The organism is Providencia rustigianii DSM 4541, from assembly GCF_000156395.1.
Lineage (GTDB): Bacteria > Pseudomonadota > Gammaproteobacteria > Enterobacterales > Enterobacteriaceae > Providencia > Providencia rustigianii.
The window spans coordinates 879,606-937,276 of the sequence record NZ_GG703819.1 but is presented as its reverse complement, the minus strand read 5'-3'; the positions used below and the strand labels follow the sequence as shown (position 1 = coordinate 937,276).

The 57,671-nt window shown below is 41.3% G+C and carries 44 protein-coding genes (2 of these 44 cut by a window edge); 30 read left to right on the top strand and 14 right to left on the bottom strand.

The genetic code is table 11. The features are described 5' to 3' along the window. Both pta and ackA read right to left on the bottom strand, forming a co-directional pair. Positions 1–1,228, bottom strand: partial view of a phosphate acetyltransferase gene (gene pta, locus PROVRUST_RS14155; RefSeq protein WP_154600492.1) — the 5' portion only. 902 nt of this gene lie to the left of the window's left edge; the window shows 1,228 of its 2,130 coding nt (coding positions 1–1,228); the start codon lies at positions 1,226–1,228; its stop codon lies off the left edge, out of view. 79 nt (positions 1,229–1,307) lie between these two features. Further along, positions 1,308–2,510 carry an acetate kinase gene (ackA, locus tag PROVRUST_RS14150; RefSeq protein ID WP_006815548.1) on the bottom strand — a complete coding sequence of 401 codons (1,203 nt, stop codon included), beginning with the start codon at positions 2,508–2,510 and terminating at the stop codon, positions 1,308–1,310. 596 nt (positions 2,511–3,106) lie between these two features. Here ackA and yfbV point away from each other — a divergent pair. From yfbV to PROVRUST_RS20205, 6 genes are all read left to right on the top strand, one after another. Next, complete coding sequence (gene yfbV, locus PROVRUST_RS14145; protein WP_039855366.1) at positions 3,107–3,562, top strand: terminus macrodomain insulation protein YfbV; 456 nt, start codon at positions 3,107–3,109, stop codon at positions 3,560–3,562. Positions 3,563–3,723: 161 nt separating this feature from the next. Further along, complete coding sequence (locus PROVRUST_RS14140) at positions 3,724–4,218, top strand: YfbU family protein (RefSeq protein ID WP_006815546.1); 495 nt, start codon at positions 3,724–3,726, stop codon at positions 4,216–4,218. Between the two features lie 166 nt (positions 4,219–4,384). Then, positions 4,385–5,062 (top strand): sugar phosphatase, encoded by a 678-nt coding sequence (locus PROVRUST_RS14135; protein WP_039855497.1) that lies wholly within the window; start codon positions 4,385–4,387, stop codon positions 5,060–5,062. Positions 5,063–5,146: 84 nt separating this feature from the next. Beyond that, a complete protein-coding gene (locus tag PROVRUST_RS14130) occupies positions 5,147–6,976 on the top strand; it encodes an SLC13 family permease (RefSeq protein WP_039855365.1) in 1,830 nt (609 codons plus the stop codon). Between the two features lie 166 nt (positions 6,977–7,142). Beyond that, positions 7,143–7,517: a hypothetical protein gene (locus PROVRUST_RS14125; RefSeq protein WP_006815543.1), complete on the top strand. Its 375-nt coding sequence runs from the start codon at positions 7,143–7,145 to the stop codon at positions 7,515–7,517. 25 nt (positions 7,518–7,542) lie between these two features. Beyond that, on the top strand, positions 7,543–7,962 hold the full coding sequence (locus tag PROVRUST_RS20205) for a hypothetical protein (RefSeq protein ID WP_006815542.1): 420 nt from the start codon (positions 7,543–7,545) through the stop codon (positions 7,960–7,962). A 42-nt stretch (positions 7,963–8,004) separates the two neighbouring features. On the opposite strand, the gene yfbR is transcribed toward PROVRUST_RS20205, so the two are convergent. Next, complete coding sequence (gene yfbR / locus PROVRUST_RS14115; RefSeq protein ID WP_006815541.1) at positions 8,005–8,586, bottom strand: 5'-deoxynucleotidase; 582 nt, start codon at positions 8,584–8,586, stop codon at positions 8,005–8,007. 479 nt (positions 8,587–9,065) lie between these two features. After that, a complete protein-coding gene (locus PROVRUST_RS14110) occupies positions 9,066–10,280 on the bottom strand; it encodes a pyridoxal phosphate-dependent aminotransferase (RefSeq protein WP_006815540.1) in 1,215 nt (404 codons plus the stop codon). A 773-nt stretch (positions 10,281–11,053) separates the two neighbouring features. Between PROVRUST_RS14110 and PROVRUST_RS14105 the strand changes: the two genes are divergently transcribed. The 14 genes from PROVRUST_RS14105 (at position 11,054) to nuoN (ending at position 27,995) form a co-directional block, all read left to right on the top strand. Further along, complete coding sequence (locus PROVRUST_RS14105) at positions 11,054–11,971, top strand: LysR family transcriptional regulator (protein WP_039855364.1); 918 nt, start codon at positions 11,054–11,056, stop codon at positions 11,969–11,971. A gap of 991 nt (positions 11,972–12,962) precedes the next feature. Further along, on the top strand, positions 12,963–13,406 hold the full coding sequence (locus tag PROVRUST_RS14100; RefSeq protein ID WP_006815537.1) for an NADH-quinone oxidoreductase subunit A: 444 nt from the start codon (positions 12,963–12,965) through the stop codon (positions 13,404–13,406). An 18-nt stretch (positions 13,407–13,424) separates the two neighbouring features. Next, positions 13,425–14,099: a NuoB/complex I 20 kDa subunit family protein gene (locus tag PROVRUST_RS14095; RefSeq protein WP_006815536.1), complete on the top strand. Its 675-nt coding sequence runs from the start codon at positions 13,425–13,427 to the stop codon at positions 14,097–14,099. 74 nt (positions 14,100–14,173) lie between these two features. Beyond that, complete coding sequence (gene nuoC / locus PROVRUST_RS14090) at positions 14,174–15,976, top strand: NADH-quinone oxidoreductase subunit C/D (protein WP_006815535.1); 1,803 nt, start codon at positions 14,174–14,176, stop codon at positions 15,974–15,976. 2 nt (positions 15,977–15,978) lie between these two features. Further along, on the top strand, positions 15,979–16,518 hold the full coding sequence (gene nuoE / locus PROVRUST_RS14085) for an NADH-quinone oxidoreductase subunit NuoE (protein WP_006815534.1): 540 nt from the start codon (positions 15,979–15,981) through the stop codon (positions 16,516–16,518). After that, a complete protein-coding gene (gene nuoF, locus PROVRUST_RS14080; RefSeq protein ID WP_006815533.1) occupies positions 16,515–17,876 on the top strand; it encodes an NADH-quinone oxidoreductase subunit NuoF in 1,362 nt (453 codons plus the stop codon). Before nuoE ends, nuoF begins: the two co-directional genes overlap by 4 nt. 97 nt (positions 17,877–17,973) lie before the next feature. Beyond that, complete coding sequence (nuoG, locus tag PROVRUST_RS14075; RefSeq protein WP_084789708.1) at positions 17,974–20,697, top strand: NADH-quinone oxidoreductase subunit NuoG; 2,724 nt, start codon at positions 17,974–17,976, stop codon at positions 20,695–20,697. After that, complete coding sequence (gene nuoH, locus PROVRUST_RS14070) at positions 20,697–21,674, top strand: NADH-quinone oxidoreductase subunit NuoH (RefSeq protein WP_039855361.1); 978 nt, start codon at positions 20,697–20,699, stop codon at positions 21,672–21,674. The genes nuoG and nuoH overlap by 1 nt, the downstream gene beginning before the upstream one ends. 14 nt (positions 21,675–21,688) lie before the next feature. Next, a complete protein-coding gene (gene nuoI, locus PROVRUST_RS14065) occupies positions 21,689–22,231 on the top strand; it encodes an NADH-quinone oxidoreductase subunit NuoI (protein ID WP_006815530.1) in 543 nt (180 codons plus the stop codon). Between the two features lie 12 nt (positions 22,232–22,243). Further along, positions 22,244–22,786 carry an NADH-quinone oxidoreductase subunit J gene (nuoJ, locus tag PROVRUST_RS14060; protein WP_006815529.1) on the top strand — a complete coding sequence of 181 codons (543 nt, stop codon included), beginning with the start codon at positions 22,244–22,246 and terminating at the stop codon, positions 22,784–22,786. Next, the gene (nuoK, locus tag PROVRUST_RS14055; RefSeq protein WP_006815528.1) at positions 22,783–23,085 is read left to right on the top strand and encodes an NADH-quinone oxidoreductase subunit NuoK; all 303 of its coding nucleotides are present in this window, start codon (positions 22,783–22,785) and stop codon (positions 23,083–23,085) included. The genes nuoJ and nuoK overlap by 4 nt, the downstream gene beginning before the upstream one ends. Continuing rightward, positions 23,082–24,938 (top strand): NADH-quinone oxidoreductase subunit L, encoded by a 1,857-nt coding sequence (gene nuoL / locus PROVRUST_RS14050; protein ID WP_006815527.1) that lies wholly within the window; start codon positions 23,082–23,084, stop codon positions 24,936–24,938. Before nuoK ends, nuoL begins: the two co-directional genes overlap by 4 nt. A 19-nt stretch (positions 24,939–24,957) precedes the next feature. Continuing rightward, positions 24,958–26,481, top strand: coding sequence for an NADH-quinone oxidoreductase subunit M (gene nuoM / locus PROVRUST_RS14045; RefSeq protein WP_006815526.1), 1,524 nt, complete (start codon positions 24,958–24,960; stop codon positions 26,479–26,481). 8 nt (positions 26,482–26,489) lie between these two features. Further along, positions 26,490–27,995 carry an NADH-quinone oxidoreductase subunit NuoN gene (nuoN, locus tag PROVRUST_RS14040; protein WP_006815525.1) on the top strand — a complete coding sequence of 502 codons (1,506 nt, stop codon included), beginning with the start codon at positions 26,490–26,492 and terminating at the stop codon, positions 27,993–27,995. A gap of 61 nt (positions 27,996–28,056) precedes the next feature. On the opposite strand, the gene PROVRUST_RS14035 is transcribed toward nuoN, so the two are convergent. Together PROVRUST_RS14035 and PROVRUST_RS14030 are read right to left on the bottom strand one after the other, a co-directional pair. Further along, positions 28,057–29,067 carry an alpha-xenorhabdolysin family binary toxin subunit B gene (locus tag PROVRUST_RS14035; protein ID WP_006815524.1) on the bottom strand — a complete coding sequence of 337 codons (1,011 nt, stop codon included), beginning with the start codon at positions 29,065–29,067 and terminating at the stop codon, positions 28,057–28,059. A 12-nt stretch (positions 29,068–29,079) separates the two neighbouring features. Beyond that, on the bottom strand, positions 29,080–30,291 hold the full coding sequence (locus tag PROVRUST_RS14030; protein ID WP_006815523.1) for an alpha-xenorhabdolysin family binary toxin subunit A: 1,212 nt from the start codon (positions 30,289–30,291) through the stop codon (positions 29,080–29,082). A gap of 700 nt (positions 30,292–30,991) precedes the next feature. Between PROVRUST_RS14030 and PROVRUST_RS14025 the strand changes: the two genes are divergently transcribed. The 6 genes from PROVRUST_RS14025 to menE all read left to right on the top strand — a co-directional run bounded on the left by PROVRUST_RS14025 (position 30,992) and on the right by menE (position 38,137). Further along, entirely contained in the window at positions 30,992–32,317 is a 1,326-nt protein-coding gene (locus PROVRUST_RS14025; protein WP_006815522.1) for an isochorismate synthase, read from the top strand. A gap of 126 nt (positions 32,318–32,443) precedes the next feature. Beyond that, positions 32,444–34,117 carry a 2-succinyl-5-enolpyruvyl-6-hydroxy-3-cyclohexene-1-carboxylic-acid synthase gene (gene menD, locus PROVRUST_RS14020; protein WP_006815521.1) on the top strand — a complete coding sequence of 558 codons (1,674 nt, stop codon included), beginning with the start codon at positions 32,444–32,446 and terminating at the stop codon, positions 34,115–34,117. Next, positions 34,117–34,899, top strand: a complete 783-nt coding sequence (menH, locus tag PROVRUST_RS14015; RefSeq protein WP_006815520.1) for a 2-succinyl-6-hydroxy-2,4-cyclohexadiene-1-carboxylate synthase — start codon at positions 34,117–34,119, stop codon at positions 34,897–34,899. Before menD ends, menH begins: the two co-directional genes overlap by 1 nt. Positions 34,900–34,911: 12 nt before the next feature. Further along, on the top strand, positions 34,912–35,769 hold the full coding sequence (gene menB / locus PROVRUST_RS14010; RefSeq protein WP_004912212.1) for a 1,4-dihydroxy-2-naphthoyl-CoA synthase: 858 nt from the start codon (positions 34,912–34,914) through the stop codon (positions 35,767–35,769). Then, positions 35,769–36,740 (top strand): o-succinylbenzoate synthase, encoded by a 972-nt coding sequence (gene menC / locus PROVRUST_RS14005; RefSeq protein ID WP_006815519.1) that lies wholly within the window; start codon positions 35,769–35,771, stop codon positions 36,738–36,740. Before menB ends, menC begins: the two co-directional genes overlap by 1 nt. Continuing rightward, positions 36,728–38,137, top strand: a complete 1,410-nt coding sequence (menE, locus tag PROVRUST_RS14000) for an o-succinylbenzoate--CoA ligase (protein ID WP_006815518.1) — start codon at positions 36,728–36,730, stop codon at positions 38,135–38,137. Before menC ends, menE begins: the two co-directional genes overlap by 13 nt. 52 nt (positions 38,138–38,189) lie before the next feature. On the opposite strand, the gene PROVRUST_RS13995 is transcribed toward menE, so the two are convergent. Next, positions 38,190–39,632 carry a catalase gene (locus PROVRUST_RS13995; protein ID WP_197721682.1) on the bottom strand — a complete coding sequence of 481 codons (1,443 nt, stop codon included), beginning with the start codon at positions 39,630–39,632 and terminating at the stop codon, positions 38,190–38,192. A 343-nt stretch (positions 39,633–39,975) separates the two neighbouring features. Here PROVRUST_RS13995 and PROVRUST_RS13990 point away from each other — a divergent pair, with 343 nt between their 5' ends. Next, positions 39,976–40,518: a YfaZ family outer membrane protein gene (locus PROVRUST_RS13990; protein WP_006815516.1), complete on the top strand. Its 543-nt coding sequence runs from the start codon at positions 39,976–39,978 to the stop codon at positions 40,516–40,518. 251 nt (positions 40,519–40,769) lie between these two features. Here PROVRUST_RS13990 and tyrP read toward each other — a convergent pair whose 3' ends face one another. Further along, on the bottom strand, positions 40,770–41,918 hold the full coding sequence (gene tyrP / locus PROVRUST_RS13985; protein ID WP_230083615.1) for a tyrosine transporter TyrP: 1,149 nt from the start codon (positions 41,916–41,918) through the stop codon (positions 40,770–40,772). Positions 41,919–42,419: 501 nt separating this feature from the next. On the opposite strand from tyrP, the gene PROVRUST_RS13980 reads away from it, so the two are divergent. Then, positions 42,420–43,760, top strand: a complete 1,341-nt coding sequence (locus PROVRUST_RS13980) for an anaerobic C4-dicarboxylate transporter (protein WP_006815514.1) — start codon at positions 42,420–42,422, stop codon at positions 43,758–43,760. 237 nt (positions 43,761–43,997) lie between these two features. On the opposite strand, the gene yfaE is transcribed toward PROVRUST_RS13980, so the two are convergent. The 4 genes from yfaE to ubiG form a co-directional block, all read right to left on the bottom strand. Then, positions 43,998–44,261: a class I ribonucleotide reductase maintenance protein YfaE gene (gene yfaE, locus PROVRUST_RS13975; protein ID WP_039855357.1), complete on the bottom strand. Its 264-nt coding sequence runs from the start codon at positions 44,259–44,261 to the stop codon at positions 43,998–44,000. 1 nt (position 44,262) lies between these two features. Next, the gene (nrdB, locus tag PROVRUST_RS13970) at positions 44,263–45,399 is read right to left on the bottom strand and encodes a class Ia ribonucleoside-diphosphate reductase subunit beta (RefSeq protein WP_039855355.1); all 1,137 of its coding nucleotides are present in this window, start codon (positions 45,397–45,399) and stop codon (positions 44,263–44,265) included. Between the two features lie 11 nt (positions 45,400–45,410). Beyond that, entirely contained in the window at positions 45,411–47,702 is a 2,292-nt protein-coding gene (gene nrdA, locus PROVRUST_RS13965) for a class 1a ribonucleoside-diphosphate reductase subunit alpha (RefSeq protein WP_006815510.1), read from the bottom strand. Positions 47,703–48,036: 334 nt separating this feature from the next. Next, a complete protein-coding gene (gene ubiG, locus PROVRUST_RS13960; RefSeq protein WP_039855353.1) occupies positions 48,037–48,759 on the bottom strand; it encodes a bifunctional 2-polyprenyl-6-hydroxyphenol methylase/3-demethylubiquinol 3-O-methyltransferase UbiG in 723 nt (240 codons plus the stop codon). A 342-nt stretch (positions 48,760–49,101) separates the two neighbouring features. On the opposite strand from ubiG, the gene gyrA reads away from it, so the two are divergent. Both gyrA and rcsC read left to right on the top strand, forming a co-directional pair. Then, positions 49,102–51,708 carry a DNA topoisomerase (ATP-hydrolyzing) subunit A gene (gyrA, locus tag PROVRUST_RS13955; protein WP_039855351.1) on the top strand — a complete coding sequence of 869 codons (2,607 nt, stop codon included), beginning with the start codon at positions 49,102–49,104 and terminating at the stop codon, positions 51,706–51,708. Positions 51,709–51,856: 148 nt separating this feature from the next. Continuing rightward, on the top strand, positions 51,857–54,709 hold the full coding sequence (gene rcsC, locus PROVRUST_RS13950) for a two-component system sensor histidine kinase RcsC (RefSeq protein WP_071599559.1): 2,853 nt from the start codon (positions 51,857–51,859) through the stop codon (positions 54,707–54,709). Between the two features lie 67 nt (positions 54,710–54,776). Here the strand turns inward: rcsC and rcsB are convergent, their stop codons facing one another. Continuing rightward, the gene (gene rcsB / locus PROVRUST_RS13945; RefSeq protein ID WP_004259923.1) at positions 54,777–55,427 is read right to left on the bottom strand and encodes a response regulator transcription factor RcsB; all 651 of its coding nucleotides are present in this window, start codon (positions 55,425–55,427) and stop codon (positions 54,777–54,779) included. Position 55,428: 1 nt separating this feature from the next. Then, positions 55,429–57,671 carry the 3' portion of a phosphotransferase RcsD gene (rcsD, locus tag PROVRUST_RS13940; protein ID WP_006815506.1) on the bottom strand. The gene runs 457 nt beyond the window's last position, so only the last 2,243 of its 2,700 coding nucleotides appear in the window; its start codon lies beyond the right edge, outside the window; its stop codon occupies positions 55,429–55,431.

Here is a 57,671-nt window from a genome sequence, read left to right as displayed (position 1 = left end):
TACGTGGCTCATCACCTTCTGGCAGAACAATACGCTTGCCTGCTTTACGTGCCAGTTCTGTTAACTGATAACGGAATGCTGGTGGTGACAGACGGTTTGGACGCTCAGAATCCGCAACCAGAGATTCAATCCAATCGCTGCTAATATGGCGAGCCACATAGTTTTGAATTTTTTCAATACGCTCATGGTCATCAGCTGGCACTTCAAGGCTGAAACTTTGCAGATTCAGGGAAGTTTGCCATGTGTTGCTTTTAACCATAAATACTGGCAAGCCAGTTTCGAATGCTTGTTCACACAGTTTATGAATCGGAGCATCAATGTGGTAGCCGCCAGTTAATAAGATGGCACCAATTTCTACGCCGTTCATGGCTGCAAGTGATGCAGAAACTAAGACATCAGGGCGGTCAGCTGAAGTCACTAACAATGAACCCGGACGGAAATGTTCCAGCATATGTGGAATACTGCGCGCACAGAAAGTGACGGATTTAACGCGGCGAGTATTGATTTCACCTTCGTTAATCACTTCTGCATTTAAGTGTTTTGCCATATCGATTGCTCGAGTAGCAATCAGGTCAAAGTTCCAAGGGATGGCTGCTAATACAGGCAGATTTAATCCATTGAGCGCATTCGTATCGATATTCGCGATAGACGCTTTGGTTGAATCATCAAAGATTTCAGATAGGTCAGGGCGAGTACGGCCTTGATCATCAACAGGCGCGTTAACTTTATTAACGATAACCCCAATGATGCTTTCGTTGCGCTGTCCACCGAACTCATTACGAACCAATTCCAAACGCTCTTGCATTTGCTGAATTGAACTATTACCTGGTGCGGTAACAAAGACAATTTCAGCGCCAAGAGTCTTGGCAATTTCATAGTTGAGTGATTGAGCAAAAGAGTGTTTGCGAGTTGGAACTAAGCCTTCAATTAGAATAACTTCTGCATTTTTAGTGTGCTCATGGTAACGAGCCACAATCTCTTCCATCAGAACGTCTTTTTTAGAAGAGGTTAGCAGGGATTCTACATACTCCATTGTTAATGGCTCAACAATGGTCGTAATGCTTGAATGAGAGCGTAAAACTTCAGTAGTTTGATCTTTATTACCAGAAACGCGTGGTTGTGCGATTGGTTTAAACACGCTCAGTTGGACACCTTTTTGTTCCATCGAGCGGACGACACCCAAGCTGACGCTGGTTAAACCAACGCTGGTGCCTGTAGGAATTAACATAATTGTACGGGACACGGGAACCTCGTTTTTTGGTTACTCTAAAGCAGTACCGCCAGCATAAAGCTGGCGGCAAAAGTTTTTATGCTGTTAAACGTGCAGCATCTTGAGCAATCACCAACTCTTCATTGGTTGGGATAACTAATGCTGGGCGGCTGTTATCGGTGGTGATAACACCTTCTTTACCAAAGCGTGCCGCTAAGTTACGTTCGTGGTCATATTCGAAACCAAGAATAGCCAGTTTCTTCAATGTAATTTCACGAACCTGAGCGGAGTTTTCACCGATACCGCCAGTAAAGATGATAGCGTCAAGACGACCTTCCATCAGCGCACTGTAAGCACCCACATATTTTGCAAGACGGTGGCAGAATACATCCATTGCACGAGTTGCATCTTCTTTCGTGCCATAGTTGTCTTCCACATAGCGACAGTCGCTAGTCACGCCAGTTAAGCCCAGTAAACCAGACTCTTTTGTCAGCATTTTGTTGATTTGATCAACGCTCATGCCTAATGAATCATGCAAATGGAAAATAATCGCAGGGTCGATATCACCGCTACGAGTTCCCATTACTAAACCTTCTAATGGAGTTAAACCCATTGAAGTATCAACACATTTACCATTAACGATAGCAGATACTGAACCTCCATTACCTAAATGGCAAGTGATAACATTCAGTTCATCAACAGGTTTGTTAAGTCTTTTGGCTGCTTCGCGAGAAACATAGTAGTGGCTAGTGCCGTGTGCGCCGTAGCGACGGATACTGTGTTCTGAATACAGTTCGTATGGCAGAGCATACAGATAAGCTTCTTGTGGCATTGTCTGATGGAAAGCAGTATCAAATACCGCAACGTTTTTAGTAATCAGATGAGGGAAAGATTTTCTTGCCTCTTCAATACCAATCAGGTGAGCAGGGTTATGTAATGGTGCAAATGGGATTGCTGCTTTGATACCCGCAATAACTTCGTCGTCAATGACAACAGAAGAGGTAAATTTCTCGCCACCATGAACAATACGATGACCAATAGAAGTAATTTGCGCTGAAAGTTCAGGCTTCTCAGCAAGAATAGTATTAACAATAAAGTTTAATGCTTCGCTATGCGCAGCACCTGCACCTAAAGGAGCTTCCTTTTTCGCGCCATCCATTTTCCACTTGATGCGGGCTTCAGGCAAATTAAAACATTCAGCTAAACCTGATAGAAATTCATCCCCATTAGTCGGATCGATGATTGCAAATTTCAGTGAGGAGCTACCGCAGTTTAAAACCAGTACCAGCTTACTTGACATGGAAATACCTATCGTTAATTGTTGTTGTGAAGCCTTTTTTAAACTAAAAGACTCAAATGTAAAAGTTAATTAGCTAGAGCCTAGCGCATTTGTTACTGAGTCATTCATGATGGATATCATGATTAACGTAAAAAATTGCATGGATCGGCAATTTTACAGGGTTTTATGAAGCTAACGTTGTGTAATGCTGTTAATTAACTGTAAAAAATAAATTAACGGCTTGGTGTTGAAATAACGATCAAAACCCCAATATATCACTGTTGATTACTTAACAAAGAGAACTATTAAGTCACATAGGTCAACAGGAATTCTAAATACGGTCGATTCTACTAAAATTATTTTATATTTTATACGTTTTTTTTAGAAATGGGGTCTTTGGTTGATTAAAATCATAAATGCCCTATAAAGTGCAGTTATAGCGATAAGTTAGATATTTGTGAGAATAACATGAGCATAGCGGGTTTTACTGAAGCCGGCTTGAGTTAAGCAAGATTTGAAAAAAGATTATTCGGATTCTGAGTGTGCGTTCACAATCAGTTTGGCGTAAGCTAAGAATAAATTGATAATATTTTGATTATAGCAGTAGGAAGTTATTGATGAGCACAATGCAAAATACACCCCCGGGATTTTTTAAGCGCTTCAGATTGGGTAACCATTATCTGAAAGTGTTTCCTATGGAAAAAAAGCTGACGCCACTATTTCCAGAGCTGCGTATTAATAAAGCTATTCGTTTCGGTATTCGATTTATGCCGCCGATTGCTATATTCACTCTCGCGTGGCAAATCGCCCTTGGGGGACAACTGGGTCCCGCCATCGCAACTGCATTATTTGCCTGTAGCTTACCAATGCAAGGTTTATGGTGGTTGGGAAAGCGCGCATCAACACCATTACCCGCAGGGCTATTAAGCTGGTTCTATGAAATTCGAGATAAGTTTACTGCGGCAGGTATTGCGGTGGCACCAGTGGAACAGCAGCCGGACTATATGGCGTTAGCTGAACTGTTGAGGAAAGCGTTTAAACAGCTAGATAACACGTTTATGGAAGATCTTTAATTTTCAGATTAGGCTTCTACTGCCCACTAAAATCAGTAAAAAGTTTGGATTAACAACAAGTAATATAAAAAGCCGGTCTAGATCAATAAAAGTGGCATTTTATCTGTGCATGATTCCTGTTGAATGCGAAGATTACCTAAAATTATCTACGGAGAGCTGTAATGGAAATGACCAATGCTGAACGCTTAATCTTATCAAATCAATATAAAATGATGACGATGCTAGATCCTGATAATGCGGAGCGTTATCGTCGTCTGCAAACCATTATTGAACGTGGGTTTGGTTTACAAATGCGTGAATTAGACCGAGATTTCAGTGAGCTCAGTGAACAAACATGTCGTACTGTTATTGAAATCATGGAAATGTACCATGCATTGCAAGTTTCTTACGGCAATATGGAAGATAAACATGGTGTCGATGCTCGTCGTGTCCAATTTTTAGGTTTTGACGCTGCGACAGAAGCTCGCTATCTCAGTTATGTTCGTTTTATGGTAAATACAGAAGGGCGCTATACTCATTTTGATTGTGGAACTCATGGGTTTAATTCACAAACACCTATGTGGGATAAATATTTGAGAATGCTGAAAATTTGGCAATCATGCCCACGACAATACCACCTTTCAGCGGTAGAAATTTCCCAGATTTTAAACGCATAATTTTCCATCGTTCTTTGGGTTACAGTCGTATTATTATGAATTCTTTGACTCGGGAGTATAACGATTATACTCCCGAGTTTTTTGCTTGTGATTCAGAGTGATCTAAAGTATTGATGAGAAAATAGAGTGTGATATAGGTATTGGACAAATGAAAAAAGGAATCGATGTGAAGCTAAAAGCAAAAGGTTTTTTATTTGATCTTGATGGAACGCTGGCTGATTCATTAGCGGTCGTTGAACGTAGTTGGTGCCTCTTTGGTGATAGGATCGGCGCTAACAAACAAGAAATCATCGATTTTATCCATGGGAAACCCGCAATGACAACTTTGCGCCATTTTCTTCCAGATGCAAATGAAGAGGAGCTACAAACTCATTTTCGTTGGTTAGAGAAACTGGAAAGCGAAGATACTGAGGGGGTAGTAGCTTTACCCGGTGCTATTGAACTCCTTTCCCGATTAAATCAGATTGGTGCACCTTGGGCTATTGTAACGTCAGGAACTGTCCCTATTGCCCATGGCCGACAAGTAGCAGCAGGTTTACCAGAGCCTAAACACTGGGTCACTTTTGAAAAAGTGTCGAAAGGAAAACCGGATCCAGAGCCTTTCCAACTCGGTGCGCTGAGCCTCGCTCTTTCACCAAAAGATTGCATTGCCTTTGAAGATGCTCCCGCAGGGATCCATTCTGCACTTAGCGCAGGTTGCCAAGTTGTGGCAGTGCATGCACCAGAAGGCATGCCACGTAGAAGTGAAATTGATATAATTATTAGTTCATTAGAGCAAATTTCTGTTACGGGACCTGACAATGATGGGTATTTTGAACTTTTAATGTCAAAAAACAGCGAATAGCGATCTAATCAAAGAAATTCTCCGTAAAACATGGTTAACTAAGCAAAATCTTTAGCCTGTTTTTTTTCGTCGAAAGGGGATATTTTGAACGGAGAATTGCTGTGGGTACTAACCCTCCTATTGATCGCAATTGTTTTATTCACCACCAACAAAGTTCGCATGGATGTGGTTGCCCTGTTAGTTATTGTCGCATTTGTGTTGAGCGACACATTGACTTTACAACAGGCAACAGCGGGCTTTGCTGATCCAAACGTCTTATTGATTGCTGCTCTATTTGTTATTGGTGATGGTCTTGTTCGTACCGGAATCGCTTATCAAATGGGTGACTGGCTTGTCCGAGTGGCAGGCAGCAGTGAAAGTAAAATGTTAGTTTTCCTGATGCTAACTGTTGCTGGGCTTGGTGCCTTTATGAGCTCAACAGGCGTCGTGGCTATCTTTATCCCCGTCGTCTTAAGTGTCGCTGCTCGTATGAAAACCTCACCAAGTCGCTTAATGATGCCCCTCGGTTTTGCTGGGTTGATTAGTGGCATGATGACACTGGTTGCAACTCCGCCGAATATGGTAGTCAACAGCGAATTAGTCCGTGAAGGTTTACCGAGCTTTCAATTCTTCTCAATTACACCGATTGGCATTTTAATTTTATTTGCTGGGATCGGTTATATGTGGGTGACGCGTCGTTGGCTAGGTAGCAATGAACCGGATAAACAGCCAGTAAAGTATCAACGGAGTTTCCGAGATTTGATCCGTGATTATAAATTAGCGGGTCGTGCGCGTCGTTTAGCAATCCGTAAAGGCTCATCACTCATTGGGCACACTTTAGATGAACTTCATTTACGTTCCCGTTATGGCGCAAACGTAGTAGGGATTGAGCGCTGGCGTAAATTTCGCCGTGTTATGGTAAGTGCTACCGGGGGAACTGAATTACGGGAGCGTGATGTATTATTAGTTGATATCTCCGTTAGCGATGATGAATTACGTAAGTTTTGCAGTGAACAGCTTCTCGAACCGATGATCCTCCGTGGTGATTATTTCTCAGATCAATCCCGTGATGTGGGCATGGCCGAGGTTTCCATGAATCCGGACTCGGAGTTACTTGGCAAAAGCCTAAAAGAGATTAAGTTCCGTACTCGGTATGGGTTAAACGTGGTGGGTATCCGTCGAGATGGTAAGGCACTAGATGGTAAGCTGGTGGATGAATCACTGCGTTTAGGCGACATATTACTGGTCATAGGTGACTGGAAACTGATCCGTGTACTCTCTACTAAACCCCGTAACTTTATTGTATTGAATTTAGCTGCTGAAGTTGAAGCGGTTGCACCTGCATCCTCACAAGCCCCACATGCTCTGTTCTGTTTGGCATTGATGGTGGCGATGATGGTGACTAATGAAATTCCTAATTTTATTGCCGCATTGATAGCATGTTTATTGATGGGAAAATTCCGCTGTATCGATATGGAAAGCGCGTATAAATCGATTCACTGGCCGAGCATTATTTTAATTGTGGGGATGATGCCGTTTGCTATCGCACTGCAAGAAACTGGGGGGATAGCCCTTGCTGTTGATGCATTAATGAAAGTTGCTGGGGGATTAGGGCCACATGTGATGCTACTTTGCTTATTTATTCTGTGTGCCACCATTGGGCTATTTATATCTAACACCGCAACGGCTGTTTTAATGGCCCCCATCGCGATAGCCGCTGCTCGTCAAATGGATGTTTCTCCGTTACCGTTCGCCATGGTTATTGGTATTGCGGCTTCCGCGGCATTTATGACCCCCGTATCTTCCCCTGTAAATACGTTAGTATTGGGGCCTGGAGGTTATAAATTCTCAGATTTTTTGAAAATGGGGGTTCCATTCACCATTATTGTTATGATCATTAGCGTAGCCGTGATCCCTGTTTTATTCCCTTTTTGAACAGTAATAGGCTCTAACACGTAGAGCCTATTACATCATGAAAATTAATAACCATAATTAACAGTATTAAAATAAAAAGATACTGCTAATTATGGTTATTTTTATTTTAAGGAAAAATTTGTAGTCTATTTCCGTAAATTAATTAATTTTATATATCGGAGATATTATGAATATTACATTACCCAAAACAGGGTTTGTTACACTCGAAAATTACTGGGGTGAACATCTCAAGCGCGTGTATTTATCTCATACGGGATTTTTGACGAAAGTCAGAACGCACTTTGATATGCCTGATGGTACTATTTATAAGGATGCATTGATATTTCAATATCAATTAGGAATTGGTTCGCCAAAAGACTATTGGTACATGGAAATTGAAACATTATCAGGGAAAAAATATAGAACAAAAGATAATTTCTATTGTTCCATAAGTGAAGAGGATCATGGGCAGGTCACTATAGGTATGAATGGCGAAGAAAAGACAATGTACGTCAATTTCCCATCATCATCAGATTGTAAAACAAACTTGAATCTATATTAATACGAAGATTATAGAGGGGGGCGTTATGGTAAATAATACAGATATAGTACGTTACTATAATGGTAAGGCAACAATCGAAAATTTCTTTGGTGAAGAGTTAAAGTATATTTATGTACTACATTATGTTTCAGGACTTACCCATAAAGGAAGTGAAAGTAGACTTATTGATGAAAAATTTTTTAATAATTTACCTAATAAATCAATATCTGAGAATATATTTTCGTTTAAATATGAATTAGGTTTGCCTAATTCGTTTGACTATTGGTTTATTAAATTAGAAACAATAAGCGGTAAAACATATGCAACAAAGAAAAATTTCTATTGTTCAATCAAGGAAGAAGATCGTGGAAAGGTAATATTAGGTGTTAATGGTGAGGCGAAAACCTTGTATGTTGCCTTTTCATCATCATCAGGTTGTAGTACTAAGTTAATTGAAGAAAGCTAAGGTTTAATGCAAAAGGTGGGGATAATAGCGCCCACCTTTGAGTTAATTACTGATTTCATCTAAAGAGAGTGTAAAACTGGGAACAAAAATTTTCATAAAATATTCCATTTCTGGGCTATTTCTTTCTTTCAACATTTTTTCTAAACGCTTCTTGGCTAATGTAAACTCGCTATTTCCGGCTGAAAGCTCTTCTAAACATTTCAGATAGGCGCAAAGTGTATCTGCTTGTTTAACAATGAAATGATCTTCATCACTTTGCAAATCCTCCACTAATAATGCTTTAAAGTCTTCTTGGAGCTCTTCAGGCAACATATCTAACAGTTTTTGCTGAGCAAATTTCTCGATTTTTTTGTATTCATGAGCAATTTGCTGATTATGGTATTTTATTGGCGTTGGTAAATCACCAGTAATAACCTCGCTTGCATCGTGGTACATAGCAAATAAGGCAATTTTTTCTGGATTAACGTTTCCACTAAATTTACGATTTTTGATGATAGCTAGAGCGTGGGCAACCATAGCAACTTGTAGGCTATGCTCAGACACATTTTCTGTACGGACGTTACGCATCAGAGGCCAGCGATGAATGAGTTTCATTCTAGCGAGATGGGCAAAAAAGTAACTCATAAGACCCTCATTAATGATGAATTAATCTACAAAATTATAGCGCTATTACAACGAAAGAGATATCAGAATAATAGAATTTATTCGCTAATGGGTTGTTAGTTAAGACAAAGATAAAAATAATCTTCAATCAGAATAAAGAGGATTTAATAATGAAATTACTTTTTAAGCTAAAAAATACACAAATAAAGATGCTCATATTAAGATTATCTTAATTGTATTTTTATGCTTTATTGTAATTAATATTTGAATGGTTTATTTAAATCATTACAATCAAGGTAATATTTAATTGAAAATAATATTGAGGATGAAATGAAATATTTTCCAATAATTTTAGTTCTATTTTTCTTAGCCGCGGTTTATTTTATTTCTATTATTTAATTATCTAATAAAGACTCTCTTATTTAGATGTTTTATTTTTAGTTATAAATATAAAAATAGCCCATTATGGGCTATTTTTATTGGTTAGCTAACGTAGAAAGCTATTGGCGATAATTTTCTAAAAAGCGACCAAATTTGTTTATTGCCATTTCTAAATCATCAGCATAAGGCAAGGTAACGATACGGAAATGATCTGGGTGTGGCCAGTTAAATGCAGTTCCTTGCACTAACAATACTTTCTCTTGTAGTAGCAGGTCGAGGATCATTTTTTGGTCATCGTGAATATTGAAACGCTTAATGTCAATTTTCGGGAACATATAGAGTGCGCCTTGTGGTTTAACACAAGAGACTCCTGGAATTTGATTAATCAGTTCCCATGCTCGGTTACGCTGCTCATACAATCGACCACCAGGTTGGATAAATTCACTGATACTTTGGTAACCCCCCAATGCTGTTTGGATTGCATGTTGCATTGGAACGTTAGCGCATAAACGCATTGATGCCAGCATTTCTAACCCTTCAATATAACCTTTAGCATGCTTCTTCGGACCATTTAAGACCATCCAACCTTGGCGAAAGCCTGCAACACGATAGGTTTTTGATAGGCCGTTAAATGTGACCGTCAATAAATCTGGGGCTAATGCGGCGATTGAATGATGCTGTGCATCGTCATATAAAATTTTGTCGTAAATTTCATCGGCAAAAATAATCAGGCTATGTTGACGGGCAATCTCGACGATTTCCATCAATAACTCTTTACTGTACACCGCACCCGTTGGGTTGTTTGGGTTGATGATGACAATACCACGTGTACGTGGGCTGATTTTTTTACGAATATCGTCAAGATCAGGCATCCAACCTTGCTGCTCATCACACATATAGTGAACCGCATTCCCACCTGACAGGGACACTGCTGCTGTCCATAATGGATAGTCTGGTGCTGGAACCAGCATTTCATCGCCATTATTTAACAACGCTTGCATCGCTTGTACGATTAATTCAGATACCCCATTTCCGATATAAACATCTTCAACCGTCATATCATGGATATCACGGGCTTGGTAATGTTGGACAATCGCTTTACGTGCAGAATATAAGCCTTTTGAGTCGCAGTAACCTTGAGAGCTTGGCAAATTACGTAGAACATCAACGAGGATTTCATCTGGGGCTTCAAAGCCAAACGGTGCCGGGTTACCAATATTCAGTTTGAGAACTTTGTTCCCTTCTTCTTCTAAGCGTTTAGCTTCTTTTAAAACTGGCCCACGAATGTCATAGCAGACATTATCGAGCTTATTGGATTTTGTTATGTTATTCATGATTCTCTCATTACCCTAGCGGGCTAACTGTATGATAGGGATGTTCCGGCATTATTACCTTACTCTACTCCTCCCTCGGAAGCTTTTGAAGATGCTAGATAATTTTTGGTGTAAAAGGTTGGTTTAGACATAAATGAGTTATATGCTATCTTAAAATATAAAATAAGTTAGATAAAGGTTTTGGTTTTTAATATTAAGTTGGAATCTAATTCTGTCAATTGACGTTGTTTTGGAGTTAGGGGACCGGAAATACAACTAAATGACAAACATCGCAAAATTGTATCGCCTTGTAACATAGGATCTTAAATCATGAATCTAGAAATAAATTTAACCATTGATTGAGGCTTTTAGATTGGTTTTTAGCTTTTTTTGTTAGCGATATTGATTGTTTTAATGAGAATATTCTTAATGAAAATAGTATTTTAATATTTAGAGTATTGATAATTAATAAAATTGTTATTTTACATCATATGTTACACAAAGTGCTTACATTAAAATAATTGCAACTACATTAAATATGCTACTATTTAGCCTTACTCAACAGACGGGTGATAATTTAGTTCCTTAACTAAAAATGCATAATTAACGTTAGTGAGTAAAAATTGATTTATTTAATTATCATAGAGATATAGATAATTTTAGTATTACCAGAGTTGTGACCAGCAGATCTAAGGATTAGAGATGCTGAAATTAAGTTTTCTATAAAACTCGCTGATTCTCACGGAGGAGAGCAGAAACACCAGGTACCATAAAATTATATAAGAGAATGAACGATGATAAATTCAAATCGTCCCATAATGAATCTAGATCTTGATTTACTACGTACATTTGTCGCAGTGGCGGATCTAAATACCTTTGCTGCAGCCGCAGCGGCTGTATGTAGAACCCAATCTGCGGTTAGTCAGCAAATGCAACGTTTAGAGCAATTAGTCGGTCGCGAGTTATTTGCGCGCCATGGTCGTAATAAATTACTCACGGCTCATGGTTTGCAACTACTTGGTTATGCGCGTCAAATCTTGCGTGCAAATGATGATGCGACAGCCTCTTTAACCTATAACGACGCAGACGGTGAGCTAAGAATCGGTGCATCTGATGATACAGTTGATATCTTACTGCCATTTTTGCTTAATCGTATCGCCTCCGTGTATCCACGTATTGCGGTAGAAGTCCGCATTAAACGCGCCCAATACATTGAGTCCATGTTGGACAACCATGAAATCGATTTAGCACTAACAACCACGCGTATTACTCATCACCCTAAAACAGCATTAAGAACGGTGCCTGTTTTATGGCATAGCGCACCCGATTTCCAGTTGCGCCGTAATGAGCCAATCCCATTAGTGGTGATGGATGAGACAAACCCGTACCGTAAATTATGTACTCAAGCATTAGATGAAGCAGGGTTAGCATGGCATGTGGCGTATGAAGCAGCCTCATTACCGGCTGTTCGTGCGGCAGTGAATGCAGAAGTTGGTGTCACGGCTCGCCCAATGGAAATGCAAAATGCAGATTTACGTATTTTAAGTGAGGCGGATGGTTTACCTCGTCTTCCAGATATTCAGTATTGGTTATACAAAAATGCGGATGAACAAAAAGATTTCGTTTTAACCGTATTTAATGCGATTGAAAATAAAAAAATCCCTTACGCGGTAGCTCCAGCAGCAGAACCAACTGAGAGTAATGACCAATAAACTTAACTAAGCCCTTACCGATAAAATAGATTTTTTATCAGCGGTAGGTGGCAAGTAAGCATAAAAATATCATCCGGCTGGGTCCAGTTAATTCTGACTCAGCCGTTTTTATTTAGAATTCTAGGTGTTGGCATTTCTTCTCCTTCTTAATATCTTTTTCATTCACTTAACCATACTGAATTTTAACGAGAGTTTGTCAATAATGATTCCCCTTACGAACCAAAAGGATTAATGGAAGTGACATCATTTTTTAATGGAAAATATTTAACTTAAAACCTTGTGTATATGAAAGTGAACAAGGTTTCTTTCTATTCGGTGATAAAATACACGGAATGCCCACTTAATAAGTATGGATTAACGCGTAAGAGCATGAAATAATTGTGATGTAGATGGCATAACACGAATTTCGTTAGTTAGTTAATGATTTGTTATGCTGTTAACAATATTTTTTTACTAAATTGATAAAATAGCGTTGAGTAGTCAGTGAGTTAGTTAGGTATTTGAATAAAAAATCGTTACAGATGCTTAAATTAAATTCGCTTACCATGTAAACAAATTGAGTATATTTTCAATAAATCTGTGCGTTAGATCAAATAAAAAGCACATTTTTTCATCTGTTAAGACAGGTTTTTCCTGAGATAATAGTGTAGTAAAAACGAATAATCAGTTAGACTAGTCAGCGTGTTTATTTGTGTATAGTCAAACTGACACGTTTTAGCAGACAATGAGTACTTTCTGTTATTCTAATGTTTTTTGTATGTAAAATGTTTGTAATAAATACGGGTCATTTTGTCTCATTTGAGCAAAATAACATGTAGTGAGAGAGGACAAACCAAACGCCAGTCTACTGGACTGATTTTAGTTTGGTGATCTTTTAGTTTGAAGATCAATGTTGGTCTTTCTTCTCTATTAACTGGGCAATTGTGGTGCAATGCTGCCGTGTTGTAAAAAAGAGCAGTGACGCACCATAAGTAATGAGTAAGCAACGAGTATGTCTACATCAATCCTAGAGTTAGCCCATAACTGGGGCTTTGCTATATTCTTTATCGGCGCTATTGGTCTTTGCGCTTTCATGTTGACCGCAGGTCATTTCTTGGGTAGCCGCGCCAAAGCCAGAGCCAAACACGTTCCCTATGAGTCAGGTATTGACTCTGTCGGTAGTGCTCGTCTTCGTATGTCCGCCAAGTTCTACTTGGTTGCGATGTTTTTCGTCATCTTCGATGTTGAAGCTATGTTCCTATTCGCATGGTCTGTTGCCATTCGTGAAGCTGGATGGGTTGGTTTCATCGAAGCCGCTATTTTTATCTTTGTATTGTTGGCGGGATTATTTTATCTGGTTCGCGTTGGTGCATTGGATTGGACTCCAGTCCGTTCACGTCGCGCAGTTAAAGGTCCTAGTAAAGTTATTAAAATCAGCAATCGTCATCCGCAGTAAAAAGCGAGGCATTATACAATGGATTATACGCTCACCCGCATAGATCCGAACGGTGAGAACGACCGTTACCCACTGCAAACTCAGGAAATCGTGACTGATCCCCTAGAGCAGCAAGTTGAAAACAGTGTTTACATGGGCAAACTTTCTCATGCACTTCACGATGTGGTCAACTGGGGACGCAAAAACTCCCTATGGCCCTATAACTTTGGTCTTTCATGTTGCTATGTAGAAATGGTGACATCGTTCACGTCTGTTCATGACGTAGCCCGCTTTGGTGCGGAAGTACTGCGTGCTTCACCTCGTCAAGCCGACTTTATGGTTGTTGCAGGAACCTGTTTCACCAAGATGGCACCTGTTATCCAGCGTCTTTATGACCAAATGCTAGAACCGAAATGGGTTATCTCCATGGGGTCATGTGCTAACTCTGGTGGTATGTACGATATCTATTCTGTTGTACAAGGTGTCGATAAATTTATTCCCGTGGATGTGTACATTCCAGGCTGCCCACCACGCCCTGAAGCCTATATGCAGGCTCTCCTTCTGTTACAAGAATCCATCGGCAAAGAGCGTCGTCCACTCTCTTGGGTCGTGGGTGATCAGGGTGTTTATCGTGCAAATATGCAGTCAGAAAGAGAAAGAAAACACGGTGAACGTATCGCAGTAACTAATCTGCGAACCCCAGACGAAATTTAAGGCTTTAAGCCATTCAGCGTAACAGAGCAATGTTGTTGCGAAATAATAAACCTGATCAAGCGTTATGGTGAAGAATGATGACAGATCAGAGAGCGCAAGCGAGTAGTACCCAGCCAGAATGGCAGACGCAGGATCACATTAATGACCCTGTGCTTCTGGAACTGCGCAATCAATTTGGCCCGGATGCCTTTTCTGTTCAAGCAACCCGTACTGGCATGCCAGTTATTTGGGTGCGTCGTGAACAGCTGCTGGAAGTTGTAGATTTCTTAAAGAAACTACCAAAACCTTATGTGATGTTGTTCGATTTACACGGGGTCGATGAACGCCAACGTATTCATCGCCAAGGTCTGCCAGAAGCCGACTTTAGTGTGTTCTACCATCTCATTTCTATTGACCGAAACCGCGATATCATGCTGAAAGTTGCTCTCAATGAGAACGACTTAAATGTACCATCGATAGTTTCTTTATTCCCAAATGCTAACTGGCATGAACGCGAAGTCTGGGACATGTTCGGTATCACCTTCCAAGGTCATCCGAATCTGCGCCGTCTTCTCATGTCACCAAATTGGGAAGGTCATCCGCTGCGTAAAGATTACCCAGCACGTGCTACCGAATTTGACCCGTTTGTGCTGACGAAGCAGAAGCAGGATCTGGAAATGGAAGCGTTGACTTTCAAACCAGAAGAGTGGGGCATGTCACGAGGAAATGAAAACGAAGATTTCATGTTCCTGAACTTGGGTCCAAACCATCCATCTTCTCACGGTGCATTCCGCATCGTGTTGCAGCTCGATGGTGAAGAAATTATCAACTGCGTTCCTGATATTGGTTACCACCATCGTGGTGCTGAAAAAATGGGTGAACGTCAGTCATGGCATAGTTTTATTCCTTACACTGACCGTATCGAGTATCTCGGTGGTTGTGTAAACGAAATGCCTTATATCCTAGCTGTTGAAAAACTGGCGGGTATTGAAGTGCCTGATCGCGTGAAAACCATCCGCGTGATGATGTCTGAACTATTCCGTATCAATAGTCACCTTTTGTACATCAGTACCTATATTCAAGACGTTGGTGCGATGACGCCGGTGTTCTTTGCATTTACTGATAGACAAAAAGTATACAACGTCGTCGAAGCGATCACCGGTTTCCGTATGCACCCAGCTTGGTTCCGCATCGGTGGTGTTGCTCATGACCTCCCTCGTGGTTGGGATAAATTGCTGCGTGAATTATTAGATTGGTTACCTAAACGCTTAGAGTCCTATGTGACGTCAGCGCTGAAAAACTCCATCTTAAAAGGTCGTTCTATTGGTGTGGCTTCATACACCAAAGAAGAAGCATTAGCTTGGGGTGTAACAGGGGCTGGTCTACGTGCAACGGGTGTTGATTTTGACGTACGTAAAGCGCGTCCTTATTCAGGTTATGAAAACTTTGAGTTCGATATCCCAATTGCCCATAACGGTGACTGTTATGACCGTGTGATGATCAAAGTGGAAGAGATGCGTCAGAGTATCCGTATTCTTGAGCAATGCTTGAAGAATATGCCAGAAGGTCCATTTAAAGCGGATCATCCATTGACCACGCCGCCACCAAAAGAGCGGACATTGCAGCATATCGAAACCCTGATCAACCACTTCTTGCAAGTGTCTTGGGGACCAGTAATGCCAGCAAATGAATCATTCCAGATGGTTGAAGCAACTAAAGGAATCAACAGCTACTACTTAACGAGTGATGGCAGCACAATGAGCTACCGTACCCGTATTCGCACCCCGAGTTATGAGCATTTACAGCAAATTCCGGCGGTGATTAGAGGCAGCTTGGTTTCTGACTTGATTGTCTATCTGGGTAGTATTGATTTTGTAATGTCGGATGTGGATCGCTAACCATGCATAATGAACATGATAATAACAGCCAACTCAATGTGGTTAATGTCTTTGAACCGCAATTGAATCACGGCTTTATCCTAACAGATGAAGAGCGTGCTGAAATTGAAGGTGAAAAACACCACTATGAGGATGCACGCGCAGCGTCAATTGAAGCGCTGAAAATTGTGCAAAAAAACCGTGGCTGGGTAGAAGATGGCGCTATTCACGCTATCGCTGAAGTTTTAGGGATCCCTGCAAGTGATGTCGAAGGGGTCGCAACATTCTATAGCCAAATTTTCCGTCAACCGGTTGGTCGTCATATTATTCGCTATTGTGACAGTGTTGTTTGCCACATTACGGGCTACCAAGGCTTAGAAGCTGAAATTATTAAACAGCTGAATATTCGCCCAGGTCAAACAACAGAAGATGGTCGCTTTACGCTACTGCCAACCTGTTGCTTAGGCAACTGTGATAAAGGTCCATCGATGATGATCGATGAAGACACTCACACACATGTACAGCCTGAAAATATTCAAAAGCTACTGGAGCAGTATCCATGACAAACTCCTCCGTTAAACCCGTGATCCGAACTGCTGAAACACATCCGCTAACATGGCGTTTGCGTGATGACGGTCAACCTGTGTGGTTGGATGAGTATCGCAGCAAAAACGGATACAAAGGTGTCGAACGTGCATTAAAAGGCATGGCGCCAGATGAAGTAGTCAACCTTGTTAAAGATGCTGGACTGAAAGGTCGCGGTGGTGCAGGGTTCTCTACGGGTCTGAAATGGAGCCTGATGCCAAAAGATGAAAACATGAAACTGCGTTACTTCCTATGTAATGCGGATGAAATGGAACCGGGCACATATAAAGACCGTTTACTGATGGAAGAACTGCCTCACTTATTAGTTGAAGGTATGATTATCGGCGCTTATGCATTAAAAGCTTACCGTGGTTATATTTTCCTACGTGGTGAATACATTGAGGCCGCAAAGCATTTACGTCGCGCCATTGAAGAAGCGAAAGCAGCAGGTCTATTAGGTAAAAACATTCTCGGTTCAGGTTTCGATTTTGAACTGTTTGTCCATACCGGTGCGGGTCGCTATATCTGTGGTGAAGAAACAGCCCTGATTAACTCCCTTGAAGGTCGTCGCGCGAATCCACGCTCTAAGCCGCCATTCCCTGCAACATCAGGAGCATGGGGTAAACCAACTTGCGTTAATAACGTCGAAACTATCTGTAACGTGCCTGCGATTTTAGAGCACGGAGATCAGTGGTATATCGATTTAAGCGCCGGTAAGAGCAAAGATGCCGGTACTAAGCTAATGGGCTTCTCTGGCCGCGTTAAAAACCCAGGTTTATGGGAGCTGCCATTTGGTACGACTGCCCGTGAAGTTTTAGAGGATTACGCTGGAGGTATGCGTGATGGACTGAAACTTAAAGCATGGCAACCGGGAGGCGCGGGTACTGATTTCCTGACCAATGACCACCTTGATTTACCAATGGATTTCGAAAATATTGCAAAAGCAGGTAGCCGTCTAGGGACTGCACTGGCGATGGCAGTGGATAACGAAATCAATATGGTGTCGTTAGTGCGCAACTTAGAAACATTTTTCGCACGCGAATCTTGCGGTTGGTGTACTCCGTGTCGTGATGGGTTGCCGTGGAGTGTGAAAATTTTACAGGCACTGGAAAAAGGCGAAGGACAAGAAGGGGATATTGAAACCCTAGAACAACTTTGTCGTTTCTTAGGTCCAGGTAAAACTTTCTGTGCTCATGCGCCAGGTGCGGTTGAACCACTGCAAAGTGCTATCAAATATTTCCGTAAAGAATTCGAAGCGGGTATCTCGAAAAAAGATCTGCGCAATATTGTGCAGATTGCAGGTATCCAGCCAAACCTGTTAAAGCAGCGTTGGTAAGCATTTAGCGATTGAGCAACCGCTAAACGAATTTTTGACGAAGAACGTATTTATGATTAACGCCTGCTAACGCGGGCCTTTGGGAAGCATGCTGACTATGGCTACGATATATGTAGACGGCAAAGAATATGACGTAAACGGGTCTGAAAACCTGTTACAAGCCTGCTTATCGCTGGGGCTAGATATTCCTTATTTTTGCTGGCATCCGGCGCTGGGAAGCGTTGGCGCTTGCCGCCAGTGTGCGGTGAAGCAGTATCAAAACGCGGATGACACTCGTGGTCGCCTCGTGATGTCTTGTATGACACCGGCAACGGAAGGAACTTACATCTCCATCGATGATGAAGAAGCCAAACAGTTCCGTGAAAGTGTTGTTGAATGGCTGATGACTAACCATCCACATGACTGCCCAGTCTGTGAAGAGGGTGGTAACTGCCACTTACAAGATATGACGGTGATGACCGGTCATACCATGCGTAAGTATCGTTTTACAAAACGTACACACATTAACCAAGACCTTGGACCGTTCATTAGTCATGAAATGAACCGTTGCATCGCGTGTTACCGCTGTGTTCGTTATTACAAAGATTATGCGGATGGCACAGACTTAGGTGTCTATGGCGCCCATAACTATGTGTACTTTGGTCGTACAGAAGACGGTACTCTGGAAAGCGAATTTTCTGGAAACCTCGTTGAAGTATGCCCGACAGGGGTCTTCACTGATAAAACTCACTCAGAACGCTATAACCGTAAATGGGATATGCAATTTGCACCGGGTATCTGCCAACAGTGCAGTATCGGTTGTAACACCAGCCCAGGTGAACGTTATGGTGAACTACGTCGCATTGAAAACCGCTATAACGGTTCCGTAAACCACTATTTCCTGTGTGACCGTGGTCGCTTTGGTTATGGCTACGTCAACCGTAAAGATAGACCTCGCCAAGCACTGTTAAATAAAGAGGGTGTGCAGCAAGTTATTTCTGCGATTGAAGCGATGCAAAGTGGTGCGCAAATTATCAATCAAGCGAAAAAAGTGATTGGTATCGGTTCGCCGCGTGCCAGTATCGAAAGTAACTATGCATTACGTGCTTTAGTCGGTGCAGAAAACTTCTACTCCGGCATTTCTGCGGATGAGCAGCGTCGCTTAGGCTTGATGCAAAACATTCTGCAAAATGGCGGAATTTATACCCCGACATTGCGTGAAGTTGAAGGCTACGATGCGGTATTAGTGCTGGGTGAAGATTTAACTCAGACAGGTGCCCGTATGGCACTATCTGTTCGCCAAGCGGTGAAAGGTAAAGCGCGCGAAATGGCAGCAGCACAGAAAGTCGCTGACTGGCAAATTGCAGCAATCCAAAATATCGGCCAGCATGCGAAATATCCACTGTTTATTACGAATGTGGATGATACTCGCTTAGACGACGTGGCGGCATTTAACTACCGAGCACCAGTTGCTGACCAAGCTCGCTTAGGTTTTGCGATTGCCAATATGATCAATGGCGAAGCGCCAGCGGTCAATGATTTACCGGCAGATCTGAAAGCGAAAGTGGAAACTATCGCTCAAGCATTAGCAAGTGCTAAGAAACCACTGATTATCAGCGGTAGCCACAGTGCGAGTGATGCAATGATTGAAGCTGCAGCTAACGTCGCATTCGCGCTGAAAGCGAAGGGATCCAACGTTGGTCTGTCCTATCTAGCATCCCACGCGAACAGCTTTGGTTTAGCCATGATGAATGCTCAGCCGCTCGAGAATGCGTTTGCGCGTATTGAAGCCAATGAAGCGGATGTGGCGATTGTGATGGAAAATGATCTATACCGTCACAGCACTGTGAATGCAGTAAATAGCGCACTCAGCAAATTGAAACAGTTGATTGTGGCTGACCATCAACACACTGACATCATGGATAAAGCGACTTTAGTTCTGCCAGCAGCAAGTTTTGCAGAGGCGGATGGTACGCTGATTAACCAAGAAGGTCGTGCACAACGCTTCTTCCAAGTCTTTGACCCAACTTACTACGATAACAGTATCGTGATGAACGAAAGCTGGCGCTGGATGCATTCTCTGCAAACTGAAGCTCAGCAGCGTGATGCGGACTGGTCTCAGTTAGACCATGTTATCGAAGAATGTGTCACTGCAATGCCACAATTTGCAGGCATCAAAAATACGGCACCAAAAGCCTCTTTCCGCATTCGTGGTCAGAAGTTAGCACGTGAACCACATCGCTACAGCGGTCGTACATCGATGTTAGCGAATAAAACGGTACATGAGCCACGCCAACCACAAGATATTGACTCGCCATTTGCGTTCTCAATGGAAGGGAATAACTCGCCAACTGCACCTCGTCAGCAAATTCCATTTGCATGGGCGCCGGGTTGGAACTCCCCACAAGCATGGAATAAATTCCAAGCAGAAGTCGGCGGTCACTTGCTGTTTGGTGATCCAGGCGTGCGGTTATTCAACTCGACTGAAGGTAAATTAGCGTACTTTACTGGGATCCCAGCGGCTTACCAAGGCACTGAAGCTCAGTGGGTTGTTGCTCCGTATTACCATCTGTTCGGCAGTGATGAAACCTCGCAGCGTTCTGATGTGATCCAGCAGCGTATGCCTGAGCCTTACATCATGTTGAATGCACAAGATGCAGCAGCACTTGGTCTGAATGCTGGTGTGAAAGCTGAATTTAGTCATGCAGGACAAACATTGAGCCTGACCGTACGTATCAGTAATCACCTTGCAACAGGTCAAATCGGTTTACCACTAGGTATGCCGGGAATTGCACCAGTGATGGCTGGGGTGACTGTGAATAATCTGCGGAGGGGAGCATGATGGATTGGATTTCTCCAGCGGTGATGGAAGTGATAATTTCCATCCTCAAGTCTGTTGTTATCTTACTGGTTGTCGTGACCTGTGGGGCATACATGAGTTTGGGAGAGCGCCGAATTCTCGGTCTATTCCAGAATCGTTATGGTCCAAACCGAGTGGGTCCATTCGGGATGGGACAACTGATTGCCGACATGTTCAAAATGCTGTTTAAAGAGGACTGGATCCCTCAGTTCGCGGACAAGAAAATTTTTACTCTTGCCCCGGTTATTGCATTTTGTTCACTGTTTTTGGCCTTTGCAATTGTTCCTGTCAGTCCGACATGGCACGTTGCTGACCTGAATATCGGCATTTTATTTTTCCTGATGATGGCTGGTTTAGCCGTGTATGCGGTTCTATTTGCGGGTTGGTCAAGTAACAACAAATACTCATTATTGGGTGCGATGCGTGCATCAGCTCAAACCGTTAGCTATGAAGTGTTCTTAGGTTTGTCATTAATGGGTGTCGTCGCGCAAGCCGGCTCATTTAATTTAATTGACATCGTGAACTCTCAAGCAGGCATGTGGAACGTGATTCCACAATTCTTTGGCTTCATTACCTTTGCGATAGCGGGTGTTGCGGTGTGTCACCGTCATCCATTTGACCAACCAGAAGCTGAACAAGAAATTGCCGACGGTTATCATGTTGAATATTCCGGTATGAAATTCGGTCTGTTTTTCGTGGGTGAGTATATCGGTATCGTGACGGTGTCTGCACTGATTGTGACGCTGTTCTTTGGTGGCTGGCATGGTCCGTTCTTGCCTGCATTCCTGTGGTTTGCGATTAAAACAGCATTCTTCATGATGATGTTCATCTTGATCCGTGCTTCTTTACCGCGTCCACGTTATGACCAAGTAATGTCTTTCGGTTGGAAAATTTGTCTGCCGCTGACACTGCTTAACCTGCTGGGTACCGCAGCAGTGATTTTATACAACGCTCAGTAAGGGGTGATTGAACCATGACATTAAAAGAGTTATTGGTCGGTTTCGCCACCCAAGTACGCAGTATTTGGATGGTGGGTCTACATGCGTTCGACAAACGAGAAACGCAAATGTACCCGGAAGAGCCAGTTTATCTGCCTCCTCGTTATCGTGGGCGTATCGTGCTAACGCGCGATCCTGACGGTGAAGAGCGTTGTGTTGCGTGTAACTTATGTGCTGTTGCTTGCCCAGTGGGCTGCATCTCGCTGCAAAAGGCTGAGCATGAAGACGGACGTTGGTACCCAGAGTTTTTCCGCGTTAACTTTTCTCGCTGTATTTTCTGTGGTCTGTGTGAAGAAGCTTGCCCAACAACGGCAATCCAATTAACCCCAGACTTTGAAATGGCAGATTGGCGACGTCAGGATCTGGTTTACGAGAAAAATGACCTACTAATTTCAGGTCCAGGTAAATATCCTGATTATAACTTTTACCGTAAATCGGGTATGGCGATTTCAGGTAAAGACAAAGGTGAAGCGGATAACGAAGCGAAACCGATTAACGTCAAAGACCTGTTGCCGTAAGGAGCGATATTCATGGAATTTACTTTTTATATCGCCGGTCTGGTTGCTGTTTTAGCAACTTTGAGGGTGATTACCAATACCAACCCAGTACATGCGTTGTTGTATCTGGTGGTTTCTTTGCTGGCACTGTCAATGGTGTTCTTCTCCCTAGGCGCATATTTCGCTGGGGCATTGGAGATTATCGTTTACGCAGGTGCCATTATGGTTCTGTTTGTTTTCGTGGTCATGATGCTTAACCTTGGTCGTTCAGTGCAAGAACAAGAGCGAGCATGGTTAACACCGAAAACGTGGATTGGTCCGTCATTATTATCTGCGGTTTTATTAGGGATTTTAGTGTATGGGATCACCAGCATTTCTCACCAAGAGAAAACGGAAGGCGTGATTATTACTGCAAAAGAAGTGGGTATCAGTTTATTTGGTCCTTACGTCTTAGCGGTTGAGCTAGCATCATTATTATTGCTTGCAGGCCTTGTGGTGGCATTCCATGTCGGTCGTGACCGTACAGAAAACAGCGCTGACCTTGTCAGCAACCGTAATGCGGAGGAGCAACAATGATACCTCTTCAACATGGTCTGATTTTAGCGGCAATTCTTTTTGTAATGGGACTTAGCTGTCTTGTTATTCGCCGTAACTTGCTTTTTATGCTGATCGGGCTAGAAATCATGGTGAACTCCACAGCATTGGCTTTTGTCGTTGCTGGGAGTTTTTGGGGGCAACCGGATGGCCAGATTATGTATATTCTGGCGATTACACTGGCTGCTGCGGAGGCGAGTATTGGATTGGCGTTGTTACTGCAACTCCATCGTCATCGTCAAAACCTGAACATTGATAAAGTCAGTGAGATGCGCGAATGAACCTACTCTATTTAACGATTCTGTTCCCGCTGTTAGGGTCTGTGCTTCTCGCATTTTCCCGCGGTCGTTGGTCAGAAAATGTTTCAGCGATTATTGGTGCGGGCTCAGTCGGCCTCGCCGCTCTAGTTGCATTTTATGCAGGCAATGAATTTCTAGCTCAACCCATTTTACCTAATGGTGGACATGAGCCATATCCACAAGAGCTTTGGACGTGGATGTCCGTAGGTAATTTCACGATTCCATTTAGCCTCTCTCTTGATGGTCTTTCGCTGACCATGTTAGGTGTGGTAACGGGTGTGGGCTTCCTTATTCATGTATATGCTTCTTGGTATATGCGTGGTGAGGAAGGTTACTCACGTTTCTTCGCTTACACTAACCTGTTTATTGCGAGCATGGTGGTATTAGTGCTGGCAGATAACATGATGCTGATGTATCTCGGTTGGGAAGGGGTAGGGCTGTGCAGTTATCTGTTAATTGGTTTCTATTATACCAATCCAGATAACGGCAAAGCGGCGATGAAAGCCTTTTTCGTCACCCGTATTGGTGATGTGTTCTTAGCTATTGGCATGTTCATCCTGTACAACGAACTGGGAACATTAAACTTTAGCGAAATGGCACAACGTGCGGCTCAGCTATCTCCAGAAGGCTTATCAATGCTGAACTGGGCAACGCTGATGTTATTAGGTGGTGCGGTAGGTAAATCTGCTCAGTTACCATTACAAACATGGTTAGCCGATGCGATGGCGGGTCCAACGCCAGTTTCAGCACTGATCCACGCCGCAACCATGGTGACCGCAGGTGTTTACTTAATCGCGCGTACCCATGGTCTATTCCTATTAACCCCTGAAATTCTACATTTAGTTGGGGTTGTTGGTGCGGCTACCTTACTGTTTGCAGGCTGTGCAGCATTAGTACAAACGGATATCAAGCGTGTTCTTGCTTACTCAACCATGAGCCAGATTGGTTATATGTTCTTGGCACTTGGCGTCCAAGCATGGGATGCAGCAATTTTCCATCTGATGACTCACGCATTCTTTAAAGCGTTACTGTTCCTGTCCGCAGGTTCCGTGATCCTTGCATGTCACCACGAGCAAAATATCTTCAAGATGGGTGGGTTGCGTAAGCAAATTCCATTCGTTTATGGGGTGATGTTAATCGGCGGTAGTGCCTTGGCTGCGTTGCCACTGTTTACCTCTGGTTTCTACAGTAAAGATGCCATCTTGTGGGGTGCGAAACTGGATGGGCAAACTGTGCTGTTATGGGCAGGTATTATCGGTGCATTGATGACCGCAATTTATACCTTCCGTATGATTTTCATCGTGTTCCACGGTGAAGCAAAAATCAAAGCGCATAAAGTTAAAGGCATCACTCACACAGTACCACTGGCAATCTTGGCAGTCCTAGCGACGTTCGTGGGAGCCATGATCCACCAGCCATTAGAGGGAGTATTCCCTGCAAAACCTATTGAAGCGGAAGATGGCAAAGTGCTTATCGAAGTGATCTCGGGTGGTTTTGCCGTCGCAGGCTTGTTAATTGCGATATTCCTCTATCTGTTTAGACGCTCTATCGTTGACGGGATCGCTAAAACAGCAATTGGTCGTTTCTTCTCTACGTGGTGGTATCACGCATGGGGCTTTGACTGGCTGTATGACGTTATCTTTGTAAAACCTTTTAAAGGTGTTGCATGGTTGCTCGAAAGCGATCCGATAAACTCACTGATGAATATTCCTGCCCACCTTTCACGTTGGGTGAACAAAGGACTTGCAGTGAGTGAAAACGGTCAGATCCGTTGGTATATTGCCTCTCTGGGGCTGGGTGCAGTGCTAATTCTTGCTCTGCTGCTTTTGGTTTAATAAAGGGACACATTGCGCCATGCTACTACCTTGGCTAATACTTATTCCCTTCATCGGTGGCTTGCTAAGCTGGCAGGCCGATCGATTTAATCACCGCGCACCTCGCTGGATTGCGCTGGGGACGATGGGAACAACGCTGATCCTTGCTGTGCTATTATGGCTGCAAGGAGATTATTCACTGGTAAACCCTCAGGGTATTCCACAATGGCAGGATGTTTATTTTCGTGAGTGGATCCCTGCGCTGGGTATCAATTTTTCATTAGCAGTTGATGGTTTATCTCTACTGATGGTTGTGCTGACTGCGATTATGGGTGCTTTTTCTATACTCAGTTCGTGGAGTGAAAAACAGCAAAATCAAGGTGCTTATCACTTTAACCTGTTATGGATTATTGCAGGTGTGATGGGGATCTTTACTGCGGTAGACTTATTCCTATTCTTCTTCTTCTGGGAAATGATGTTGATCCCTATGTACTTCCTGATTGCGAATTGGGGACACAAAGGGACTGAAAATCGTCAACATATCAACGCTGCGACTAAGTTCTTTATTTATACTCAGGTCAGCGGTTTGATTATGTTAGTGGCGATTATTGGCTTAGTGCTCGTTCACTATAAAGAATCCGACGTATTCACTTTCGATTATAACCAGTTGCTTGGCACCGAAAGTGCGATGTCTGGCATTACTGGCTTTATGTTGATGCTAGGTTTCTTTATTGCTTTTGCGGTAAAAATGCCATTAGTGCCTTTCCATGGCTGGATGGCGGATACTCAAGAACAATCGCCAACGGCGGGTTCTGTGGATATTTCGGGTATCATGCTGAAAACAGCAGCGTATGGCCTCCTGCGTTTCACATTACCGCTATTCCCTGAAGCTTCACTTGCATTTACACCGGTCGCTATGACTCTGGGTGTAATCAGTATCTTCTACGGTGCTTGGTTAGCGTTCAAACAGACGGATATTAAACGTTTAGCGGCTTACAGTAGCTTATCTCATATGGGATTTGTCACTGTCGCAATCTACGCAACTTCAGTATTGGCATACCAAGGTGCAGTCATTCAGATGATCACGAATGGTCTATCTGGTGCCGCGCTGATTATTATCAGTGGTCAGCTGTACGAACGCACTCAAACTCGTGATATGCGTATGATGGGTGGGTTATGGAAGCGGATTAAATGGTTACCGGGAATGTCCTTATTCTTTGCTGCTGCGACATTAGGTATGCCGGGAACAGGTAACTTTATCGGCGAATTTATGATCCTGTTTGGTAGCTTCAGCCAATTCACTTTAGTCACCTGTATTATGGTGTTTGGTGTGGTATTTGCCTCTATCTACGCATTGTGGATGATGCAGCAGACTTACTACGGAATGCCTAAATCGGAAACTGAACTGAAAGGGTTAACTGCCCGTGAGTTTGGTGTTTTACTAGTTCTGGCGGCTTTACTGGTTATTATTGGTTTCTTCCCTCAGCCTATCTTAGATACGTCTGCGGGCTCGATGGAAACGTTGTATAACCTGTATTCTGCTTCAATGACAACACAAGGGTAGTATTCGCCATGACAATACAACTTTCAGAATTGTTCGCAATATTGCCGCTCATCCTTGCTGGATTGAATGCGGTAGTTGTGATGCTGTCCATTGCGTGGCGACGCGACCATATAACAAGTGCCTCGCTGACAGTGTTTGGCTTTCTTATTACTGGGCTATCACTGATTTTGATCTATTTCGCCGCATCACCGGATGATGGTAACGCACTGTTACCTAGGTATGTGACGTCGTTATTGATAGTCGATGGTTTCGCGTTGTTCTACTCTGGATTAGTCTTGATTGCGGGTATCGGGACTGCGATCTTTGCTTACCACTGGTTAGAAGGCTTTGACGATAACAAAGAAGAGTTTTATCTGTTACTGGCGATTGCCGTGACGGGTGGAATTCTGCTTGCTATGTCGAACCATATGGCATCGATGTTTATTGGTATTGAATTAATTTCCCTACCATTATTTGGATTAGTAGCCTATACCTTTGAACGTAGCCGTACTTTAGAAGCCGGTATTAAATATATGGTTCTCTCTGCGGCAGCGTCTTCATTCTTATTGTTCGGTATTGCATTACTGTACGCGGAATCAGGTAGTTTAACGTTCTCTGCGGTTGGCAAAAGTTTAGCGGAAAACAGTCTCCATGCTCCATTAATTCTGGTTGGTTTAGGGATGATGATTGTAGGCTTCGGCTTTAAATTATCGCTATTCCCATTCCAATTATGGACACCAGATGTTTACCAAGGTGCGCCAGCGCCAGTGGCAGGGTTCTTAGCAACCGGTAGTAAAATCGCTATTTTTGCGGTGCTAGTGCGACTGTTCCTTGAATCACCGATCACACACAGTAATTCTTTGCCTCAAACAGATACGTTATCTACGGTCATTATTGTGATTGCAGTGGCTTCAATTCTGTTTGGTAACTTGTTAGCACTGACTCAGAAAAGTGCTAAACGCCTATTAGGTTACTCATCAATTGCCCATATGGGGTATTTGTTAGTGACCTTAGTGGCGATGCGCGCAGATATTTATCTGGCACAAATGACGGTGCTTATTTATTTAGCGGGTTACTTGTTTGCAAGCTTAGGTGCATTTGGTGTGGTTAGCGTTATTTCTAGCCCATACCGCGGTGATGACCAGGATGATTTCTGTGCATTCCGTGGGTTATTCTGGCACAAGCCAGTGCTTGCTATGGTCATGACGGTCATGATGTTATCCCTTGCCGGTATCCCAATCACAGTTGGCTTTATTGGTAAATTCTATGCGGTCATGTCGACGGTTTATGCAGAACTGTGGTGGTTAACGGGTGCTGTTGTTGTCGGTAGTGCGCTTGGTTTATTCTATTACCTGCGCTTTATGGCAAGCTTTTATAGCCGTGATACTGAACATGGGGATCGCTATACAGGACCAGAAAAAGCAACTGTTGGTACTGTTTTCGCTGCGATTTGTGCAATTGCGGTGATTGTATTTGGTGTATGGCCACAACCATTAATCGAATTAGCCTATACTGGGATGGCATTTTTAGGCTAAAAAATTAGCTAAAAAAGAAGATGTCGAAAAGACCGGTTACCTCACAGTAACCGGTCTTTTTTTAATCAGGCAATTGTCGCTGATATTGGTATTCAACATCATTTAGATAGGTCATCAACATTTGGCTTGCCATGTTTATTTGGGCTAAATCTATCGTTTTGTCTAAAATTTTTTCGCCGATAAAATGGCACCAAGATTCCCAATACACTTTAAGCAATCCTACTTGTGTAATAATGGTTTGTTTATAAGTTTCTATTGCGGTGATGTCGCTTGAATATGCCATCAGTTGAGTCAATCTAAAAATATTATTATCAAGCGTATTTATTTCTTCTCGTAGTTCAATAATTTTATCACTCAGGTAGATTCTCACATCAACCAACTGGCTGAATTGTAATCCATCATCAACCATAGTAAGTAAATTCCTAATGTAGCTGATAGCCGCTTTCAATATATCTTTTTTATTTGGTTGAATATCGATAGAGTCAATTAATTCTTTTCCTTGAAAATATTTATCAAAAAAATCAGTTATTTTATGTTTTAAAATAATATCTTCAGCAGCCATGATGACGGAAAGATTATTATTTAACTCATTCACTTTTAACTGTTTTCCATTTTTAGAATTTACCAAAGACTCTTTTTGTGATGTATATTGCGATAGCTTAAGCATATTAGGCTCATTGAGATGAAAAACGAGTAATGACTCAAGTGTATAACGTGTCTTTGAAATTAAGTTTTCCAATTCGGTTTTTATATCAATTAAATCATCAACAAATCCTGCTGTGATAATTTTTCTTTTTGAATCTAGGTATTCACTATCTGCTAACTCTGTATTCTGTATTTCATGAAGCTCATTTTGTAAAATATAATTGACTTTTATACGTAATATAGGGATGGAGTTACGGATCAATTCATTGATTTTTTCAGTTTTAATCGCTATCTTTTGGAGCCTGCTATAAATGATATAATCATAATTAATAATATTTTTATTGTATGAACTAATGTTGTTTGAGATACACCGTAATTGGTAAATATCAATGGAAGGTAATTTTGGTAACTTAAGGATATCATGCATATAAATACCTTTTTATTGAGAGATTTTGTCATTAATTTGTAGTTCATCAAATAATTTAATTAAATGAACCGAGTAGTCTTGAATTGAAGACCAAGAGGTAATGATGCGTTTGAATTGGGTAATAAAACGAAGTAATTTTTCTGCATTATTGATCTTAGAGAAAATATCAATGGACTGTTTGACCTCAGTGAGGATGACAAGCCACATATAGTCAAGATGATCGATGGCCAAACGAGCATCTTTAAATAGCCCTTCAATTTTTTGTAAATTAATCTGAATATCAAAAATAGTTTTTTGGAGTAGTTTTTCTTGGTTTATTTTGGCATTGGTTTCCTCTATTTCTTTGATAATTAAATTTTTTCTATGACGTATAGCCTCCGCTTTTGAGCCAAAAATGCTACTAGTGATAAGTAACCCAATGATCCCTCCGGCTAAACCAGTAAAGCAAAGTTTTACATAATGGGAGTATTCCTGTTCAAGCTGAATTAATTCATTTTTCTTGAATTCAATAAGCTCTTTTAAGAAGGATTCAGCAGTCTCTGGATCATTTTTAGATTCTAATTGTTGATAAAGCCCTTTAATATTAAATAATAGTGATTCAACATGACTATAATCAGATAAATATCCACCCGTGATATGGGCACGAAAATCAGAGACTGTATTTTTAATCCGGATAGTTTTGACAGACTGTTGCTTTATATCGCCTTTAATCAGTTGCAAGATACTGAGTAATTCAGTGGCAATTTGCTGGTCATCATTTTGATAGGTTATTTGTTTCAGTTCATGTTCTGATAAGTTGTCTAAGCTTTCAGATATCTTTTGGATAATAGGCATATGATTGATATATTCAACTATTTGGTCGCCTGTTTGTATAATATTGCGGCTCGTTAATGATAAGTCAACGGACTGCTCTTTTACTTGTTTTTCTACATTATCCCAAGTATTAGCATGGCTTCGAATATTAATAATCACATCCGCTAATTCAGTTGCTGGAAGTAATTCATCATTTTCATCATTAATTCCAAACCATTTTAATATATCTGACTCTTTCATCGGTAGCGTAAGCGCAAATTGAACATGCCTATGAATATTAATTAAATCATCAAGAGTAAAGATTCCTGCATCTCTAGCTGATAGGGAGTCCTGATTAGTTAATAAAGCTAATGTAGCATCACCAATATTTTCCTTTTCAATGATTCTGTCATAATTAAATTGATTATTCATTATGGTTTTCCAATTAGTTTTGGTGGAAAGGAGGAGTATTTGTACTTGAAAGCTAATTATATTTTTTCATATAATGGTTTTTTACATTATCTATGAGATATTTCATTATTATCAATAATAATGAATGGTCACTTTCAATTTATCGCTTCTTAACCTACTAGAAACTTAGAGCTTACGTTGATATTAAAAAATGAAAAACATCGATAAAAAATGACTGTTTAATTTTGATTTTAAATGAAATTTTAATTTTAAATTATTAAGTTTAATTTGACCGGTAGGGTAATTTAATTATTAGGGGTAATGAGTTGTTAATAATTATTTATATTAATATCAGATGTAGATTTTATATTTATAGTCTATAAGTTTCACTTAAGGCTATAAATAATTTTAATCATTATAATTAGAATTAAAAACTCTATTTCAAGAAAATAAATTTCCGATTGGAACTAAAAATTTCAAAATTATCTCTTTCACTCTCATGCACCGAAACCTAACTTTAAAATAGGTCAATTAATGTGATAACCACTTGATCTTATAATGAACGGGAAAGATGTGCTCATAATTTATACTAATAAAAAGCATCACTCTTTGAGCGATTATTGAACATATCATGCTATTAAATGATGAATGTATTAATAAATTTCATTGCGATATATAATAATTGAAAGTAATCGGTGTGATGTAGCAGTGGGAATCTAAAGTGATATATACAAAAATCGAAAAACTATTAGCTGAAATCCTGAATCATTTGTCTACATTGACGCTTAGCCCTAATGAGTTCACCCGCCTAACTTGGCAATTTGATATCCAAGGCTCGTTCCCTGGTCTCGCGTGGCTATCCGAGCAAGAATTTTACCCGCAATTTTATTGGTATCACCGAACAGGTTCTGATGAATGTAGTGCATTAGGTATGGTTAAATCATTCAATGGAATTACTGAGGTTGAACATTTTTTATCCACTCATGCTCAATGGCCTGATATGCGCCTATGGGGATTAAATGGTTGGAATGGAGTGGGTGATGGCATTTCTGAAGAGCTTAAGCGTGCATCAACGTACTATTTTTTACCTCGTCTCGAAATATTTCGCTTGCGCTCAAATGCGACGATTTCTTTATATATTAATGGTGAACAGGATCGCTTGAATGCGATTGAGTTCTTACAAAAACTTAAATCACCTTCCCAAGCAACACTTCAATTATCTGTCAATATTATTGGACAGCAACATATTCCGGAACGTGAAGAATGGTGTCGATTACTGACTAACGCTATTCAAGATATGCGCGCTGGAAAAATGGAAAAAGTGGTCATGGCGAGAGAAACTAAGCTGACCTTATCGCATCCTATTTCTGTGGCGCAATTTTTATCTGCAAGCCAACAAGTCAATCACCATTGCTACCATTTTATGATGGCATTTAGTCGAGATTCTGGATTTATGTCTTCAACGCCAGAACGTCTCTATTTACGTCAAGATTATCAACTTAATTCAGAAGCCTTGGCGGGTACGGTAGCGAATCATGTTGATGATAGCATAGCGGCTGATAATGCTAAGTGGTTGATGGAAGATAGTAAAAATCAGCATGAAAATTTAGTGGTTGTAGATGATATTTGTCAGCAATTACAAGGTGCTGTTATGGGGATTGATGTTTCACCAGCTAAAGTTATTCGGCTCAGAAAAATTCAACATTTGTATCGTTCAATCGTAGCAACGTTACTTTCTCGCTCAGACAGTGATTGCTTACAACGTTTACAACCCACGGCGGCGGTATGTGGGTTACCTCGGAATATAGCCCGAGAATATTTAGCTAAACATGAATCCTTCTCGCGAGGTTGGTACGCGGGTACGGGAGGTTTCGTTAGCTTGAATAAGAGCGAATTCGCAGTTTCTTTGCGTTGTGCACAGATTGACGGGGAGTCTATTTCACTTTATTCCGGAGCGGGTATTGTTAGTGACTCAGATCCAGAACAAGAGTGGGAAGAGATTGAAAATAAAGCGGCAGGATTAAAATCTTTGCTAGGAAATGTATAAAACCCCTATATCTAAAGTGGTTATTTCTTTTTATTTTCAATTGGTTCATGAAAAATTGTCCTGAGATCAAGAAATTTATCTCAATCCTATTACACTCAGTATCATGAATAATTTACCGAGCACATTATGTCGAATTCTGCTTTTAATATCCGTTGGGCTGAGGTAATTATTGAAGCGCTCGCCCGCCATGGTATGAAAAATATCTGCATTGCCCCTGGTTCCCGTTCAACGCCGTTAACACTGGCGGCCATTAATAACGGTAAACTACATTGCCACACTCATTTCGATGAGCGCGGATTAGGGCATCTAGCTTTGGGTTTAGCGAAAGCCAGTGGTGAACCTGTTGGGGTCATTGTTACATCTGGAACCGCAGTTGCTAATCTTTATCCTGCATTGATAGAGGCGGGGTTAACGGGCGAAAAAGTCATTTTTCTGACTGCGGATAGACCACCCGAATTAATCGACTGTGGTGCAAACCAAGCAATTCGTCAGACACATATTTTTGCTAGCCATCCGTTTGAAGATTTAATGTTACCTAGACCGACGCAGGATATCTCGGCAAAGTGGCTGGTATCTGCTATCGATAATGGCATGAACCAATTGCGCCATGGTGCTTTTCATATTAATTGCCCTTTTGCGGAACCTTTATATGGGGAAACTGAAGGGGAGTACCAATGGCATGAAAGTCTTGGTAATTGGTGGAATTCTAATCATCCATGGCTCAGTGAACCCCCAACTCATACTGTTGCATTAGTTGCAGATTGGTATTTTTGGCGCCAGAAAAAAGGCGTGGTGATTGCTGGGCGCATGGGGAGCAGTGAAGGTGAATATGTTGCTAAATGGGCTGCTGAACTGGGATGGCCTATTATTGGTGATGTTTTATCGCAAACGGGTCAACCTTATCCTTGTGCTGATTTATGGTTACAACACGCAGATGCCCAAGCATGGCTACAAGAAGCTGAGTTAGTCATACAATTTGGGTCGAGTATAACCGGAAAAAGAGCCTTACAATGGCAAAGTCATTGTGAGCCTCAAGAATACTGGATTATTGATACTATCCCAGGGCGCCTAGACCCTGCGAATCATACTGGTCGTAAATTAACATGCAGCATCAAAGGTTGGTTGGATAATCATCCTGCGCAGCCACGCAGTCCTTGGTGTGAGGGACTCGCTACACTTGCAAGCAAAACCCAGCAGCATATACAGGCACTATTACAGGATCAATATTCTGAAGCCGCGATTGCCCATCAATTACCTCAACTTTTCCCTCCTCGCGGGCAACTTTTTGTCGGTAACAGCTTAATTGTCCGTTTAGTCGACGCATTAGCTCAGCTTCCTGCGGGGTATCCGGTTTACAGTAATCGAGGTGCGAGTGGTATTGATGGATTAATTTCAACAATGGCAGGCGTTCAACGTGCGACCGCGAGACCAACCTTAGGTATTGTGGGCGATCTTTCTGCATTGTATGACTTAAATAGTCTGGCCTTGCTACGTACACCATCTGCACCAACGGTACTCATCGTGGTGAACAATAATGGTGGGCAAATTTTTTCCATGCTACCAACATCGAAAGAGGCAAGGGAGCATTATTACTGTATGCCGCAAAATGTTAGCTTTGCTGGGGCTGCAACGATGTTTGGTTTGCAATATTGCGCGCCAACGGACTGGAGTACCTTGAAAGAGACTGTGCAAAAATTCTGGCATAACCAACACGGAACCTTGCTTGTGGAGTTAGTGGTTAATGGTGATGAGGGCGCTTGTACCTTAAAACAATTACTGCAAGATGTGGAAAACTTGTAATGTTATCCGCTAAACGCTATGACATTTTAAATGACTCAAATCAGGCTAAAGCAAAGCCGTGGTTAGTTTTTTTACATGGGTTATTAGGTAGTAGTGATGATTGGCAAGAGGTTGTAGAACAGTGCCAAGAGTATCCTTGTTTAGTGGTCGATTTACCCGGACATGGGGATTCTAGTGCAATCAATTGCCAAAGTTTCAGTGACTTTGATCAGCAACTTAATGAGTTATTGCATCATCATAATATCCAAGAATATGTATTAATTGGTTATTCGCTGGGAGCTCGTTTAGCCATGCACTTTGCCTGTTTTGCTCCTCATCAGGGGCTAAAAGGTTTAGTAATTGAAGGCGGAAATGTAGGGCTCAATAATGAAAATGAACGAATAGCTCGCGCTGAAAATGACCATCAATGGGCTGAACGTTTTCGTCAACAGCCTATGGAAAACGTGTTGAATGCTTGGTACCAGCAAGCGGTATTTGCAGATTTGACCTTAAAGCAACGCCAACAGTTGGTGCAATTACGAGGTAAGAATAATCCACTAGCAGTGGCAGACATGCTGGAAAATACGTCATTAGCAAAACAACCATTTTTAGTGGAAAAGTTACAACAGTTACTCACTCCTTATCGTTATTTTTGCGGTGAGAGAGACCAAAAATTTCGAAGCGTTTCGCAACAATACGCATTGCCGTTTACGCTAATTGAAAATGCAGGGCATAATGCGCATCGGGAAAACCCCCAACATTATGTGATTGCACTTCACCATTTTTTATCAAACTGTGGTTAAAGGAACTTGATAATGATTTATCCAAGCGAAGAAAAACTGTACGCGCCAATTGAATGGCAAGACTGCTCGACAGGCTTTGAAGATATTCGATATCACAAATCCCCTGAAGGGATTGCGAAAATCACCATCAATCGTCCTGAAGTGCGTAATGCTTTCAGACCACAAACAGTCAAAGAGATGATCCAAGCATTGTCGGACGCCCGTTATGATGATCACATTGGTACTATTATCCTGACGGGTGAAGGCGAAAAAGCATTCTGTGCAGGTGGTGACCAGAAAATTCGTGGTGACTACGGCGGCTACCGCGATGAAAGTGGAACTCACCATCTGAACGTTTTAGATTTTCAACGCCAGATCCGCACTTGCCCTAAACCGGTTGTGGCCATGGTTGCTGGCTTCTCTATCGGTGGCGGTCATGTGTTGCACATGATGTGCGATCTGACGATTGCTGCGGATAATGCGATTTTTGGCCAAACAGGGCCGAAAGTTGGCTCGTTTGATGGTGGTTGGGGCGCATCTTACATGGCTCGCATTGTCGGTCAAAAGAAAGCGCGTGAAATTTGGTTCCTGTGCCGTCAGTATAATGCACAAGAAGCATTAGACATGGGCTTGGTCAATACCGTCGTGCCTTATGCTGACCTTGAAAAAGAAACAGTTCGCTGGTGTCGTGAAATGCTGGAAAACAGCCCAATGGCATTACGTTGCCTTAAAGCGGCACTGAATGCTGACTGTGATGGCCAGGCAGGCCTGCAAGAATTAGCAGGAAATGCAACAATGCTGTTCTACATGACTGATGAAGGTCAGGAAGGTCGTAACGCATTTAACGAAAAACGTGCACCAGATTTTTCTAAATATAAGCGTAATCCATAATGAGAAAAGCAACACTTTACTCGTTCAGCCTGCCGATGGAGGCAGGCGTTATCCTTCGCTATCAACGGCTCAAAACCCGTGATGGGTTATTGGTCTGTTTACAAGATGGGGATAGCGAAGGCTGGGGGGAAATTTCACCTCTGCCTGAATTTAGCCGTGAAACATTGGAAGATGCGACAGCAAAAACCATTGAATGGCTGAAGGGATGGGTGAATGAAGGCAATCAACCTGAAAGTGAATTACCTTCTGTCGCCTTTGGTTGCAGCTGTGCTCTCGCCGAGCTTTCGGGGGAATTACCTCAACAAGCAGATTATCGTAAAGCACCCTTGTGCAGTGGCGACCCAGATGACTTGATCCTGAGCTTAGATGCGATGGATGGTGAAAAGGTTGCTAAGGTGAAAGTGGGCTTATATGAGGCCGTTCGTGATGGTATGGTTGCGAATTTACTTCTTGAAGCTGTGCCTGAACTAAAACTGCGTTTAGATGCTAACCGTAGCTGGACACGAGCAAAAGCGGATGGGTTCGCAAAATACGTGAATCCCGATTATCGTGATCGTATCGCATTTCTTGAAGAACCATGCAAGACCCGTGAAGAATCGCTACAGTTTGCAGCGGATACAGGAATTGCCATTGCTTGGGATGAAAGTGTCCGTGAGGATGGCTTTAAAGTTGAAGCTCAATCCGGAGTGGCTGCAATTGTGATTAAACCAACCCTGACAGGCAGCTTGGATAATTGCCGTCGTTTGGTAGAGCAAGCACACCAACTGGGTTTACAAGCAGTTATCAGCTCATCGATTGAAACCAGTTTTGGTCTAACGCAACTGGCTCGAGTGGCTAATTGGTTAACACCAAATACTATTCCGGGTTTGGATACAGTTTCACTGATCCAATCTCAGTTAATTCGTCCTTGGCCACAGTGTGATATTCCTATCCAACAGTTAGATGACTTGACGGTTGTATGGCAGAGCTAACCCACTTTACTGACTGGCCTTGGCGGCATTGGGCCAGTCAGCATCCTGATTCAATTGCATTGCTAACGGATTCTGAAAGTTATACGTGGCAGACATTAAGCGAGCAGGTATCTAATCTTTCTACTTATTTTTCAATGCAGGGTTTAACACAAGAGCAATGTGTCGTTTTGCGTGGAAAAAATTCAGTTGAATTATTATTGAGCCAGTTGGCAATTATTGCCTGTGGCGCTCGTGTCTTACCGTTAAATCCTCGTCTTCCTGAAAGGCTTATAGACGAATTATTACCTCATCTTGATGTGGATTTTGTTATCGACTTTACAGATGACGATAAAATTCTGTCGGGTTACCCCCGCTTGGACTATCAGCTCTATGATCACTTTATTGGTGAAGAGTTATTCAAACTTAATAACTTTCAAAAGGTAATTGACCAACCTGCGACGTTAATTTTAACGTCAGGCTCTACGGGGTTACCAAAAGCCGCTGTTCATAGTGTTGCAGCACATTTAAACAGTGCGGATGGTGTATTAAGTGTAATGAATTACCAGCAAAATGATTGCTGGCTACTTTCTTTGCCACTTTTCCATGTGTCAGGGCAAGGTATAGTCTGGCGCTGGTTGCTAAAAGGTAGAAGCTTAGCATTACGTACGGCACCGCTACCAGAAGCACTACAAGGCGTAACCCATGCATCTTTAGTTCCTACTCAACTATGGCGCTTATTGAATGATGGGCGGCAAGTTGATATCAACTTAAAAGAGGTTTTATTGGGGGGCGCTATGATCCCAACCCCATTGACAGAATTAGCCATGAGCCAAGGGATTATTTGTTGGAGTGGCTACGGCATGACGGAAATGGCATCGACGGTTTGTGCGAAGCGAGCCGATGGAAAAAAAGGGGTTGGGTTGCCATTAAAAGGCAAACAGCTACGTATTGTGGATGATGAAATCCAAATACAATCCTCAAGTCAAGCCATGGGGTATTGGTTTGATGGCGAATTATTACCGCTAAAATGTAGCGAAGGTTGGTTCAAAACTAACGATAAAGGTGCATTAATTGACGGGGAATATCAAATTCTGGGTCGCTTAGATAACTTATTTATCAGTGGTGGAGAATGTGTCCAGCCAGAAGATATTGAGTCGGTGATCAATAGCCATCCTCAAGTTAGCCAAAGCTTTATCATTCCCATTGATGATGAGCAGTTTGGGCAGCGTCCTGTTGCAGTCATTGAAGCTGACGAGAGTTTAGGGTTAACGATGCTGGCGGATTGGCTGAAAGATAAATTAGCACCTTATCAATTCCCAAAGACATTTTACCATTTAGTTCCTGAACTGAAAGCAGGGGGAATTAAAGTGTCTCGCCAGCAGGTAAAGCAGTGGGTATTGGCGCAACTAGCTAATTAAATACAAAAGCGCTAGAAGGCTCTAGCGCTTGATAACAATTAAAATAATAGATTTATTTTAGTGCGTTTAATGCTTTTTCAACCCCAGCACCGTATTCAGGGTGTACTTTCTTGAATAACTCAATTTGACGTTTCTGAGTTTCTTCTGATGCTTCAATTAACTCGCCTGCTAAACGTTGGAACATACGCTGATGTTCTGCATCATCTAACAACTCATACAGCGCCCTAGGCTGGCTGAAGTAATCTTCATCTTCACGATGATTCCAATGATCAGCGGCACCTTCTAGGGATAATGGCGGTTCGCTGTAGTCTGGCTGCTCTTGGAACATTCCCGCACTGTTCGGCTCATAAGTGACGGTATTACTACTGTTCCCGTCAACTCGCATTGCACCATCACGATGGTAATTATGGAATGGACAGCGTGGCGCATTGACAGGGATTTGATAGTGATTAACACCTAAGCGGTAACGCTGGGTATCACCATAAGAGAATAAGCGACCTTGCAGCATTTTGTCTGGGGAGAAACCAATACCCGGTACGATATTTGTAGGCGCAAATGCAGCTTGTTCAACATCAGAGAAATAGTTTGCTGGATTGCGATTCAATTCAAAATATCCAACATCGATTAATGGGTAATCTTTGTGTGGCCAAACTTTAGTTAAATCAAACGGATTATAAGGAACAGTAGATGCTTCTTTTTCCGGCATAATCTGAATTTGAAGATTCCAACGAGGATAGTCACCTTTTTCAATGGCTTCAAAGAGATCGCGTTGTGAGCTTTCACGATCCTTACCAATCAGCTCTTGAGCTTCGTCATCCATCAAGTTTTTAATACCTTGTTGGCTGCGGAAGTGGAATTTAACCCAGAAACGCTCGTTGTTGGCATTGATAAAGCTGTAGGTATGGCTACCAAATCCATGCATAAAGCGGTAGCTTTTTGGTAAGCCACGATCGCTGACGTCAATAGTTAATTGGTGCAAAGCTTCGGGTAAGTGCGAGAAAAAATCCCACTTATATGCTGCACTACGCATATTTGTATAAGGACAGCGTTTTACAACGTGGTTTAAGTCAGGGAATTTTAATGGGTCGCGCAGATAGAATACTGGGGTATTGTTACCCACCATGTCCCAGTTGCCTTCCTCAGTATAAAATTTCATGGCAAAACCACGAATATCGCGTTCTGCATCCGCAGCACCGCGTTCGCCTGCAACGGTAGAGAAACGAACAAATAAGTCAGTTTTTTTGCCAATTTCACTGAACAGTTTTGCACGAGTATAACGGGTTATATCGTGGGTTACTGTGAATGTACCAAAAGCACCGGAACCTTTAGCATGCATACGGCGTTCAGGGATAACTTCACGATCAAAATGTGCCAGTTTTTCTAAAAACCAAACGTCTTGCAGCAACATTGGACCACGTTTACCCGCCGTCATTACGTTGTTATTGTCTGCAACAGGGGCGCCAAACGCGGTAGTTAGACCTTTTTTCTTCATCATAATACTCCCAGAATATTTAGAGTTATAAACTACTAAAAAATAACTAATTAGCTGAATATTTGTAAAATATGACTTCGTTTCTATAATAAGCTTGGTGACTAGTATAATGAGCATGTAATTAATAATCTAATCAGAGTCGCCAATTACTGCAATCGTTTGGAGACAATGTAGAGTAAGAAAAAATGCATTTTTTATCTTACTATATGAAAATAGGGTGAAATTACACTTATCGTGCTTTGTAAACTACCGTTAACGTAAATTTAAGCAAAAAATACTGAGTCGATGCGCTAAATCACGTACCATCACCCTGATAGTTTTAATTCAAATAACAAAGGATATAACAATGCGCAAAGTTCTATTACTTGTTGCGGCAACTTCTGCATTCTATATGGGTGCAGCGCAGGCAATTTCTGCTGATTTTACTGCTGGTGAACATTTTACTGAGCTGAATGGTGGTTTTGGTACACAAGGTTCTGGTTTAGCATTTAATGGTTCATGGGCTCGTAGTGATCATAATGGTCAACTAGGAAGTTTAGGTGCCACATTTGGACTACCTTTAGGTCCTTTCAACGCCTATGTTGGAGGGAAAGCATTATATTTGTCGCCTAAAGATGGTAATGATGGCGCGGCGGCAGCATTAGGTGGTGGTTTAAGCTGGCAAGTCCTGCCATCATTAAATTTATACGGTGAAGCGTATGGTGCACCGGAATCACTGACTTCTGGCAGCAAATCTTATACCGAAGCGAAAGCAGGTGCGCGTTTTACGGTCTTCAAGCCACTGTCAGTTGATGCGGGTTACCGCTTAATTGAGATGAAAGGTGCTCATGATGATCGTAATGAGAAACTTGCAGATGGGTGGTATGTGGGCGCCGGCCTCTCATTCTAATATTCTCGTCATATTTTGATTTGTGGCGTTGTTGACCGCACTCGGCTACTCGGGTCACATACTCATGTATGCTCCCCAAGATATCCTCGTTTGCCGCCTAGCCACAATTCAAACTATTTAGAGAATAACGCTAGTGCTCGTTATGTTTTGAAAAATGGCGGAAATGTATTTTTCAAAAATAGAAAAAAACACGTCAAAACAAAAACACCCCATATTGGGGTGTTTTTTTATGCGTGAAATTGTGGTGAGGATTAACCTACGTTAGGTAGGAAGCCGGCTACAATCGAGAACTGGATGGCGATGACCGCGATACCACACAGCAAAACTAAGCTTAGGATTGGAGTGCCGCCTTTGACGCGGTAAATACCGGGAGCTTCTAACTTACGTACTCGCATCGTTAACAGTGCTGGCATGATTAATGCTAAGACAGATAATGCTACAGCGGCATAAGTTAAAGCCTGTACAAAGCTGCTGAAGAATAGTGCGGCGAGTAATGGTGGTACAAATGTCAGTAATGTAGTTTGAGATCGACCAATAAAATTATTACTACGCTTAAATAAGTCAGCAAGATAGTCAAATAACCCTAGGGCAACGCCTAAGAAAGAAGTCGCTAAGGCTAAATCCATGAATAGAGCAACCGCCATATTGACTCTTGGTGTTGCAACCACATCTCGAATAGCGATGAGCAAACCATTTAATCCCGATGATTGAGCTAGAATTCCCATAAAGGTCTCTGATGGGATAGCCCCTAACGTTGCAATCTGCCATAAAATATAAGCGACAAGGGGGATTGCACTACCTGTAATGAAAATGATACGTAACTTACGTACATCACCATTCATATAATTCACTAAGCTCGGAACACTGCCATGGAAGCCAAAAGAGGTAAAAATAACAGGAACGGCGGCTAATATAAGACCTTTTTCTAGTGGCAGAGTGCTTAAGTTAACCGCCTCGGCATGGGGCATCATGACGGCAAGCATGATCACTAAAAAAATAGTTTTAGCGGTAAAGAGGATACGGTTGATAAAGTCGACAGAGTGAGTCCCTACACAGACAATTGCGCCACCGACTATAGTGAACATAACAATGGCAGTTTCAGTGGAAACAGTAACACCCCACCAAGACGATAAGCTATCAGAGATAAGTACGCCGGCACCACCGATATATGCTGTTGTCAGTGCATACATTAGGAGCAACATACTTAAGCCAGTGACAACTTGCCCAACAGGACCTAAATATTTTTTGGCGACAGTACCAAGCCCCATGTTTGCAGGGTTATGCTGATAAACCTCGACTAGCAGCAATGAGGTGTAACTCATTAGCATCCATAAGCCAACTAATAAACAGACAATAGCAGTAAAACCTACACCAGCAGCAGCTAGTGGCATAGCCAACATCCCTGCACCAATTGTTGTTCCCGCAACGATCAAAATACTGCCAAGGGTACGATTCTTCACAAATTCCTCTGATTGAATTCGAGTTATTAATAATTTGAGCAGGTTATGCGATTGAGATTATTCTGTCAAATCTTAATTACAGGTGCTGTAAATAATAGATTACAGTCTATTTTGGTTAATAATTTCCCTAATGTTTAAATGATCCCATATATATGAAATATCGTGAAATTGAACATAAATTGAGTTTGATAATAAAATGGTAAGTGAAATTTAATGAGGGGAAATGTTAAAATATATGGTGTATTTGTATGATTTTATTGCAAAAAAGCAATTAATTTCACAGGGTAGCAGTAACTAAGGTAAATTATTGTGATGTGGATTTAAAGTTGTGTAAAAAAATAAAAAAATATTAATGTTTTAATTAATATAAATCAAATTAATATATTAAGACCATCTAGATAATGTAGGAAACATATAAATATATAATTAAAGGATGGTTTTATGGATTTTATTATTCAACTCGCCATTATTCTCGTTTGCTTGTTCTACGGAGCAAGGAAAGGGGGGATGGCACTCGGGCTGTTAGGTGGTGTGGGTCTGGTGATCCTCGTTTTCGGGTTTGGTATACCGCCGGGAAAACCGCCTGTTGATGTTATGCTTGTTATCATCGCTGTTGTTGCAGCATCAGCAACGTTACAAGCATCAGGCGGTTTAGACGTTATGCTACAAATTGCAGAACGTTTACTGCGTAAAAACCCAAAATACATTTCTATTGTGGCACCTTTCGTAACCTGTATCTTAACCATTTTGTGTGGTACCGGGCATGTGGTGTACACCATTTTGCCAATTATCTATGATGCCGCAATCAAGAATAATATTCGTCCAGAAAGACCAATGGCGGCGAGTAGTATTGGTGCGCAGATGGGGATTATTGCTAGCCCAGTATCCGTAGCTGTTGTGTCATTAGTTGCGATGCTTAATGGGGTTTCAATCAATGGTAAATCTCTGGAGTTCTTAGATCTTCTGGCAATTACTATTCCATCGACATTACTTGGTATCTTAGCCATTGGTATTTTCAGTTGGTTTAGAGGTAAAGATCTCGATAAGGACCCAGTATTCCAAGAGTTTATTTCTGTTCCAGAAAACCATGATTATGTTTATGGTGAGACGGTTACGCTACTGGATAAAAAGCTGCCTAAAATTAACTGGGTGGCAATGTGGATCTTTTTAGCATCCATTGTTGTTGTTGCTTTGCTTGGTGCATTCTCTGAGTTAAGACCATTAATTAACGGTAAGCCGTTGTCTATGGTCTTGGTGATTCAGATGTTTATGTTATTAGCGGGTGCGCTGATTATTATTATCTGTAAAACCAATCCAGGACAGATTTCTAAAAACGAAGTTTTCCGTTCAGGGATGATAGCTATTGTTGCGGTATACGGTATCGCATGGATGGCAGAAACCATGTTCGGTGCTCATATGGATGAAATCAAAGGAACGTTAGGGACTTTGGTGAAGGATTTCCCTTGGGCTTATGCGGTTGTTTTACTGTTAGTATCTAAATTTGTGAACTCACAGGCGGCGGCTTTAGCGGCGGTAGTACCAATCGCACTGGGTATTGGTGTTGATCCTGCTTATATTATTGCATCTGCGCCTGCTTGTTATGGTTACTATATTCTGCCGACTTACCCGAGTGATCTTGCTGCAATTCAGTTTGACCGTTCAGGAACCACGCGCATTGGTAAGTTTGTTATCAACCATAGCTTTATCCTGCCAGGCTTAATTGGAGTGGGTGTATCCTGTGTGTTTGGTTGGGTGTTTGCTGCGTTGTACGGTTATTTATAAAAATACCCGTCATACTTCAAGGTACAGGGGTGTTAGCTGCTCTTAGCTAGTCGGGTCACATACTTGTGTATGCTCCCCGACTATCTTCGTTTGCTGCCTACCTGCAACTCGAATTATTTAGGGCATTATTTTATAAGCAAAAAGTTTATAAGCAAAAAGTTTATAAGCAAAAAGCGATTGCTCGAGTCATCAAAGCAATCGCTTTTTATTGTTAGATATACAGTATGACTCGCGCCGCTACTCGATTTCAATATCGGAAAGCGGATGGCAGCAACAGGGTAAGATCTCACCCTCTTGAACATAGGCTAAAGGCTTCTGTTTGTATCCAACCTTTCCCTTTAATAATGTTACGCGACACGAGCCACAATACCCTTCACGGCATTGATACTCGACAGCAACGCGGCTATCTTCTAGCGCTTCCAATAAGCTGGAATGAACTTTTGTGTGGTAGGGGACTTGCACACCCTGCGTAAGACGCAGGGTGATTTTATGACTAGCCATATTACAGTTCGAAATCACTCAAGTCATCGGTGTTAACTTCAGCGTCAATCTGACCGACTAAATAAGAGCTAACTTCCACTTCTTGTGGTGCCACTTGGACGTTATCCGATACTAACCATGCATTGATCCATGGAATTGGATTTGAACGTGCTTCAAATGGCAGTTTCAGACCTACCGCTTGCATGCGGATATTGGTGATATATTCCACATATTGGCATAGAATTTCTTTGTTTAGACCAATCATTGAGCCTTCACTGAATAGGTATTCAGCCCACTCTTTTTCTTGCTCAGCAGCATCAACGAAGAGTTGATAACATTGCTCTTCACATTCAGCAGCAATTTCTGCCATTTCAGGGTCGTCTTGACCTGAACGTAGCAGATTCAACATATGTTGAGTGCCCGTTAAATGTAGCGCTTCATCGCGTGCAATCAGCTTGATAATTTTGGCGTTACCTTCCATTAACTCACGTTCAGCGAATGCAAAGGAGCATGCAAAACTGACATAGAAACGGATGGCTTCAAGAGCGTTGACACTCATTAAGCACAGGTAAAGTTGTTTTTTCAATTCGCGCAATGAAACAACGATTTGTTTGCCACCAAAAGTATGCGTCCCTTCACCAAACATATGGTAATAGTTTGTCATTTCAATCAGTTTGTCATAGTACGCAGAAATATCTTTTGCACGCTTCAGAATTTCTTCATTTTCAACGATATCGTCAAAGATAATCGCCGGATCATTCACGATATTACGAATAATATGCGTATACGATCGCGAATGGATAGTTTCTGAGAATGACCAAGTTTCAACCCAAGTTTCTAGCTCAGGGATTGAAATCAGTGGCAAGAATGCCACGTTAGGGCTGCGGCCTTGAATAGAATCAAGCAGCGTTTGGTATTTCAGGTTACTAATGAAAATATGTTTTTCATGATCTGGCAGAGCGTTGTAGTCGATACGGTCGCGAGACACGTCAACTTCTTCTGGACGCCAGAAAAATGAAAGTTGCTTTTCAATCAGTTTTTCAAAAATAGGATACTTTTGCTGATCAAAACGCGCCACGTTAACAGGTTGGCCGAAAAACATCGGCTCCTGTAATTGGTCATTCTTTTTTTGAGAAAAAATAGTGTATGTATGTGACATAACCATCCCTATTAAATTTTACACGCGCCGCCTTCACAATCGGAATCAGCAGACTCAACAACTTCTTCCAGGTCACCCTGAACATCTTCCGCGCCATCGCGAGTATTGTGGTAGTAAAGTGTTTTGACACCAAACTTATAGGCGAGCAATAAATCTTTTAGTAATTGATTCATTGGTACTTTGCCACTTGGGAAACGCGTTGGGTCATAATTTGTATTGGCAGAGATCGACTGATCGATAAATTTCTGCATGATCCCAACGAGTTGCAAATAGCCGTTATTCGATGGCATCTGCCATAACAACTCATAAGCACCTTTTAAATTTTCATAATCAGGAACCACTTGGCGCAAGATACCATCTTTGGATGCTTTAATGCTGACGTAGCCACGAGGTGGTTCGATACCATTGGTCGCATTCGAAATCTGAGACGAAGTCTCTGAAGGCATTAAAGCCGATAGCGTAGAATTGCGCAGGCCGTATTGTTGGATCTCTTTACGCAGAGTTTCCCAATCATAATGCAGTGGTTCGTCAGTTAATTTATCGAGCTCACGTTTGTAAGTGTCGATAGGTAATACGCCTTGTGCATAAGTGGTTTCATTGAACCACGGGCATGCGCCTTGCTCTTTCGCTAACTCATTAGAGGCTTTCAATAAGTAATATTGGATAGCTTCAAATGTTTTATGGGTAAGATTATTTGCGCTACCGTCAGAGTAACGTACACCGTGTTTTGCTAAGTAATAGGCGTAGTTGATCACACCCACACCAAGAGTACGACGACCCATCGAGCCTTTTTGCGCCGCTGGGATTGGGTAGTCTTGATAATCGAGCAGTGCATCTAACGCACGAACTGCGAGAACCGCTAGCTCTTCTAACTCATCTAAGCTGTTAATCGCCCCTAAGTTAAAGGCCGAAAGTGTACACAGTGCAATTTCACCTTCTTCATCATTGATGTTATTCAATGGCTTAGTTGGTAGTGCGATTTCTAAACACAGGTTAGATTGACGAACAGGGGCAACCTGCGGATCAAATGGGCTGTGTGTATTACAGTGGTCAACGTTCTGAATATAAATACGACCTGTCGATGCACGTTCTTGCATCATTAATGAGAACAGCTCAACCGCTTTAACGCTGGATTTACGAATGTTTTCATCTTGCTCATACTGAACATATAGGCGTTCAAACTCGTCTTGATCTGCAAAGAAAGCATCATACAAACCTGGGACATCAGATGGGCTGAATAGGGTGATATCTTGGTTTTTGATCAGTCGTTCATACATCAGTTTGTTGAGTTGTACACCGTAGTCCATATGACGTACACGGTTACCTTCAACACCTCGGTTGTTTTTCAGAACCAGCAAGCTTTCAACTTCTAAGTGCCAAATTGGGTAAAACAGGGTCGCTGCACCACCACGGACACCGCCTTGAGAGCAAGATTTTACCGCGGTTTGGAAATGTTTATAGAATGGAATACAGCCCGTGTGGAATGCTTCACCACCACGGATTGGGCTACCCAGTGCACGAATACGACCGGCATTTACACCAATCCCTGCACGTTGAGATACGTATTTCACAATCGCGCTAGAGGTCGCATTGATAGAATCTAAACTGTCACCACACTCAATTAGTACACAAGAACTGAATTGACGAGTTGGTGTACGTACCCCCGCCATAATTGGCGTTGGTAGTGAAATTTTAAAGGTAGAAACCGCATCATAGAAACGACGGATATAATCTAAACGAGTCTCTTTTGGATAATGAGAGAATAGGCAAGCCGCAACCAGAATATATAAAAATTGTGCGCTTTCGTAGATTTCACCGGTAACACGGTTTTGAACTAAATATTTTCCTTCAAGCTGTTTAACCGCCGCATAGGAAAAATTCATATCACGCCAATGGTCAATGAAACCATCCATTTGCTCGAAATCTGCTTCTGAGTAGTCTTCCAGCAAATGCTTATCATACTTGCCCATTTCAACAAGGCGTTTTACATGTGTGTATAATTTTGGTGGCTCAAACTGACCATAGGCTTTTTTGCGTAGGTTAAAAATCGCGAGACGCGCAGCAAGATACTGATAATCAGGAGTATCGCCAGTAATTAAGTCAGCAGCGGCTTTGATCATGGTTTCGTGGATATCAGAGGTTCTGATCCCATCATAAAACTGAATCTGAGAACGTAACTCTACGAGAGATACTGATACGTTATTAAGACCTTCCGCCGCCCAAGCAATCACTTTATGGATTTTGTCGAGGTCAATGCGTTCTTTATGTCCATCACGTTTTGTGACTAACAGACTCTGGTTCATGAGCAAGTACACCTTGGTTGGATTACAAATAGCAGACCCTAAACGTAAAAAAGCTCATGATGTAGGATCATGAGACTTGTATGTCAATTCTAGGATTACCACTATATGTAGTAGTTTATTAAGAATACAATAACAAGATAATGTTAATATGCGATTTTATCAAGTGTACAAATTTGATGGATCTTGTGGATAACAGGTTGGATAAGAAAATTGATCATGTCGGTAAGCTGCATGAGAAGAGGAGTTACTAAAAATTGCGTTACCGACATACTGGTCAAAATTATTTTGTAAAGTTGAGATCGTTTGCTGCTTTCTTAAACGTACCGCTTGCTATTTATTCGCTGATGGTATGCAGCATATAGTTTACATCTACGTTTGGACCTAACCAAAATTTATCTGTGATAGGATTGTAATGTAACCCTATGATATGTTTATCTTTTAATGGTGTTCTGTCTACCCAACCAATTAGTTCTGATGGGCGGATAAATTTTTTCGCATCATGAGTGCCTTTAGGAACCATCTTCATGACATATTCCGCACCGACTACCGCCATTAACCAGGCTTTTTTGTTTCGATTAATAGTAGAAAAAATAACGTGACCACCGGGTTTCACTAATTTGGCACACGCTCTCACCACGGATTGTGGGTCTGGAACGTGTTCTAACATTTCCATGCAGGTCACAATATCGTAGGTTTGAGGGTATTTATCTGCGTGTTGCTCCACTGTTTCTTGGACATATTCTACTGGAATGCCTGATTCTAGCGAATGTAAGCGGGCAACCATTAGAGGGTCGGCCCCCATATCTAAACCTGTGACTTCTGCGCCTTCTCTTGCCATGCTTTCAGATAAAATTCCACCACCGCAACCGACATCGAGGATTTTCTTGCCGAAAATACCTTCTACGCGTTGCATGATATAACCCAAGCGCAGCGGATTGATACGATGTAATGGTGCAAATTCACCTTCAAGATCCCACCAACGCGACGCGATCGATTCAAATTTTTCAATCTCTTGTTTATCGACGTTTAAATACGTTTGGTCTTGGGTATCGTTCATGTCAGGAGCTCCTATATCGATATCTATCCCCGCATTACCAAATTTTACCCGATGAACTATATTTAATTGCTCGTGTTCATACACGTTGCAGATGATATAGAGAGGTATTAGTAATGGAGCGATAGCTGCCCGTAAGTTAATTTACTGCGATTGTGACCAATCATAGAATCTTTTCGAGACTATTACTTGATTATTCTACAAGTATCGGACACATAAACTCATTTTTCCGCTATTATACATAGCTTGAAAGACAAATACTCACTTCTCTTATCTCTTAATTAAGTAGGGGAGTTGTGGTATAGTTTACTCTTTGAATCTGAAGTTATGAGGGACAGTGGTTCCATGAGCGAGATTGCCAGAGAAATCACCCCAGTCAATATCGAAGAAGAGCTGAAAAGCTCATATTTGGATTATGCAATGTCCGTTATCGTCGGCCGTGCTCTTCCAGATGTTCGAGATGGACTGAAGCCAGTACACCGCCGAGTGTTATTCGCGATGAATGTACTGGGAAATGATTGGAATAAACCCTATAAAAAGTCTGCCCGTATCGTCGGGGACGTCATCGGTAAATACCATCCACATGGCGACAGCGCTGTTTATGAGACGATTGTTCGTCTCGCACAGCCTTTCTCTATGCGTTACATGCTGGTAGATGGTCAGGGGAACTTTGGTTCAGTTGACGGAGACTCCGCAGCTGCAATGCGTTATACGGAAATTCGTATGGCGAAAATTGCCCATGAAATGCTGGCTGACCTAGAAAAAGAAACCGTAGACTTTGTGCCTAACTATGATGGTACAGAGCAAATTCCTGCAGTAATGCCAACACGAATTCCTAACCTTTTGGTCAATGGTTCTTCGGGTATCGCTGTCGGGATGGCAACCAATATTCCTCCTCACAACTTAGGTGAAGTGATTAATGGTTGCTTAGCCTATATAGAAGATGAAGACATTAGCATCGAAGGCTTGATGGAGCACATTCCGGGACCTGATTTCCCGACTGCCGCTATCATCAATGGACGTCGTGGTATTATTGATGCTTATCGTACTGGTCGCGGAAAGGTATATATCCGTGCCCGTGCTGAAGTCGAAGTCGATGAGAAAAATGGTCGCGAAACCATCATCGTCAGTGAAATTCCATATCAGGTGAACAAAGCTCGCTTGATTGAAAAAATTGCTGAATTAGTTAAAGAAAAACGCGTTGAAGGTATCAGTGCATTACGTGACGAGTCTGATAAAGACGGTATGCGTATTGTGATTGAAATAAAACGTGATGCGGTGGGTGAAGTTGTCCTGAATAACTTGTATTCACTGACTCAACTGCAAGTTTCTTTTGGTATCAACATGGTGGCTTTACATCAAGGCCAACCAAAAATTCTGAATCTGAAAGATATTATCGCAGCGTTTGTTCGCCATCGTCGTGAAGTTGTTACGCGCCGTACTATTTTTGAATTACGCAAAGCCCGTGACCGTGCTCATATCCTTGAAGCATTGGCCGTTGCGCTGGCAAATATCGACCCAATTATCGAGCTGATTCGTAAAGCGCCAACACCTGCAGAAGCTAAAGCCGGTTTAATTTCGCGTTCTTGGGCGCTGGGTACTGTGGCAGCAATGCTGGAACGTGCGGGCGATGATGCTGCGCGTCCAGAATGGTTAGAGCCACAATATGGTGTTCATAATGGAGAATATTTCCTGACTGAGCAGCAAGCGCAAGCAATTTTGGATTTACGTTTACAAAAACTAACGGGTCTTGAGCATGAAAAACTGCTTGAAGAATACCGTGACCTTCTGAAGCAAATTGAAGAGTTACTGTTTATTTTACGTAGCCCTGATCGTTTGATGGAAGTTATTCGTGAAGAATTAGAAGCGATTCGTAATGTCTATAACGATGCTCGTCGTACGGAGATTACTGAAAATACAGCTGACATTAATATTGAAGATCTGATCAACCAAGAAGATGTGGTTGTGACGCTTTCTCACCAAGGTTATGTGAAGTATCAGCCTCTGTCTGATTACGAAGCACAGCGCCGTGGTGGTAAAGGTAAGTCAGCAGCACGTATTAAAGAAGAAGACTTTATTGAGCGTCTATTGGTCGCCAACACTCATGACACTATTCTGTGCTTCTCGAGTCGTGGTCGTTTGTATTGGATGAAAGTCTATCAATTGCCGGAAGCTAGCCGTGGGGCTCGTGGTCGTCCAATTGTTAACTTATTACCTTTAGAACAAGATGAGCGTATCACCGCAATCTTACCTGTTCGTGAATACGAAGAGGGCTACTATGTATTTATGGCTACCGCTAGTGGTACAGTTAAGAAAACACCTCTGCAAGATTTCAGCCGCCCAAGAAGTGCCGGGATTATCGCGGTTAACTTAAATGAGGGTGATGAACTGATTGGTGTTGATTTGACCAATGGTAGCAATGAAGTCATGTTGTTCTCTGCTCAAGGTAAAGTGGTTCGTTTTGCTGAAGACGCTGTTCGTGCCATGGGTCGTACTGCGACCGGCGTACGTGGTATTAAATTAATGGATGACGATAAAGTTGTCTCCTTAATTATTCCTCGTGGGGAAGGCCATATTTTGACCGTCACTGAAAATGGCTATGGTAAGCGTACAGAAGAAGCAGAATACCCAACAAAATCTCGTGCAACTCAAGGGGTTATCTCTATCAAAGTCAGTGAGCGTAATGGTCACGTGGTAGGGGCAATTCAAGTTGAAGATACTGACCAAATCATGATGATTACTGATGCTGGAACACTAGTACGTACCCGTGTTTCTGAAGTTAGTGTTGTCGGGCGTAATACTCAAGGTGTTACCTTGATTAGAACAGCCGAAGATGAAAAAGTGGTTGGCTTGCAGCGTGTTGCGGAAACTGAAGACGATGACAATGACAGCAACGATCAAGAAGATGCTGATGATGTAAACGTTGACAACGAGACAAATAACGAAGAATAGTTATTTAATACTTTGTTTTACGGGCGGTTTTCCGCCCGTTTTTCTATATTTACACTAGATAAAATATCTATAATTTATTGTTTATCGCTTTTCATTTAATTAATCGAGTATACTCAGTGTCAGTGAGACTGTACTTGCAGGTAACAGATTGAGATACTTACCCTCGTTTAAAACATCCCTTAGACTATCTCGAGATCTTTTTCGTGTCCTCGGCTTAATGTTATGGGGAATGGGGTTATTTATCACGCTATTCTTTCTCTATATGCAGTTTAACGAAAGCAAATCTGATTTACGCCAACAATTCCATTCCGGTTACGATAATCTACAAACCTACATCCAGCAAACCAGTACTACGTTGCGTCTGATCCATTCAATGACAGAGCAGCAAAAGGTAAAGTATGAAGAGTATCAGCAGAAAATAGATGTACAACCTGAATCAATCTCGATGCCTACATCAACGTCGTATAACCTTTATCCCCTGATACCTACTGCTGATTGTGAAAGTTTCAAAAAAAATACTAAAAATTATTTAGCAGCTTTTGAGCAATTAAACTACTTTTGGAAAGACAGTATTGGTGCTCCTCAAGGGCTTAATCACGTGTTCATTACAGGAACAATTAGCCAATGCATGATGGATTACCCAACACGCTCTGCAGTGACTGATCTTGAAGGTTTAAAACGAATTGCATATGAGACGACGCGCTCTTATAAAGCATTCAAGATGCAGGGGCAAGAGCATAATTTATATGCCATTGCGCATGGCGCTCAGTCTGATAATGGTCAAATTTATGTTTTGATGCCAATCTATAGTAGAAATCTATTGGTCGGTTTTATTGGTGTTGAGAGAGCCATTAATTTAAACCAGTTTAATTTGCGTAATAATAAAGCGGTCGATATTATGATCGTGAACTCATCGAACCAACCGATCCTATTTAGTTCATCTGATGCGAATATTAAAGCCTCTCCATTATTAGTGGCGAGTGAGCAAAATTATTTTGGTTTTAATTCTGATTATACAAAACTATTCTTTAAAAAACGTTTAGTGCCTTCTCAGCTCACTGTGATTTATTCTATATCAACATCCCATCTCATTGAAAACATAAAAAATTCAATATTTTATGCAATATTTCTTAATGTTTTCTCTGGCGGACTCATTTTCTTTCTTATTTGGTTATTAGAAAGAAAAATGTTGGAGCCAGCAGAAAATACGGCAATTCGTCTCGAAGAACATGAGCAGTTTAACCACAAAATTGTGGCATCCGCTCCTGTAGGGATCATTATTTTAAGACTTAGTGATGGTGGGAATATTCTTAGTAATGAGTTGGCTCATAACTATTTTCGATTGCTGAATGATGAAGATAAACAGCGAATACTCAGTATTATTCGTCAAAAATCTAGTAACTATATTGATGTTGTGACAACCAGCGGAACACACTTACAAATTAGTTTCGTGAACTCTCGTTACCAAAATGAAGATGTCGCTATTTGTGTGCTGATTGATATCAGCATACGTGTACAAATGGAGAAATCTTTGCAGGATGTCGCTGATGCCGCGGAACAAGCGAACCAAGCAAAATCTATGTTCTTAGCTACAGTTAGTCATGAACTAAGAACACCATTGTATGGGATCATCGGTAATATTGAGTTATTACAACGCTATGACTTATCAGATAAAGCGGTGAGGCTTGTTTCTACAATGGACAACTCATCGTCATTATTGCTACAAATTATTAGTGATATTCTCGATTTTTCGAAAATTGAATCCGAACAGCTAAAAATAGAAAATAAATCATTCAATTGTCGAGATGTTTTTGCTTTTGTTTTGGCAAATTACGTTCCTTTAGCAAGTAAGAAACATATTTCACTCTATTCTTATGTTGAACCTAATATTCCCGATCTAATGCTAAGTGATGCTGTTCGACTTCAACAAGTGATCTCTAATATCGTGAATAACAGCATTAAATTTACTGACTCTGGTTTTGTTATGTTGCACGTATGGAAGGATAGTAATTACCTTAAAATAGAAATTAAAGATTCTGGGATAGGGATGACGCCTGCGGTAGTCATGCAGCTATTTGATCCGTTCTTTCAAGTTTATGACCAAAATAATGGTCATAAAGGTACAGGACTCGGTTTAGCTATTTGTGAAAAACTGATTAACTTGATGGATGGTGATATTGCGGTTAACTCACAAGCTGGTCTTGGAAGTACCTTTACGATTCGAATTCCTTTATACGGACAAAAATATCTAGAACAGGTTATACCTGAATATCGAAAAAATTATCGTATTGCAGTGACTTGTCAAAATACATTCTTAATGAATTTTTTGATTAGATTACTGAAACACCACCATTTTAATGTGGTTGAGAGCCAACATATTGAAGACAACGAACATGTTGATTTAGTGATTACCGACCATCAACATGAGGTTGCTATTGCGGGAGAAAATCTCATTCGTTTACTTGATTTGTATACGGGTGAATTGATTGAAACTCAACCTAATGATTGGAGTTACAATACTTATCAGCTAGACAAATTACCGATGCTGATTGATAAAATCATTGTTAAAGTCGCCCAAAATTCAAAAGAGCTATTCAATGATGAGAATAAACAAGAGACTGATATAGCGCTAAATGAATTTAAAATTCTCATTGTTGATGACCACCCAATTAATAGAATGTTACTGGTTGAGCAACTAACGAGTATAGGGTTCAGTACGGGAACCGCGGTGGATGGATTAGATGCCCTAAAATATTTGGAGCATCATCAGGTAGATATTGTTCTGTCGGATGTGAATATGCCAAATATGGATGGTTATCAACTTTCAGGGGCATTACGAAAAACTGGTTTTAGCCAGCCTATTGTTGCGTTGACAGCGAATGCAATGGCAGAAGAAAAACAACGTTGTCTGGATGCTGGAATGAATGATTGTCTCTCTAAACCAACGTCGATTAGAGTACTCCGAGAGGCATTGGTTAAATACGTAAAGCCCAACGTATAGATCCAATAGATTCAAAAAAATAAAAACCCGATTTCGGGTTTTTATTTGAATATCTAAAAAAACGAACTTATTCGCTAGGCGAGTTATCAATGCTCACTGAGGAAAGGTAGTTAAGCAGTGCAATATCATTTTCAACACCGAGTTTTAGCATCGCAGATTTTTTCTGGCTACTAATTGTTTTAATACTGCGATTGAGTTTTTTCGCGATTTCGGTCACTAAAAAACCTTCTGCAAATAAACGCAGTACTTCACTCTCTTTTGGTGATAAACGTTTATCGCCATAACCACTTGCATTCACTTTTTCAAGCAGTTTACTGACGCTTTCAGGCGTGAATTTTTTTCCTTTTTGTAACGCGGCAAGTGCTTTTGGTAAATCTGCTGGAGCACCTTGTTTCAGAACGATACCTTCAATATCGAGCTCAAGAATTGCGCTTAAAATTGCAGGATTATTGTTCATGGTAAGAACAATAATAGAAAGGTCAGGGTAATGGCGTTTAATGTATTTGATTAACGTAATTCCATCACCGTATTTATCGCCGGGCATAGACAAATCAGTAACTAGCACGTCAGCATTTAAACGCGCTAAGTTATTAATTAAAGAAGTAGAATCTTCAAATTCACCAACGATATTCACCCATTCGATTTGTTCAAGCGACTTTCTAATACCGAAAAGAACAATAGGATGATCATCGGCAACAATGACATTTAGGTTATTCATATTATTGGTTACCTTCTGGCATTAGTCTTTTTACTGAGACATCCAGTTCTCTAATGCAATTTTTTATTTCAAGTCCGTTTTCATCTGCTATGAAACGTTCTAGATCCTCACAGAGTTGATGAAGATATTCGAATTCAAGCATAGCAAAAACTCCCTTTAGTCGATGTGCAGTGTTTTTTAATTCGGTTAAATTCGCAACACTTTCACTATTATACAGTTTATTAATATCTATCGGTACTGTTGTGATAAACAAATCTTTATAATCACTCTTTGACAGAATTAAATGATAGCTATAAAGAATTTCATCTATTGAATGATTAGTTTCAAGCGGTTCGATAAGTTTTTTCTGCATCAAAATCTCTTGAGATGCAGGGTTATCTTCTACGAGCTCGGAATTTTCTATCAACAAAGAGATTGCATCAATTAATTCATCTGCAAAGTTATAGTTAACCTCGATGTAATTTGGCTTAGTTTTATGGATCCCACGTAAATTACCATTAATTTTAATTATGTTATTAAAATCAATTTCATCATTGTCTGTCAGTAATAGATCCCAATCTCCATGAGGCGAACTTTCATGTATATCAAGATATTCCGCACCATAGTTACTTAGGACTCGTTTTACTATGCGGGCACTATCTGCATTATGAATATTAAGCCGGATATAAATATCCTCTAGCAGGGCCGGATATTCATTGGTTTGCTGATCCATCAATGCAGGCAACAAGATTTGATAATGTGTCCCAATGGTTTCGCTAGATTTTATCGAAAATGAGCCATGCATTTTTTGAGTTAACAATTTGCAGAGATAAAAAGTCATTCCTGAACGTTTAAATACTGAAGTATGTAAAATTTGTCCAGTAAATGGGCTTTGTAGGTTATTTAACTCGATAGGGGTTAAACCAATACCGCTGTCTTTAATATTGATTTCAACTTCATGTTTTTCTTCATCGTAGTCAATAGAAACAACAATTTTACCAAAGGCGGTTGTTTCAATGGCGTAATCCCAGACTAATTGAAATAGTGTACGTAAATGGGATGGGCTACTTTCAATTAAAAAGTCAGGGTGAACGCGATTATAAAAGTAAAACCCTAGCCCCTTGCTTCCTAAATGTATTAAATTTTGCTTAATAAACTGGCTAATAAGGTGGCTAATAGAGAATTTTTCTTGTTTCCAATCTACCTGCTGAGCTTCGAGCTGATTAATTAATTCAATATTTTTAAACCAATTATGAATATAGAAGAACTGATTTTGAATCTCAATGAGTGATGCTTTGTCTTTGATGTGTTCGGAATCGGCAAGTAAAGTGAATGAGTGATCAATATGAGTGATTGCCGGTAAGATCTCACTGCAAATATTTTCAAATGCGATTTTTCTTAGTTGGATATTTCGCTGGTACTCACGATTTGCCATCTCTTGGCGCTTCTGTGTCAAAAGCTCTTTATCTTTATCAATAATGATAAAGAGAATGATATTCTCAGTGGCTGCACTATTAACTAAAATGATCTCATAAACATTATTTTCAATAGATACTTGGATAATATCATTGTGCTCAGTTGCCATTTCCTTGATGTGATTTAAGTCCATTGATGGAAATAACTGGTTAGCAATGCTATTACTCAATATTTTCTTGTTGGTATAAAAGTCATACACTAGGATTCCGTAAGAAATATGGCTAATAATATCGTTATTGAGTGTGTCTTTAAATCTTAACTCATTCAACATAGTCGCATTAGGTGAGATCACGCGCTTACGGATGAATACAGTCGTTAACATCGCTAAAAATGCCACTGCGAATATACAAACAATCAACCATAAGTTATAGCTGACCACACCGAATATGATATTTCTCAGCGATATATTGTATTGAACTTGGTAATTAGTTCCTTCAACAGGTTTAGATAACACGACGCTGGTTCCCACTAAGGACATACTAGATTCATTATTTGTCGAGTTATTTGCGCGCTGAGATAGCGAAACATCATTCCCTTGCAGCGTAAATGGCAGAATAGAATTAACTGAAATATCAAAAGAAATTACACTGCTGAGTCGCCCCGGTGAGTTGAACACTAAACGATAAGTATAATAGTAGACATTGTCAGCGCTATTTTTTTGTACATTAGAGATAATTTCACGGCGATCCAGTAAGGTGGATTGAGAAATCATGTCAGCACGCTTGTCTTCGGCAGTGAGAGTTAAATAGCTTTCTTTATAGCGTAGTTCCGGTTTTAAAATAGAATGGG

Excerpts from the sequence above, each read along its gene's own strand:
- ackA (WP_006815548.1), bottom strand. The coding sequence starts at position 2,510 with ATGTCAAGTAAGCTGGTACTGGTTTTAAACTGCGGTAGCTCCTCACTG.
- yfbV (WP_039855366.1), top strand. The coding sequence starts at position 3,107 with ATGAGCACAATGCAAAATACACCCCCGGGATTTTTTAAGCGCTTCAGA.
- PROVRUST_RS14140 (WP_006815546.1), top strand. The coding sequence starts at position 3,724 with ATGGAAATGACCAATGCTGAACGCTTAATCTTATCAAATCAATATAAA.
- PROVRUST_RS14125 (WP_006815543.1), top strand. The coding sequence starts at position 7,143 with ATGAATATTACATTACCCAAAACAGGGTTTGTTACACTCGAAAATTAC.
- PROVRUST_RS20205 (WP_006815542.1), top strand. The coding sequence starts at position 7,543 with ATGGTAAATAATACAGATATAGTACGTTACTATAATGGTAAGGCAACA.
- yfbR (WP_006815541.1), bottom strand. The coding sequence starts at position 8,586 with ATGAGTTACTTTTTTGCCCATCTCGCTAGAATGAAACTCATTCATCGC.
- PROVRUST_RS14110 (WP_006815540.1), bottom strand. The coding sequence starts at position 10,280 with ATGAATAACATAACAAAATCCAATAAGCTCGATAATGTCTGCTATGAC.
- PROVRUST_RS14105 (WP_039855364.1), top strand. The coding sequence starts at position 11,054 with ATGATAAATTCAAATCGTCCCATAATGAATCTAGATCTTGATTTACTA.
- PROVRUST_RS14100 (WP_006815537.1), top strand. The coding sequence starts at position 12,963 with ATGTCTACATCAATCCTAGAGTTAGCCCATAACTGGGGCTTTGCTATA.
- PROVRUST_RS14095 (WP_006815536.1), top strand. The coding sequence starts at position 13,425 with ATGGATTATACGCTCACCCGCATAGATCCGAACGGTGAGAACGACCGT.
- nuoC (WP_006815535.1), top strand. The coding sequence starts at position 14,174 with ATGATGACAGATCAGAGAGCGCAAGCGAGTAGTACCCAGCCAGAATGG.
- nuoE (WP_006815534.1), top strand. The coding sequence starts at position 15,979 with ATGCATAATGAACATGATAATAACAGCCAACTCAATGTGGTTAATGTC.
- nuoF (WP_006815533.1), top strand. The coding sequence starts at position 16,515 with ATGACAAACTCCTCCGTTAAACCCGTGATCCGAACTGCTGAAACACAT.
- nuoG (WP_084789708.1), top strand. The coding sequence starts at position 17,974 with ATGGCTACGATATATGTAGACGGCAAAGAATATGACGTAAACGGGTCT.
- nuoH (WP_039855361.1), top strand. The coding sequence starts at position 20,697 with ATGGATTGGATTTCTCCAGCGGTGATGGAAGTGATAATTTCCATCCTC.
- nuoI (WP_006815530.1), top strand. The coding sequence starts at position 21,689 with ATGACATTAAAAGAGTTATTGGTCGGTTTCGCCACCCAAGTACGCAGT.
- nuoJ (WP_006815529.1), top strand. The coding sequence starts at position 22,244 with ATGGAATTTACTTTTTATATCGCCGGTCTGGTTGCTGTTTTAGCAACT.
- nuoK (WP_006815528.1), top strand. The coding sequence starts at position 22,783 with ATGATACCTCTTCAACATGGTCTGATTTTAGCGGCAATTCTTTTTGTA.
- nuoL (WP_006815527.1), top strand. The coding sequence starts at position 23,082 with ATGAACCTACTCTATTTAACGATTCTGTTCCCGCTGTTAGGGTCTGTG.
- nuoM (WP_006815526.1), top strand. The coding sequence starts at position 24,958 with ATGCTACTACCTTGGCTAATACTTATTCCCTTCATCGGTGGCTTGCTA.
- nuoN (WP_006815525.1), top strand. The coding sequence starts at position 26,490 with ATGACAATACAACTTTCAGAATTGTTCGCAATATTGCCGCTCATCCTT.
- PROVRUST_RS14035 (WP_006815524.1), bottom strand. The coding sequence starts at position 29,067 with ATGCATGATATCCTTAAGTTACCAAAATTACCTTCCATTGATATTTAC.
- PROVRUST_RS14030 (WP_006815523.1), bottom strand. The coding sequence starts at position 30,291 with ATGAATAATCAATTTAATTATGACAGAATCATTGAAAAGGAAAATATT.
- menD (WP_006815521.1), top strand. The coding sequence starts at position 32,444 with ATGTCGAATTCTGCTTTTAATATCCGTTGGGCTGAGGTAATTATTGAA.
- menH (WP_006815520.1), top strand. The coding sequence starts at position 34,117 with ATGTTATCCGCTAAACGCTATGACATTTTAAATGACTCAAATCAGGCT.
- menB (WP_004912212.1), top strand. The coding sequence starts at position 34,912 with ATGATTTATCCAAGCGAAGAAAAACTGTACGCGCCAATTGAATGGCAA.
- menC (WP_006815519.1), top strand. The coding sequence starts at position 35,769 with ATGAGAAAAGCAACACTTTACTCGTTCAGCCTGCCGATGGAGGCAGGC.
- menE (WP_006815518.1), top strand. The coding sequence starts at position 36,728 with ATGGCAGAGCTAACCCACTTTACTGACTGGCCTTGGCGGCATTGGGCC.
- PROVRUST_RS13995 (WP_197721682.1), bottom strand. The coding sequence starts at position 39,632 with ATGATGAAGAAAAAAGGTCTAACTACCGCGTTTGGCGCCCCTGTTGCA.
- PROVRUST_RS13990 (WP_006815516.1), top strand. The coding sequence starts at position 39,976 with ATGCGCAAAGTTCTATTACTTGTTGCGGCAACTTCTGCATTCTATATG.
- tyrP (WP_230083615.1), bottom strand. The coding sequence starts at position 41,918 with ATGTTGGCTATGCCACTAGCTGCTGCTGGTGTAGGTTTTACTGCTATT.
- PROVRUST_RS13980 (WP_006815514.1), top strand. The coding sequence starts at position 42,420 with ATGGATTTTATTATTCAACTCGCCATTATTCTCGTTTGCTTGTTCTAC.
- yfaE (WP_039855357.1), bottom strand. The coding sequence starts at position 44,261 with ATGGCTAGTCATAAAATCACCCTGCGTCTTACGCAGGGTGTGCAAGTC.
- nrdB (WP_039855355.1), bottom strand. The coding sequence starts at position 45,399 with ATGTCACATACATACACTATTTTTTCTCAAAAAAAGAATGACCAATTA.
- nrdA (WP_006815510.1), bottom strand. The coding sequence starts at position 47,702 with ATGAACCAGAGTCTGTTAGTCACAAAACGTGATGGACATAAAGAACGC.
- ubiG (WP_039855353.1), bottom strand. The coding sequence starts at position 48,759 with ATGAACGATACCCAAGACCAAACGTATTTAAACGTCGATAAACAAGAG.
- gyrA (WP_039855351.1), top strand. The coding sequence starts at position 49,102 with ATGAGCGAGATTGCCAGAGAAATCACCCCAGTCAATATCGAAGAAGAG.
- rcsB (WP_004259923.1), bottom strand. The coding sequence starts at position 55,427 with ATGAATAACCTAAATGTCATTGTTGCCGATGATCATCCTATTGTTCTT.